The organism is Weissella paramesenteroides (assembly GCF_051903945.1).
Lineage (GTDB): Bacteria > Bacillota > Bacilli > Lactobacillales > Lactobacillaceae > Weissella > Weissella paramesenteroides_A.
Map to the genome: position 1 here is coordinate 1,035,516 of NZ_CP192268.1, position 57,671 is coordinate 1,093,186.

Sequence of the window (57,671 nt, forward strand, 5' to 3'; positions counted from 1 at the left end):
ATCTTCTTGAGTGCGTTAAGAATCTAGCAAACAAAGGGATCGAAGTTTAAAAAAGGCACTTGTTGGTGCCTATTATGTGCAGAATAAAACTACGCTATATAAAATCCTTACATCATATAAACTGGTTATCTGATGTAAGCCATAAAGTATAGAAGTTTGTTCCTTAACTGTAATTCAGTTGTTAATTTGAATTAAAAATGTTAATAATGAAATAAAACCGTCTCACTTTTAATGAAGACGGTTTTATTTAGTGATTTCTTTTTACTATTTTAGCCAAGTTTTTTCAGCATCAATTAACTTAGTCAAAATTACAAAATATTAATGAGGCGATTTTACTTATTTCCTCTAACCCCAAAAATCGCTGAAACAATCAAAACTAAGATAATCGCACCGATAATTGATGGAATGATAGCCATCCCGGCCAAACTTGGTCCCCAGCTCCCCAAAATACCTTGCCCAATAGCTGATCCAATCAAACCTGCAAATATGTTAGCAATCCATCCCATTGACTCGCCACGGTTCGTGATTGCACCTGCAATTGCACCAATAATGGCACCTACGATTATTGACCAAATCATAATGATTTCCTCCTCATAATTTAAAATGACTTTAAACATGACTCATGCTAAGTTAGTCGTTATAAATCTTATCTTGTAAGTAATCACCAGCATGATCGATTTGCTTCGAAAGAAAAATAGTCGTAAAAACAGCAAGACCACTGATTATTAAAAAGGTTGATAATAGAACTTTTAGAATTGTGCTCATTATATTCTCCTTTAAACTATTTATGTTGTTTGCGTTGTGTGTGTCTTTTTAATTTACCATACAGACTAGAAATAAATTGAAATATAGTAATAACTAACATGATTTTTTCTAAAAGACTTTGTTTATTTTTGTTTTTACTTTTACTTTTTTTCATAAATTTACCCCCGCTATATTATTTCATAAACCTCATATAAGTTTACAGTTGAATTGTAACATAACAGTTAATCAAATGCCTAATCAAAGGTGCTTTTTATATATAGTTTTACTATTAAACTATGCCGTCATTATTTTTTTATTGAAGATTACAAGATAAATAAAGAACGACATACCTGTAGCTATCCTTATGATATACAACATTCAGTACTAAATAATTGCGATAATCTGCACTTCTATATACAATGAAAGCGAATTCAAATAATTACAGATTATCTTGTAGCTAATTATGTTTACGAAAATAAAAAGGTTACATACGTGCAGGAAGGATTCACGTTAAAAGCTTTAATGGGAGCAGTTTTATGGATGAGAATGGCAAGAACGTCCCACAAGAAGTTAAGGGTTGGAATTGGGGCGCATTTATGTTTAACGTTATGTGGGGGATTGGAAATAAAACATATCTTCCCCTGCTCTGCTTAATACCACTATTCAATATAGTATGGATATTTGTCGTCGGCTTCAAAGGTAATGAATGGGCGTGGCAAAAAAACGACTATAAAGATATTGAAACATTTAAAGCAGTTCAAGCTACTTGGAATAGAGCTGGGTTAGTTAATTTCATTATTAGCATTTTATTTGTACTAATTTATATTTTCTTCCTCAGTGCAATTATTTCAGGTATTATCTCTTCTATGGATAATTACTAGTGACACAAAATATATGGGGTGAGACTGACCGTAACAGTCTTTAAAACACATTTCAGGCCACCAATCTACCGACTTCAATTCATAGGCATATTGGTGGCCATTTTAGTTTGTAGTACTCACTAATGACGTATCCCTCTATGTAATATTATGCTTTATTTTCTGCAAATTCCAAATAACCAAGACTTTGTCTTTTAGTATTGAAAACTAACACTTCTGGTGTTACTATTAGTTGTGTAATAGAGTCCCAATTCTAATTACATTAGCGTCTACCCATAGCCAAGGAGTAGACGTTTTTTTATACAAAAATACACCTATCTTTAACCCTAAGGAAAAGAATAGGTGCACTTGTAGTAAAAATATAGGCAGCGTATCACCGCCTACGGTTAAAAATTATAGTATTTAAAAATTAAAGTTGCCTAAAATAGACATCATACAAAAAGTGCCTATCAGGTTGATAGACACTTAATGTAGTAAAAATACCGGCAACAATCTAGTTACCTGTAACTACATTGTACCAGTCAATTTTATTTTCAACAAATATTCGACTAGTCTTTCACTTCAATTAGCTTTTTGCCACTCCAAATTGACCAAAAACGACCATATAATGCCGTTGCTAGGTAGAAGGCCATTGTCAGCAGCATAGGTAATGAACTTGCTGAATAACCTGCAAAGAGAGCCGAAATCCATAGTATGATGTTTACTGCATCGGACATTAACCAAAGCGTATACGAATCTCCATAACCAAAGAAAACGTATAACGAGGCGGTCGCACCAATAATTAAGACGATGGCATCCCAAATTGGATTAGTATCTCCTAGTTGTGTATAAATCCAAATAACTGGCCACCATAATAACAACATCAAAATTATCGTTATGCTCCATCCCCGCAAACGCAAAAACTTTACACCACCAACAATACGATGTCCCCATGTTTTCCAAGTGACAATCAAAGGAATATCAATTAATAAAATAAACACGAATTGATCAAGGACGGATGCATAATGTCCTGCTTGCCAATTAATATAAATATAACCAAGTGCGCTAATTAATCCTAATAAACCATTAATGGGCTTACCAATCATCATGTATACGGTGCATGATGAGCCAATTAAAGTCGCTAATAAAGTAATCACAGATAGTAAGGTGATTGGATTACTCAAAAATAATGCTAATTGCACACCGAAAATAAAGGCAAGCATAATACCACCTGCTGTATTAATCGATGTAATTTCTCTATAAAGCCATTTAAAATATGCCAATCGTTTATACCTCTTTCCTTAATGAACACAAGTTAATATTCTATCAGAATTCAGGTATGATTGTTAGAACTTTTAAAAAATTAAATACGAAAATTACTATTAGAACATGAAAAGGCCATTAATCTACCAAACGGTTAGATCCATGACCTTTGCGGATATCTAAAAAAATAAACTTTACTCTTAACTATCGTCTTACTATTTTGTTGGTTGAATTGTAAAGTCAAATGTGTGATCAGTTTCAGCAGAGATGTGATATGGTGGCTGCACATCTGTTCCCCAGCTATCAATACCACCAACACCACGTACCTCGCCATAAATTGTTACCACAGTCCTTCTAGGAACTGGTAATTCTTCAATATGAGTGGCATTTTCGATCTCAATAGCAGTATAGGGTAATGCTGAAAAGGCAAATGAATCAGTCAATTGCTTAAACGTTAACAATCCAGCTTCTGTTGAAGCATCAGCGTTGTTTAAACTTGTTGAACGACTGACTGTCAGACTTGAGGTCTGCATGTGCATGCCCATTTCTTGAGGTACAATGTAGGGTGTTAATGGCAAACCAGCAACTTCATAAGTGCCAATTTGGCCACCAGCCATACGGTCAGGATAGGTTTCTCCTGATAATCCTGCATAACTATAACCATCTGCGACAGTTGGCATAACAAATCGCAAGCCTAATGTTGGTAACTCAGGCAAGCCTGCTAGACCAGTATAGTCAACTTGCATATTTATTTGTCCATTTGCAACAACCGTGTAGATGACCTTTACAGTTGTTTGTGGCGTTGTAGCAGTTAAAAATGTATAAGTCAATGACACAGAGCTAGCATATTCATTAGCTGAAAAACGGTTATTCTCAGGAGCAATCGGTAATCCAAGTTCTTCACCATCAACATTCACGGTCACTGAAGTAGCCTCAGTAAACATATCCGCACCGAACCAAGTTGCTGACTTTGTCGAAAAATGACTACCACGATCATTATCTGTTGTTGCTCGCCAGAAAGTTAATTTTGGTACCCGGTATAACCATTCCTTCCCATTAACATTTAATGATTCAAGACCACCCTTTTCATAACTGAAAAGGTAATGGAAATTTTTACCTTGTACACCTAATGATCCATCACCATACACGATTTGCAACTGATTAGTTATCGTAGCGTCCATAATAATAGCTTACCTCCTGTATTGCTGGCTTAGGCTGACGATTTGCGAAGACAATCCCATCACCGGAAAATTCATAATCTGAATGTCGCTCATCAAAATCACCACCATAGCGAAGTACCTGTTTACCTGTTACTTCATCCGTCACATATAAAGCCTGGTCGATGTAGTCCCAAATAAAACCACCCAAGTAGGTGTCAAATTCATCATACAAATGAACATATTCATCAAAACCACCGACTGAATTTCCCATGCTATGCATATACTCGCAATTTAAGTATGGTTTCTTAGGGTTATTTGAAAGATATTCTTGGATATCAGCGGGTGACGCATACATACGACTCTCAACATCTGACATACGATCTTCATCCACTCGATTTTGAAATATACCTTCATAATGCGTTAGTCTTGAATCATCTACAGATTTAAAGTATTCATCCATTGCGACAAGGTTATCACCAGTATATGATTCATTACCTAATGACCAAAATAGAATAGATGGGTGGTTTTTGAATTGCTCAAAATTCGACTGTGCACGGTCTAAAACAACATCTAACCACTGTGGAATCGAACCTGGTACATTATATGATGGTTCAACTGCGCCCATTTTCTGCCAGGTACCATGTGATTCCAAATTAGTTTCGGCCATCATATAAATACCAGCTTCATCACACATACCGTACCATGGAATTTGATTTGGATAGTGTGATGTTCTAACAGCATTGATATTATTTTCTTTGAATATTTCAATATCTGTTTTCATTTCATCAAGGGTAACACTGCGACCACCTACTGCACTCCATTCATGACGGTTAACACCATTTAAATGTAACGGTACGCCATTGATTGTTACATGGTTATCCGCATCCTTAACTAAACGACGGAATCCAAAGGCATATGGTACGACAGCGATAACTTGTTTATCTGAATCAAAAATTGTGACGGTTAGTTCATATAAATCGGGTTGCTTGTGAGACCAAAGCGCAATATTTTCAAATGATTCATTGATCTGAATAGTTTGTTCAGCAGTCATCGTTCGTTCGAGTACTGCCTCTCCCCTTGGGTTATTAACAATAATCTGAGCGGTTGTATCAGGTAATTCACCTGCTAAAGTTAATGCAACTGACAAACTTCCTGAACGTAAATTATCTGAAACAATTGGCTTGAGGTGAACATCGACTACATTAACTTGTGGGATTGCGACCAAATTAACACTTCGGAAAATACCTGAAAAACGGAACATATCTTGATCTTCAATGAAAGCAGCCGTACTATACTTGAACACTTCAACAGCCAGCTTGTTTTCACCATTAACCAAATATGGCGTTAAATCAAACTCTGCCCGCGAAAAACTATCTTCAGAGTAACCAACAAATTGACCATTTAACCAGATATACATGGCTTCTTCGACACCATCAAATTGAATATGAACATCATGCCCATTAAAATTATCAGGTAGCGTAAAAGTTTTAACATACTGGCCAACCGTGTTATCACTTGCCTCACTAAAAGTACCTGGATATGTTTTATCTGCACCCAATGCATAAGGTGGTCGCCGATAAGTTTTACCTTCCCATGGGTATAACGTATTAATATACTGTATCTGACCAAAATTTTGTAATTCTATATGCCCAGGAACTTGAATATCATCAAAATTTTCAGTATTAAAATTTAATTCTTCAAAATTAAGTAGTCGTTCTGCTGGCGTCTTTGCAAAATGAAATCGCCAAGTACCATCTAAACTACTAATTAAACTTGATTCACCTTGCACCACTTCAGCTGCTGATCGGTAGACTTTATGGTCACTATGTGCCGGTAATTTACCTACTCTAAACACAGTTGGATCATCTAGCCATTCTAACTTTGCTGTCATAATATCCCCCTAAAATAAATACAACGTTTATGGAAACGTTTTCAATTATCTATTGTAACTTAAATAAATGGTTGTGTCTCTAGAATTGCCTAGATTGTACCACACACGACACTATTAAAAAAAGATGTTAATCATCTGAAAAAATGAATAACATCTTCTAAATTTACATTATTTTGCATCATACCATGATGCACCAACGTGGGAAGAAACTAACAAGGGTACATCTAGTTTAACCGCACTATCCATTACTTTGGTCACAAGTTTCTCTAGGTCAACCATTTCACTTGCGGGCGCTTCAAAAATCAATTCGTCATGCACCTGTAACAACATATGTGCTTGCATACCAGCCTGCTCAATAGCAGCCTGAACTTTAATCATCGCAATCTTAATAATATCAGCCGCTGAACCTTGAATAGGTGAATTCATGGCCGTACGCTCTGCAAATGATCGTGCATTAAACCTTTTTGCTTTGATATCTGGCAGATAACGACGACGATGAGCAATTGTTTCTACATAACCTGTTTCTCGAGCGGAAGCAATAATATTATCAGACCATTTTTTGACATCTGGATATTGATCAAAATAGGTTTCAATAATTGCTTTCGCTTCCTTGCGTGATACACCAATATTTTTTGAAAGCCCGAAATCTGAAATACCATACACAATTCCAAAGTTAACCGCCTTCGCTTGACGACGCACATTACCTTCGACAGGTTCATCATCCTTGATGCCAAAAATACGACGTGCAGTTGCTGCGTGGATATCTTCATCATTTATGAAGGCAGCCTGCAGATTTTTGTCACCAGTAATATGGGCTAGAACACGTAATTCAATTTGTGAATAATCAGCACTTAGAATTTGCCAGTCTGGCTGACTTGGCACAAATGCCTTACGAATTTGACGTCCTTCTTCAATTCGCACAGGAATATTCTGCAAATTGGGATCAACTGAAGATAATCGGCCAGTTTGTGTCAAAGTTTGTAAGTATCTTGTATGCACCTTTGAATCAGAACCATGAATAACCCGTAAAAGACCCTCAACATATGTTGATTGAATCTTAGCAACTTGCCGATAAGCTAAGATTGATTCTACGATTGGTACATCACCCATTTTTTCTAGCACTTCAACACTGGTTGAATAACCAGTTTTAGTTTTCTTGATTGGCGTATACTTCATTTCTTCAAACAGAACGACACCCAATTGCTTAGGAGATTGAATATTAAATTCATGCCCAGCTTGTTGATAAATTTTTTGTTCAAGCTCACTTAACCGTTCAGTTAATTTACTACGCATTTGCAACAGTTGTTCAGAGTCAACAGTAATGCCAGTTGATTCCATAACCGCTAAAATTTTGGTTAGTGGCAACTCAATATCTTCATACAAGTTTGTCTGCTCATGGCTTGACAATCTGTCTAATAAAGGTTCACGTAGTAGATTAATGGCCATCCCTTTGCGACCAAGATGTTCAAAAAAATCTGCATCAGCTGCGGGGATGGCAAACTTAGCCCCTTTACCATATACTTCTTCATCAGTCATCACAGCATAGTAGTCATTATCGTGTGCTAATGCACCTAGGTCATTATTGTTATCATTAGTATCCAGCAGATAAGATACTAACAATAAATCAAAAGACACACCTTTCAGTGCAATGCCTAGTCGCTTTAAGCTAACATATAGTTCTTTTGCGTTAAAAACATTTTTGAGAATTGTTGGATCTTCAAGAATTTGCTTAACAGGTGAATTTTGCGTTAACAACTCAATGTCCCGACTAGCAAAATAACCATCTGTTTGGTTTCCAATTACAAAACCAATCGGATTTGCTATATGATAATTTTCATTATCTAATTCAAGATAAAAACTTACTGTGTCTTTTAATTGAGAAACATGGGCTAAACTTGCTGGTGTAATAGCTGATACATCTAACGTTGTATTATTAATGTCAAACTCTGCATTTTTTGTATGACCACTAGTTGGTACGGTATAACCTTGGTTAGCAAGTTTTACTAATTGTGCTTTAAAGTCTAAGTGCTGGTAAAAAGGAATAATGTTTTCATAATCTGGACCATGGTAGTTCAAATCTGATAATGAAATTGCCACTGGTGCATCAGTTAAAATTTTAGCTAAGTCACGTGATAACATCGCATCTTGCTTTCCATTAACTAATTTTTCCTTTTGCTTTGATGCCTTCATCTCATCAATTTGCTCATACATTTCAGGAATTGAATGATATTGTTTTATGAGTTTCAATGCCGTTTTCGGACCAATCCCAGCAACGCCAGGATAATTATCACTGGTATCACCTTGCAAACCTTTGATGTCAACAATTTGTTTTGGCTCTAAACCATCATAAAGTTCTGCAATCATAGCTGGTGTATAGTGATCAATTTCTGAAATTCCTTTTTTCGTTACCCAAACAGTTATATCGTCCGATACTAGTTGGGTCATATCACGATCACCAGTCACAATGGTAACAGAATAACCATTCTCTTCACCCAAACGGGCCATTGTACCGATAATATCATCTGCTTCAAAACCAGGAAGCTCATAAGACTTAATACCGTGTAGTTCCACCATTTTACGCAACGGTTCAAATTGCTCTACTAATTCTTGTGGCGTATTGTCACGGTTTCCTTTATAATTATCAAATTTTCCTGTACGAAAAGTTGTTTTACCCGCATCCCATGCAACTAGTGCTAAGTCAGGATTAAAAGGATCAATAATACCATCTAACAGATTATTAAATCCAACTAACGCATTCGTATGTAGACCTTCATGGTTAACAAAACGATCGACTTGGTTTATCAATGCATAAAATGCTCGAAAAGCCAAAGAATTACCATCAATTAAAAGTAAAGTTGGTTTTGCCATAATTATCTCGTTTCTGGGTAACATACCCTTTTTCTCTACTAACAGTTTATCAGAGTTCAAATAGTGATGACACCCTTTACATACAAAAAGCGTCACCTTGTTGTTACAAGGTAACGCTTTTAAGTTATTGATTAGTCACGTGAACCGAATGCTGTAAACAATTGCAAAATGTAAATGAACATATTAATGAAATCCATATACAAGTTTAAAGCACCTGAAACAGCGATTCCCTGCGTCAATTGCGCATCATTTTCGCCGTATTCAAAGTACATTGCTTTCAAGCGATTCATGTCATATGCAGTCATAACAGCAAAGACAAGCACCCCAAGAATTGATATGAAGAAGTAAACCACACTATTAAAGAAAAATAGATTGATAATACCTCCGATAATCAAAGCAATCAACGATCCAAATAGGATTGAAGACAAAGATGCTAATGACTTCTTAGTAAAATAACCGTATGCAGCCATTACAGCGAACAAAAATGCAGTTGTTAGAAATGCTACTGCAATCATCCCAATGTTCACAGTTAAGCCAATAACCGTAAACGTAAAGCCGTTAAGAACTGCAAATCCCATTAGCATACCAAATGCCTGTGCTGGATTTTTGTACACACGGCTTGAAAATAGCCAAACAAATCCCATCATGATACCAAAAATAATCAGTGACGAAATTGGACTACTAAAAATCCGAACAATTGGTGCAGCAAAGAATGTTGTTCCCAAGTATGCTGTCACCGCTGTGACAAGCAATGCTAACGCCATATATAAATAGACTTTTTTAAAAAAGTTATTCACACCACTTACATCAGGGTTTACGAGCCTTGGTTCTTGTTTTTGAAAATTATCCATATCTACCTCCTACGTTGTCAAATTGTGACAATGGTTTGGTGAACCTTCCCACTAATTATAGTATAACAGAAAGCTTATCCTAAAATTAATATTTAGCATAAAAATTAACTTTTATTGTAAATTAGTTTGGGTATTAGCCAATAATGTTTCAAAAGCAAATTCAGTCATTTGTAAATCCCCAGCTCCCATAAAGACAAATACTCCTTCTTCATCCGCCAATAATGGAGCTACCTCGGTTGGCGAAACAATACCTTCAAACTTAGAGATTTTCTTTCCTAAGTCAGCAGAGCTAATTTCTCCTGCAGTTTCACGTGCTGAAGCAAATATCTCTGTTAAAAATACATTGTCAGCTAAATCAAGTGCTTTTGCAAAATCATCTTGATATGCAATGGTTCGTGAGAACGTATGTGGTTGGAAAACAGCTGTTAATTTACGATCAGGATATTTTTGACGGGCCGCATCAATCGTTGCAGTGATTTCTGATGGATGGTGTGCATAGTCATCAATGATTGTCACTGGCCCGATATGTTTTTCCGTGAAACGTCTTTTAACTCCTTGAAATGTCAATAATTCCTCTTGAATTAATTGCGTTTCAATCTCTTCAAAGTATGAAACAGCAACGACCGCCAATGTGTTCAAAACACCGTGCTGACCAAACAAAGGCACTTTGAAATTACCTAAGAATTCATCGTGATAGTAGGCATCAAAACTTGATCCCTTCGTTGAGCGCTTAATGTTAGTTGCATAAAAGTCATCAGTTTCCTGATTCGTACCATAATAATAGACTGGAACAGACACATTAATTTTACGAAGTTGTTCGTCATCACCCCAAGCGAAGATGCCTTTTTTAACGTTATTACCAAAGTCTTCAAACGCACTGCGGACATCATCAATACCCGTATAGTAATCCGGGTGATCAAAATCAATATTTGTCATGATTGCATAATCAGGCGTGTAATCCTTAAAATGACGACGATACTCATCAGCTTCAAAAATGAAGAATCGTGCGTTTGGTACACCCTTACCAGTACCATCACCAATTAGATATGAAGTTGGTGCAATTCCTGATAATACGTGTGAAAGTAACCCTGTTGTAGAAGTCTTGCCATGAGCACCAGCAACCCCAATTGAAGTATATTGCGTAATTAATTGTTCAACCATATCAGGGTATGTCAAAATTGTTAGTTCATCCGCCATAGCTAATGCCGCAGCAACTTCAACTTGATCATCTTCGAATGAATTTCCTCGAATGACGGTCATTCCCGGCTTAATATTAGCTGCATCAAATGAATAAATTTGAATTTCAGCTTCCTCAAGTGGCTTCTGAGTAAAAGTATATTCATCAATATCTGATCCAGAGACTTGATACCCTTGATCGTGCAAAATTAACGCCAACGCACTCATTCCTGAGCCCTTAATACCAATAAAATAATAATTTGGATTTTTGTTCATTTTTCTCATCCATTCTAACGTAAATATCGTTCGTTAAATTCTATTAAATCTATCTTATCAGAAAAAAACATCTGCTGATATAATTTCAGCAAATGTTTTTTAAAGGTTAATGACCAGTAAAGTAGCCATTGTGATCCCTAGCGGCTGAACTATCTTCTTCTAAAAGAATGTCATCTAGGCTAAGTCCCAATCCAGTTTTAATGGATTTCGGCTTATTAACCTTTGATACTTTGTTTACAACCTTTTTAGTCTTTGAGGCTGTTTGTTTTTTTGTAGTCGGTAACTTTTGAGGTTTTAAAAGTTCTACTATCACCGGTTGTCTGTTCGATATTTTTGCCAAATCATCATCAGTTGCCAAAGAAATATATTCTGTCTTGGCAGCCAACAATTCTGCAACCTGTTGATCATAGGTATGCATTAAATTTGTGTATAAAACAATTGGTCGCTGCAAAGCCATTAAATCACCACCTTTTTACTTAAACAGTGATTGTGCAGCCATAGAGTTGACGTCAAATGGTGTACCAACTGGTGCAAAGTCATCTGGCAAAATTAAAGCACCTGGAACTTGTGGCGCATTTGGTAATCGCAGTTCGCGACCAGAAACAATCATACCATCTGACGAAACTCCCCGTAGTTCACCTGGCCAAATGATAAGTCCTGAAGGCATCATTGCCCCAACCTTAGCGACTACAACCTTAATACCTTGTTGCATGTTAGGTGACCCTGAAACGATTTGAACACGTTCATCATTATCAATAACCGTTGTTGTCACTTGAAGGTGATCAGAATCTGGATGTGGCTCTGCCTTTTCAACATAACCAACAACAAATTTAGGTTCTTCATCTATAATCAATTCTTGAGTAAATGCTGCTTTCTTAATCAGTATATTTAGTTTTTCAACTTGTTCACTAGAGAGAAAGACTTGCCCCGAAACACCTGATAAATCTAATGATTGGCTGATATTAATAAAATTATAGCCAATTAATTCGTCATTATCACCGATAAACTGAACAACATTCCCTGCATGATTGATATTGAAGTTGGTTGCTTGATTAGTTAATACAACTAGGTTGTCACCCATTCCTGATGGATTATAGCTGGCAATTAGCATACTGTCAGTACTCCTTTTTATTAATTTAATTTTTTAAAATAATTAGTCGCCATAAATAATGTCATTAACTGTTGTCGCGTCTAACTTTTGCGCTAGTGTTTCCACCAATGCTTGCGCAGATTCAAAGTCGGCCACTGACCAAACTGTTTGGTGTGTATGGATATAACGTGATGCCACACCTAACGCGACAGACGGAATACCTTGATTCTGTGACTGTGCACCATGTGCATCAGTACCACCTTTGGCAACAAAATGCTGTAACGGAATCCCTGCATCAGTGGCTGTATCTAAAACAAATTCCTTTAATCGTAGTGGCATAACCACACCAGGATCAAAGACGCGTAATAATGCACCGTGATCCATTTGACCTTGTCCCGCTGAGGATAGCGTATCATCTGCTGCCGATGAATCTAATGCAAAGAAAATATCAGGTTTTAGCTGGTTAACAGCCGGGCCAACACCTCTTAATCCAACCTCTTCCTGCGTATTAGCTCCCATAATCAGAATATTTGGCAATTCTTTGTTTTTTAAATTCTCTAATGCATTCAAAATTGTCACTAAACCGAAACGATTATCCCAACTTTTCGATACAACGCGCTTACCATTAGCCAACATTTTCGTTGTGACGTCAGGGACAATGAAATCACCTGGATAAATGCCATATTCCGCCACTTCATCTGCAGAAGTGAAGCCACCATCAAACAAGATATCTTGAATTTGTGACGTACCATTAATATTTCCCTGACGTAAAAGATGTGGTGAAACTGAAGAAGAAACAACTGGATAAGCGTTATCACGCGTGAAAAGTGTAAAACGCTCAGCAGAGACTGTGTATGGATTCCAACCACCAACTGGTGCGACAACTAGCATTCCGCGTTGGGTAATTTGTGTGACAATAAAGCCAACTTCATCCATATGGGCACCAAACATAATTCGTGGTGCATTAGCATCCTCATTATGCCTAATACCATAAAGACCACCCAAACCATTTTGAACAACTTCATCAACCAATGGTGAAAGATCGTCTCTAAATGCTTGTCTAACGAGATGTTCCTGACCAGACGTCCCCTGCAGTTCCGTATACTTTACAACACGATTCCAAATTCGTTCTTCCAATATTCTCACGCTTTCTTTAGGAAATTTATTTATGCCTTGTTTTGACTTAAAATTGCTCGAATTTGAGCTTCCAACATTCCGATACCGACCGTATTTGCGCCACCTTCCGGTAGGATAATATCAGCGTAACGCTTTGTGGGTTCCACAAACTGGTGATACATCGGTTTAACAGTCTCCATATATTGGTTGACTACTGAATCGACCGTTCGTCCACGCTCAACAATGTCACGTTGCATCCGACGAATAAAACGCAAATCATCATCAGTATCAACGTATACCTTAATGTCTAGCAAATCACGTAATCTTGGCTCTGTAAATAATAATACCCCTTCTAAAATAATTACATCCGCTGGAGCTACTGTAATTGTCTTATCTGAACGTGTATGATTTGTATAATCGTAAGTTGGCTGCTCGATAGATTCACGATTTAATAATTGCTTTAATTGAGAAATCAATAATTCATTATCTAGTGAATCAGGATGATCATAGTTGGTCATTCGCCGTTCAGCCATACTTTTTTCACTTTGATCACGATAATACGCATCTTGCGGAACCATAACGACCGACTCACCTCTAAGGCGTTTAATGATGTCCTGGCTAACGGTTGTTTTTCCAGATCCAGATCCTCCCGTGACACCGATAACCATTGGGCGTGAAATAGACATGTTAAACCTCTTTCTTTATAGTTAAAATAATCTTTATTGCAGTGGTAAAGTGACTGTGATTGTTGTACCAACGCCCACTTGACTGGTCAATTCAATTTTTCCTTGTGCTTGCTCAACCAAATCATTCACGATTGCTAACCCTAAGCCAGTACCTGGAATTGATTTTGTGCGAGACTTATCAACACGATAAAAACGTTCGAAAATACGATTTTGTTCGTCACTTGGAATTCCTAGTCCAGTATCCTTTACTGCAAATACTAATTCATTTGCTGTGACCATCGCTGAGACCTTAACTGAACCATCTTGCCGATTGTATTTCATCGCATTACCAATCAAATTCGTCAAAATTTGTTCAAAATTACTCTTATTTTGATTCACAACAAGTGTATCGTTAACTGCATTTTTAAGTGTTAAATTCAAGTTGTCTTTAATTTCGGCTTTCGCATTAAAAATCTTCTCAACCATTTCAGACATATTAAATTGTTGTAGCGTGTTTGCTCGCTCAGGTACTTTTGCCAACGTCAAAATATCATTAGTCAGGTCTAGCAAGCGTTTTGTCTCAGATTGAATAATTTCTAAAAATTGTTGTCTATCTGTTGGATCTTCTTGCGCCCCGTTTAATAATGTTTCTGTAAATCCAGAAATTGATGTCAAAGGTGTCCGTAATTCATGTGATGCATTGGCAACAAACGCAGTTTGCATGTCCTTCATTTGAATGACTTCTGTCATATCATAGAGCAGAACTAATAGTTCAAAGTGTCGTTCGCGTGTTTCATAGTAAACGACTGAAACGTCAACTGTCTTATCATCAATTTTAACTAATTCGCGAAATTTCTTTTTTTGTTTCAGCGCTTGTTCAAAAAGCTCCATTAAACGATGATATTTAATCACATTATCATAGTGTTGATTGATCAAACTATGTTGCACACCGAGTAATTGACTTGCTTGATCATTCGCTTGAATAATCTTACGTTCAGGAGTAATTTGTAATACTCCCAATGGCATATTCTCCATCAAGGTCTCCATTGTACTACTCTGTTCCTGCATAATTTTAATGCGCTTACTATTTAAATGCTGAACACTATTAATTGCTGCTGCAAGAGGTGCTAAAGAATCATCTGGGTGCATCAAGACATGCGCCGTATGTGTATGAGTCGTTTCCAGATCTTGTAATTTCTCAATAAACAATGTTAAATGTGCATCTCGTCTTTGTCTTTGAATTTCTAAGGCTAAGGTTGTTGCACCAGCCAAAATCATTGAAAGTAATACTAAAACATGCCATTTTAGAGTCACATTTTGGTCACCCGTCAGTGAGGTCAACCATAGTATGAGCCAAATAATTGCCGCATAAATAAACCAGAAAAGAACAAAACGTTTTGCTGATTGGATTAATTCATCAATATTCATCATTCAACCCCTTACTCTTGTTCATCATGTGAGCGGTCAAAACGATAGCCAAATCCACGAACTGTTTTTAAATAAACAGGATGTTTTGGATCCAGTTCAATTTTATCGCGTAGATGTGAAAGGTGCATGTCAACCATCCGAGTATCTGGACCAGAAAACTCATAACCCCAAACGCCGTCTAAAATGGTCTCACGACTAAGAACGCGTCCTTCACGCTCAGCCATGTATGCTAATAATTCATATTCTTTTGGGGTCAGTTTAACAATTTCACCGTCAAATTGCACAACCATCTTATCAAAATCAATCGTTAAATGACCATATGATTGACTATGTTTCACACTCTGTTCTTTTTCCGTTTGTGTTTTCTGACTAAAGCGTCGTAAAACTGCATGGACGCGTGCAATAACTTCTCTTGGACTGAATGGTTTCGTCACATAATCATCTGCACCAATTTCTAGACCAACAACTTTATCAATTTCGTCATCTAAAGCCGTCAACATAATAATTGGAATTTGATTTTTCTCAGCTCGTAATTCACGAGTAACGTCCACACCGCTTTCTTCAGGTAGCATAATATCTAATAAGACAATATCAATTTTTTGTTCATGAATAATGTCTAATGCTTGTTTACCATCCACGGCCGAGACTACATCAAAGCCAGATTTCTTTAAGTTATACGTTAGTAGAGTTTGTAATGATGGTTCGTCATCAACGACCAAAACTTTTGTCATAACTAAAAACTCCTATTTTTATCTATTAATTACAAGTTTACCACGAAAAATGGGTAAATTGCTGACATACATTAAGGTTAATCATTGCTTTTTAAATAACTGAATATTCATTAAATTAAAAGCTGTTTTTTCTTACTAACTTTTGTGCATGGTAATTACTTAGAACTTTAATTACTAACATACCAACAATTAATAGCGCACCAAGTAAGAAAATAGTCCACTCACCCATTATGGATACACCGTATCCTAACGCTACTGTGATAATTGGTGAGAATAAATCAGTTGCAAAGAAAGAGATGCCAAAAACACGACCCAAGTATTCCGGTGCACTGGCTTGCTGTCGCACAGTATTGATTTTAATAACAAAAGCTGAACGGGCAAAACCATACAGAATTACTAATACAATAAATACCCAAAGATACTTAAAGAATGTTGCTATTAAAAATGCAGCACCTAACAAATAGAAATCTCGGTACATAGAACTCATTGTATTATATTGTGGTAATTTTGCTAATATTACACTAACAAAAACGCCCGCAATGGCCGCTAAAGTTAACGCTGTTGAATAACTCGTTGCTGTACCATGATAATTATGCTGAATAAGATACGGCATTGCTAGAATAAATCCCTCAAAGAAAAAGTTTGTCCATATCGTCAATAGCATTGATTCAAAGAGTTTAGGTGATTGTTGCACATATTTAAATCCTGCCGTTAAGCTTTGTAAGAAAGGCTCAATAATATGCGGCTCTTCCTTTGGTGCTGGTCGATACTTGATTGCTAAATTAAACAGTACTGTTACCAATAGCATAATGCCAAGGATTTGCAGGAAAGTTCTTAGATTGATCCACTCAAAATGTAATAATAAACCACCTACTAACGGTCCCATTGCTTGTCCTGTTGAAAATGCTGCACTGGCCCATGCGTTAAAGCCTGCTAACGACTTTTCTTTGATGACATCAGGTAAGATTGCTCTCGTTGCAGGATATGAATATGAAACATCAACATTTAGAATAAAGGTCAACATGAATAATATCCATATTTGTGGTTTAGCTGGATCAATAAAGAATGATAAACCTAATGCCCCGATTGCGCCTAACAAATCAGCTACTAGTAGGACTTTTTTTCGATTAAATCGGTCTAAAATTGAGCCAACAAAAATATCATTAAGGACATAGACAATGAACCCGAAACCAGTCAATATCCCAAGAATTTCAGCATTACCATAACTTGCTACCAAGAACCAATTCAACCCAAATCGATAAACGCCATCGCCGAAGACTGACGCAAAGTTCGATGCGAGTAATGGAAAACTAAAATTTGTTAATTTAGATTGATGTTCTTCCATACATCATACCCCCTTTTACTATAGAAACTTAATAATCGCTACACCCACTGCCATAATAATGACACCAATAATTTGAATCAGATTGATTGAAGACTTAGCAGATCGCCACCAACCAAATTGTTGAACCAGCATTGAACCCGTGATCGACCCAATTAATCCCATTGTAATTGTTAGTCCTGCACCAATTTTTGGAACAGTTAGTACTGTGGCAAGGACAAAGGAACCGCCGAGTATACCACCAAACCAATTCCAAAGCTTTGTCGTTTTCAATTCAGATAATTTAGGTAGCCGACGTTCAAGAATTAGTGAAAAAATCGCAATTAATATAAAACCTGTAAAAAATGATATAAATGCAGCTTGTTCAGAACTATGTAATAGGGTACCCAAATGACCATTAATAGCTTGTTGGGTTGCCGAAATAGCCCCTGCAATAATTGCCCAAATTTGCCAGAATAATTTACCTGTCCCTTTTTCTAAATTATTCAACATCAGTTCATCTCTTTTTAACTTGCTAGGTAAGACAACCGCACAAACAACGCCCAATATTAGAACCACCAGACCGACTAATCGCAGTACGGTTAACGGAATAATCGCTGCCTGGAACCAACCAAAAGTATCTATGATTGTTCCCATTAAAATCTGACCAAGAATTGGTAGAATCACTGTTTGCATCGCACCAAGTTTTGGAAATAAGACAACATTAGACGTTAAGTAAATGCCTCCTAATAAACCACCTAGCCAGATCCACATTGGTTGGGTAGTAATAAATTCTCTCGTAGGCCATAGATTACCCGACATTCCCCAGCTTAATAATCCTAAAAATACTGTACCCACTAAAAAAGAAATTGATGCTGCTAAAAATGGTGACCTGACAATTCTACTCAAGTCAGAATTAATTGGATTTTGATTAGCTAATAAAAATCCAGCTAAAAGAGCACATCCTAAAGAAATAAAAACCATCTGCCTACTCCTTACACATTAACAAGATTTTTTATGTAAAAAGAGTGGCTTTAACTACGAATTAATAGTTAAACCACTCTATAATTGTTGCCTTATGTTACTTAATCCAAGAAATCACGCAATTGCTTTGAGCGTGATGGGTGACGTAACTTTCGCAACGCTTTTGCTTCAATTTGACGGATTCGTTCACGAGTAACCCCGAATACTTTACCGACTTCTTCTAAAGTACGTGTACGACCATCTTCAAGACCAAAACGTAGTCGCAACACATTTTCTTCACGATCAGTTAGTGTATCAAGCACTGATTCTAGTTGTTCTTTCAACATTTGATAGGCTGCTGAGTCAGCTGGCGAGACAGCTTCATTATCTTCAATGAAATCACCTAGATGAGAATCATCCTCTTCACCAATGGGTGTTTCCAAAGAAACTGGTTCTTGTGCAATCTTCAAAATATCCCGAACCTTCTCAGTTGCAACATCCATTTCAGCACCGATTTCTTCAGGTGTTGGTTCACGTCCCAAATCCTGTAACAAATTACGTTGAATTCGAATTAATTTGTTAATTGTTTCAACCATGTGTACAGGAATTCGAATGGTACGCGCTTGATCAGCAATTGCACGGGTGATTGCTTGACGAATCCACCAAGTGGCATAAGTTGAGAACTTGAATCCCTTACGATAATCAAACTTCTCAACCGCCTTCATCAATCCCATATTTCCTTCTTGAATTAAATCAAGGAATTGCATACCACGACCAACATAACGCTTGGCAATAGAAACCACTAATCGTAAGTTTGCTTCAGCTAATTCTTGTTTTGCCGTTTCATCACCAGCTTCAATTCTTTCGGCTAGAGAAACTTCTTCATCCCCAGTCAACAAAGAAACTCGACCAATTTCCTTCAGATACATACGAACCGGATCATTAATTTTCATTCCAGTTGGTGCATCTGCAGCTTGTTTCAATTCCTTTGCAGACAGCTTTGTCTTTTTATTTTCTAGCGCACGCGCAGTGGGTTCACCATTTTCATCAACAACAGAAATTCCTGCTGATTCGATTTGATCATATAAATCATCAATTTGATCCGCATTCAAAGACATTGGCTTAACAACTGCCTTTTGCAAATCAGTTTCCTTGATTTGCTTATCTTTCTTAAATTCTTTGATGATACTCTTAACCGCTTTATCAAAATCAGTTTTACTGAATTGAGCAGCACTTTCCTCTGTTTTCTTTGCAGTCATAGTAAACTCCTTAATTATCTAAATTCTTTGTTTGCTTTTGTTTTAAAACTGTCATATATTCAACGCTCAGTTGTGCAATACGTGCATGATCATGCAATTGATTTGCTTCTTTTATATCACGTGATAATTGACGAATTTTTTCCTCTAACGGCGCTTCATCACTAATCACACGAATATACTCTGAGACTTGCTCTCGATCCATAAATAGCTCTGAATCAATTTCTTCCAATGATGCTAATATTCGAGTTAATTCAGGTTTTTGCACATAATCCATAAATGCCGCCATGTCTGTTGCTGGTTGTTGCTGATACTCTTCACGATACGCCATAGCAATCATATACAATGTTTCATATGGTACATCCTGAAAAGAAAAATCAGCATGATTAGTAACTTGCAACCAAACATCATTATCACGGAGCATCCATGCTAGCAATATTTGCTCAGCTTTTTCTATACGTGTAACACTCTTTTTAATGATTTGATTATCAGAAAAGGACTGATGTCGAGATTTTTGTCTATTACCCGTTTCAGCGTTAGTAGCTCCTGGTGATCGTTGCGCTTGTTTTTGTAATAAAATTGGACGAATTTGATCCTGTAATGCTTCATAGCTCAAATCAAATTCATTAGCAAGCTGACGTAAAAATTGTTCACGTATAACAGGCTCTTTTACTGTTGCAATGACCACTAATGCATCACTAATATATGAAAACAATTCAGTTTGATTGTGTAAATTACGATCAATCTGTAAATATCTTAAATTAAAAGTAACCGGGTCTTCAACATTGTGAACTAAAACTTGATTAAATGCCGTTGCATCATTTGAACGCAAATATTCATCAGGATCTTGATTATCCGGAATATGAATAATTTGTGCAGACAAACGTCCTTGCTGTGTAATTAAATCAAGTGCTCGCTTTGTCGCCTTTTGTCCTGCCATATCGGCGTCATAACTAATACTAATCTTATCAGTCATTCTCGATAAGCGTTGTATTTGCTCAGACGTCAGTGATGTTCCCATTGAAGCAACACCATTTTGCACACCAGCTTGAAACGCTGCAATGACATCCATAAATCCTTCAAAAAGAATGACCTGCTTCTTTTTCTTAATGGTATCTTTTGCTAAATCCAAATTGAATAATTCTGCTGATTTATTAAATAGTAGACTTTCGGGTGAATTAATATATTTTGGCTCATCATCATTTTGAGTTAACTTTCGACCAGAAAATGCGATCGGGTGTCCTGCACTGTCTCTAATCGTAAATAGTACACGGTTAGCAAATCGATCATGAAGACTGCCATCAGACCATTCGACAAATAATTCTGATTTGCGCAATAACTGATAATCAACCTTTTGTGTTTGGAAGTAATCATATAGAATATTTCCTTCAGGTGCATACCCTAACATGAATGCATCGATTGTTTTCTCATCTAATCCTCGTGAAGTTAGATACGACAGTGCTTCTTCACCTGAAGCAGTATTAACCAACAAGTGATGATATAGCTTTGTTGCCTCTTGATATAACTCGCGCAATGCTTTAATCTCTGGATCAACCTGTACGTTCTGATCATTATCAAGATACGCTTCATCCAAATCAACACCAGCCTGTGGCGCAACTTTTGCAACAGCCTGTGGAAATGATAAATTCTCAATCTCCATTAGAAAACTAAAGACATTTCCACCCCGACCACATGAAAAACAGTGGAAAATTTGTTTCTCTTCATTAACAGAAAATGAAGGTGTTCGTTCTTCGTGAAACGGACATTTCCCAAACAAATTACGCCCTTGTTTCTTTAACTGTACGTATGGTGAAACAACATCAACAATATTAACGCGCTCACGAATTTCTTCAACGAGATTCTGTGGAATTCGTGCCATAATATTTCACCTCCGTTCCAATGAAAATGAACTTTTCCAGCTCCTATAATTATACGCTTGAATATTTAATATGCAAGTATCTTGTCAAGCCCTATGAAAACACATAAATCTTGTTATGACAACATTCTTATTTTTAGGTTGCAGTATTATGTAAACTAAAAATAAGAAGGAATTGTCAAGTTATTAGCTATCAATTTTCCAAAAAAATTTTTAACGACTAGCCGTGCATGCCTTGCCAGCAACCTTTACCCGCTTTATTACATTTTTGTATCTTTTTTTGGTTTGCTTGCTCTGGTTGTCTGCCCATGTTGTGGTTGTCACAATAATTTTTAAAATATAATTATTTACTCACACACTAAAACGACTTGTATTGATTGCTATAAAATACAAGTTCAAATAGTAAAAATTAGAATTTTAATTAAGCTAATTGTGACCGATGTTGGCGTTTCTTCTGACGTGCCCGTTGACTTTGCAAAAATTGGCGATAACACTGTTGTGGCGTTTGCCAATTTAAGACAGCTTTTGGATAATGGTTAATAATGTCTTGCACCGCTCTTAGTGCCACTAACGTGGTTTTAGTAAGACTTTGCCCTTTGGGAAAGAAACGCCGAATGTCACGATTAATACGTTCAATTCCCCCTTTTTCGGCAGGACTATACGCATGCGTAAAATAAACAGTTACTTGCCATTTTTCAAATAGCATCATGACATCAAGGTTGGTAAACTCATGACCACGGTCCGTAGTGACTGACTGCACTTGATTTGGATGCCGGGTTAAAAATTGTTCAATGGCATCATGCATGGCACTCACGCGTTTACTGTCCAATTTCATTAGCTCCATGTAGCGACTTTTACGTTCATAAAATACCAATAAACTGGCTTTCACCCCTTGAGGTGAATCAATACAATCCATTTCCCAGTGACCAAAATTACGGCGTTGATTAATCGCCTGGGGACGTTGGTCAATACTATGCGCTTGCATAAAATCACTTTCATGATGTGAACGCATCGCTTCGCGCATCGAAACAGGCCGTATATGGTACTTACGTTTTTTATAATTCAAAAGCGCCGGTACTCTTTTTTTAAAATAGCGATATAAAGTGGTTGCTGAGGGCACATTTTTCAAACTGTGGGCAATCATCGGAATGGTCCAGTGTTTTTCTTCAACAGCTTTTTGAACCCGTTTTAAAGCCCCATTTGATGCGTGAAGTTTACCATAATTGCGATTAATGCGATTCTGGGCAGCTAACCAATCAGCATATTCCGGATCATACGGAATTTTATCTAATGAAACATCAGGTCGCCGCCGATTGTGATGCACTTCATCATAAATTGTTTTGGGCGTTCGCTGCAAACGTAAGGCAATTTGGCGTAAACTAATCTTTTGTTCATAATACCATACATAAATGTAATAACGTTCAGAGCGACTTAAGCGTTTATAAGATTTCATCCGTTTATCTCCTTAACAGGTCAACCATTTACCCAAATAACAAAAATCTTTTAATTTTATTAATATGAATGTATCACAATTATTTAATTAATGCATAATTGGTAACGTTATTAAAAAAAACGGCCATAGAATGCGTTTCTGAACTGAACCCCATGAGTTGGAGTAAATCTAACTCATGGGGTTTTCTTATGTTCTCGAAAGAAATTCAAATTGAAGCAGTATCGATGTATCTCAAAGGTGTTCCGCCCGTTGAAATACGGAGAAAATTCGGAATCAAAGCTCATTCGACTCTTGAAATCTGGGTGAAATCAATCAAACAGGATGGTATTTATGGAATCAAAGATTCCCACAGAAACAAGACAAGTTATCCGTATTCCTTTAAAATCAAGGTAATTAATTGGCGACTGAATCACAACGCGTCGTATCCCATAACGGCTAGAAAGTTTAGGATAACAAGTCCATCTTTAATTTGGCATTGGGAACGTGCGCTAGAGTCTGGTCGGCTAAAACCTGATAAACGAAGGCGGAAACGAACTATGAATAAGCAAGAACACGACAAGATCAAGAAGCTCGAAGAAGAGAATGAACTACTTCGAATTAAGGTAGCCTACTTGGAAAAACTCGAGGCCTTAGCTCAGGAAAAGAAGAAATTACAAACCAAGACAAAGCGGTAGTAATCACTGTGCTAAGGCAAGAGTTGAAGTGCAAGTTGAAGCTGCTTCTTCAAGTAGCCGAGATGTCTAGCAGTAGTTATCATGACGCGTGCAAGCGTGCGTACAAGGAGTATCCACGTGAGTTAATTGATGCGATTATATCAATTCGTGATGACAACCCGGACTACGGTTACCGTCGTGTCACACAAGAGCTTCGTAATCGTGGCTTCAACACCAACCATAAGGTTGTGCTGAAAATTATGAAGATGAACGGGCTTCTCTGTACTGCTTTCAACCGTCTGACACGGAAGTACAATTCTTACGCCGGCACTGTCGGACATATCTCACCGAATCGTGTAAACCGTCGGTTCACAACGGATCGACCATATCAGAAGGTTCTCACCGACGTCACTGAAGTCCGTTGGGGATCAGGCACGATGGCTGAACGTGCTTATTTCACCGCCTATATTGATGTTTATAGTGGTGAGATTCTCACTTGGAATATCGATCTTCATCCAACTGTCGAGTTCGTCACAAAGCCATTAGATGAGCTTCTACAAAATAGGCCAGAATTGAATTATCGAATGACAATTCACTCTGACCAAGGTTTCCAATATCAAAATTATGAGTATGTATCACGGCTAAAGACTAACCGTGTGTTCCAGAGCATGAGTCGCAAAGCGACATGCCTAGATAACGCAATGGCTGAGAGTATCTTCCACATCTTGAAGGTAGGAACGGTACATAACAACCATTATCAAAGTTATGACGAATTAAAGTCCGGCATAACTAACTATGTCTATTACTACAACAATAAGCGGATAAAAACAAAACTGGCCGGAAGAACTCCGGTTCAATACCGAAATCTTTCCGACCAGTTAGCCGCTTAAACGTCACTCCAATTTTTGGGGTTCAGTTCATTCTCAACATTGAAAGGATACTAAATCAATAAAAAAAGCCGACAAATGTCGACTCTTTATTCTTAAACCTTCAAGAATAATCATGTAGTAAAAATACTGGTGTCGATTACTATAACTTTAGTAACTCCACAAGTGTAAGTCTATAAAATTTTGATGAATTTTTCAAATAATTTGATTTATAAATTTTTGCGTCACAAATTTAGAATGCCTTTTTTATTCAATATACAAAATATCAGTCAACAGAAAAGGATTGACATTGTTTGATAGTATTTTATTATTTTCCTGATAACCCAACACTTTATCACGATATAAAGGACTAACTGTTCTCGTATTATCATGATTTTTTAATTGAGTTGTCACTGAAAATTATTGATCAAAGGCTTTCAGTAAGTGTTGACTAATATTTTTTTCTGACATTTCTACATGGTCTTGTCGTTGACTATTTCTTTGCCGTTGTTGCGAGTATTTAGCCACATTCTCTGTATGATCCCTCAGAAAAAATCCTTACCATTTTACCATACTACGTTCTTGATAATCTTTGGCAAAAAAACTAGCTGCCAGATTTAATTATGCTTGTATTTCTTCTTGATCATACATTTTTGTTGCCTCCATCGTATAAATTATTAACATAGTAATTAACATTAACCATATGTAATTAATTTCAATCTAATTAAAAAATTGAGCAATCCTTTTATGAACTAAAACCAAAAAATTGGAGAATTAATCGTCGCATTAAACAAATTGGCCGTACTGTATATGACTATGGGAACTCATTGGATTATTCTTTTAGAATACGTCTATAACTATTCAATCGCAAACATATAAACGCTAGTTTTATGAACCTACTAACTAAAAAAGCTTGCGAGTATGACAAAACTATCAGATTCACAAACTCTTTAGTCGATTTCACGATTTTTCACTAGTATCGATTTTGTTTCGATATAGTACGACCATAAATTGTAGTGACAAAGTTAGCTTTGTCTTAGGTTTAATCTAAACATCTTTGGATATAAAACAACTAAAACAAAGAAGAGTATACCGGAAATAATGAAAACAGTTCCGGCAGAAAGAGTATCAAATGAGAAGCTGGCAATAATTATTCCAATTGGCATCAAGACTTGGACACATGTTCGTGAAATATTGAATACTCGACCTTGCATGTTTTCTGGAACATGTGTTGTTAACCACACTAGGGTCGGTGTATTTAGAAGTGCGATTAAACTTCCCGTTACAAAGTTAAAAATGATAATAAAAATTGAAAAAATCAATTTTGAATGAACACTCGAAAAGAGAAATAGCCCCATTATTAAAAATAAGATACTAAAAATAGATGTCATTTTCCATGATATATATAATGGGTGCTTAAACTCAGAACGTTTTGATAACAGGTAACTGGTTACCAGCATTCCAATTGACACTGCAGCTTCTGACAAAGCATATACTCGGTTAGGTAACCTTAGAACATGAATTTGTATATATGGTAGCCCAATACTAAAGATAGTATAGAAAAAATTAATAGCGCAACCAAACCAGATTGCAAATACGAGCAATTTATCTTTAAAAATATATGTTAATTCATTTTTCTCAGTTACTGCTCTTGCCAGTTTCATACTATCTTTATATTTGATTACCCACATCAATAATAAAGCAAGAGTCTCACAAACTAACTCAGCAATGATAAAAACTCCAAAGTGCATATCAAAAATTGAAAACCATGCTGCTGCAATAATTGGACCAATAATGCTTGAAAATGAAGAGACCATCTGTTCGTAACTCTTTAGTTTTTGAATATCTGCACTATCCACTATCAATGTAGCAGATGCCATATATGCTACATCAAATATTTGATCCGATATCCTCAATATTACTAAAATGAACATAACTAACAATAAAACTTCATTGTCAAATTTGAGCAACAAGATTGCGAAAGTTATAAGCCCTATCATACTTAGTATCTGAGATAATGATATTATCCTTTTTTTGTTTGCCTTATCAATAAACAGCCTTAATACTGGTGCAAGTGCCAAACTAACAACCGGCCCAATAGCCTGAGAAATTCCAAAAACACTTGCCGATGAATATTGTCGTAATAGAAACAGCCCCATAGCAAACGAAAAAATACTGCTACCCAAGTTTGCTACTAACAATGCTACAGATGCAATATATAATTGTTGTCGGGATTTTTTTTCAGTCATCTAATATCCCACTTTCTCCAAAAAATCATTCAAATCGTTGATGAACGTATTATCCGAATCGTATATGAAAAAATGATCGCCTTCATACTCTTTTATTAGACTATCTGCCATTATGATAGATGACCATTTTTCAAAACTGCTTTTCGGTACGCTATCATCTTTTGTACATCGACCTAAAAGCACTGGAACATCAATGCTTGGAAGTGGCTGTTCTGGATAATATTCATCAATCTCAAAGTCCTGCTTGAGAGTATTTTCTAAATTTTGGTCTATATAATGAATTAAATCAACAAAATTAGGTGCATCACTTGTGGCTTGATTATCAACAGAACCCTTCTCTTGACTTTCAGTAAGAAATTTACTCATACCTGTTCCCCAAAGAAAAGTTAATTTGTTTTCCAATAAAGCAAGCGCAATAGTACGACAAGTTAAATCATTAGAATAATTTGGCCTCTCCATGAAATTTTCTCCAAAATAAACATTAATTAAATATTTCTTTATCTAAAAACATCGAATGAATGTTCTCTTTTAGACTGTTAATAAGCTGTAAATACTACACTAATCACTTAAGTTTGGCCATCTAAATAACAAAAACATACTTTAAGATTTTATTTTTAGTCGACACTAACTTCATGCCAACCTTTTCCTTTTAGACGCACTTTTTTAAATGATTATAATCTGACACATATTTTTCAGCTTCATAAAATCATTAAACTATTAATCCTAAAAACTTTTTCAAAGCATCTTGCCAAGTCGGTATGTCAAACCCCGTTGACTTAGTCTTTCCCAAACTCATTACAGAATGTTCCGGCCTGTATGCCTTTTGTGGGAACTCTGCACTCGTCACTGGCATAACCTCCACTGAGGTTGCTTTTAAAATTTCTTGTGCAAACTCATACCAAGTAGCTGTATTATCATTTGATAAATGATAGATACCATATTCAGCTTTACTTTCAATCAGATGCAACATAAATTCAGCTAAAGTTCTTGTCCAAGTAGGTCGACCTATCTGATCATTAACCACTGTTAATTTAGGATGGGTTTCAGCAAGGCGTTGCATTGTATAAACAAAATTATTACCAAATTCACCAAATACCCAACTAGTTCTAACAATATAGGCATTAGCCCCACTTTCACTAATAGCTAATTCACCAGCTAACTTTGCACGTCCATATGCATTTTGGGGATTAACAGGATCATCTTCTTTATATTCTCCTAAATTCATACCATCAAATACATAATCTGTTGATACAGCAACTAAATTCGCATTATATTTTTTCACTGCATCAGCAATATTTTTTGTACCTTCAACATTTACCTGCCAATTTTGAGAACGTCCCTCATCCTCAGCTAAATCAACCTTTGTGTAGGCAGCAGCATTAAATACAACATCTGGATTTTCTTGTTCAAAAATTGACATTACTTTTTCTTTATCAGTAATATCTAATTGATGCGAATCAAATGCTACAAAGTTTAATTGTCGTTCTGATAAAAGCTTTTGTAACTCTTTACCTAGTTGCCCATTAGCTCCCGTAATTAAGTACTTCATAATTCCTCCGAAAAAAGCCAGCTTTCGCTGACTTTACTATTTATTGATTATTCTGTGCATATTTAGCTTCAACAGCTGCTTTTTCAGCTTTCCACCACGATTGATGATCCTCATACCACTTAATAGTATCTTTCAAACCAGTTGCAAAATCAGTGTATTTTGGTTGCCAACCTAACTCTTCACGAATCTTTGTAGCATCAATAGCATAACGTAAGTCATGTCCTGAACGATCCTGAACAAAGTCAAAATCATTTTCATCTTTGCCCATATCCTTTAGGATAGCACGTAATACGGTAATATTATCTTTTTCACCATCAGCACCAACAAGGTAAGTTTCACCAATCTTACCTTTAGTTAAGATTGCCCAAACAGCTGTTGCATGATCATAAGTATGGATCCAGTCACGAACGTTTTTACCAGAACCATATAACTTTGGCTTAATACCTGAAATAATATTGGTTACTTGACGAGGAATGAACTTCTCAATATGTTGGTAAGGCCCATAATTATTAGACGTATTAGAAATAGTTGCTTTAAGGCCAAAAGAACGTACCCAGGCGCGTACCAACAAATCAGAGCTAGCTTTCGTTGATGAATATGGGCTTGATGGACGATATTGAGATTCAGGCGTAAACTTTTCACCTTTTCCTTCACCATGTCCAGGTAAATCTTCACGTAATGGTAAATCACCGTACACCTCATCTGTAGACACATGATGGAAACGTTTATTATACTTACGGGCTGCTTCAATTAATGTATAAGTTCCCATAATATTAGTTTGAATAAATGGTGCTGGATCTTTTAATGAGTTATCATTATGACTTTCAGCAGCGTAATGAATCACGGCATCAGTTTTCGAAACTAATCTATCAACTAATGGTGCATCTGCAATATCACCAATAACTAATTTAACTCGATCTTCAGGTAGGCCAGACAAATTTTCTTTATTACCAGCATATGTTAATTTGTCAAGTACAGTAACATTGACATCAGGATGTTCATCAACAATATAACGAACAAAATTCGCACCAATAAATCCCGCACCACCGGTTACTAATATATTTTTATATTCCGTCATGAATGAACTCCTATTTCAATTGATTTTGTTCAATGGTTCAACATCTTTCAATAATGGATGATTTTTATCAGCTTCACTGACTTCTGCATTATCAACATCATCCCATGTGATTCCCAATGTAGGATCAGCATAATTCACAAAAGCGTACTTCGGCTTTAACTCTAATGCCCAGTAGTCATTAACTAAATAAGAATATGAAACTGTCTCACTTAATACTTGAAAACCATTGGCAACACCACGAGGGACATAAATTCCCTTACTAGCGTCAATAATTGTTTGGTAAACATGCCCAAATGAATCACCTTCACGAAGATCTACCCATGCACCAAGGACCTTTCCATTATCAGCTACTGAAATGTACTTGTCCCAAGGTTCTGCGTGTAATCCACGTAATACGCCCTTACGTGATAACGACACGTTATTTTGCAGTTTATCATCTTTAAAGAAACTTTTTGGAAAACCCAAAGGTAGCATCTTCTCTTTTTGAAAGTTCTCTTTAAACCAGCCACGATTATCACCATGAACTGGAATATCAAATTCCATCATCCCCGGAATTTCATCGATTGAACGAGCAGCTAATTCTTTTTCAAAAAATTTTTCACCCATATTGCTTCTTTTAACCTTCTTCCTCAACAATTCTCAACAAATATTGCCCATAGTCATTTTTCTTCAATGGTTGTGCTAAAATTTCCAATTGTTTAACGTCAATATACCCCATACGATAAGCAATTTCTTCTAATGATGCGACTTTTAAATTTTGTTGTTTTTGAATGGTAGCGATAAAAGATGATGCTTCCAATAGCGAATCATGCGTTCCAGTATCAAGCCAGGCATAACCTCGTCCCATCACCTGTACATCTAAATCACCACGATCAAGATAAGCCTGATTAATATCAGAAATTTCTATTTCGCCACGATCTGACGGCTTCACATTTGCAGCTATTTCTACAACATCATTATCATAAAAATAAAGGCCAGTAACAGCAAAATTAGATTTTGGTTGTGCTGGTTTTTCAACAATTGATAACGCCTTACCATCTTTGTCAAACTCTACCACACCAAAACGTTCTGGGTCCTTTACTTGATAACCAAAGACCGTTGCACCTGTGGTCTTTGCTGCCGCTTCTTGTAATTGTTGTGACAAACCAGCACCATAAAAAATGTTATCACCCAATACCAATGCAACAGTATCATTGCCGATAAAGTCAGCACCCACAATGAAGGCATCTGCCAAGCCACGTGGCTCCTCTTGCACAGCATATTGAATATTCAGCCCAAGTTCATGTCCATTATCAAATAAATCTTTAAACTGTTCTAGATACTCTGGAGTAGAAATCAATAAAATATCCTTAATACCAGCCAACATTAAAACAGACATTGGATAATAAATCATTGGTTTGTCATAAATTGGTACCAGTTGTTTACTTGTTGCTTTTGTGATTGGATATAGGCGTGTGCCAGATCCTCCGGCTAAGATAATACCCTTCATTTTATATCTCTCCTCATGCTTTTTATATTCTTTTTATATTTTTTCATTTTTCCATGATGTTTCGATCTAAACCACATAATCATTCTCAATACAATATAATCTGAAAACAAGTTCTTTCGTCTAGTTTTGAAAATGCGATGCTTTCTTTCTATGTTAAATTTTCTTAACATTTTCTCTTTTTCATTTTCTGTTATACATTCATCATCAGAAATAAACTTATTTGGAATTATATTAAACTTATTTTCACTGGAACCTACAAATCTAGAAACATCCATAGAACGTTTCTGAAGATGGACATACATAATTTCCTGTACATCCGATTCATTAATGGCAAACATACCTTCTTTATTAACCTCTATTTTGGCAAAATTTTTCATGCTTTGATTAATATGTTCTGAGCGAAATCCACTAAAATTAAAATCCAAATCAGCACGAGATAACGTATCTTGGATAGTATATCCTTCTCTAATCATAAAGGTAGAAATTCCCTTACCAAATTTCCAACCATATTCATCAAAAGCAGCATTAGCGTTAAGTAAACGAACCAAGTCAAAAGGAATTACATCTTTATATTTATTTTGACCTTTGCTTTTCCATAATTCGTTCAGCTTATTATTATTCTTCCAAATAGAAAAATGTCCGTTTCCATTAATACGATCATAATTCTGGATTAATTCATCAGTTAGAAAGTGTGATGTATTCCCCAAAATAACATCTGTATCAATCGTCCCTATCCATAAATAGCCTTGCGTATACTTGGAAAATATTTCGCCAAATAGTGGCCTGTAGTCATTTACTTTATATGCTTTGTGTAGTTTAATTCTAGTTCCGGTTACAAATTCAATGTTTTTTTTTAACTCGGCTAAACTCATTTTAATGATTTTTAAGTTTCTAAATTGAACATTATAGTTGTCCAAATTTTGATCAGTAAACAATAAAAAATCTAAATTATTATTTAACTGAATTCTATTTAGCCAAATTTGAAAATAATTTGGTAATTTCCCAAAATAGGGTACTATTAATAGTTTATTTGACATATGGCCTCCCAAAAATATCCTGCATTGTTAGCAAAAATTAATTTATAAAATTTTGATATTTAGATAAAACTGTACTACAAATAATGACGCACAACTATTTTACCAATTATAGGTATCCTCAAAATAATTTTTGATATAACCATTATCGAATGAAAGTGTGAGCTAACTATACGAAATAAGATATCCTCATTCGAATTATCACTAAGTGGAAATTTTAACATTCTCTTTGTTAATTCAATGTAATTAAATGAATTTTTTAGTACATTCTTCTCTTTTAAAATTGCCATAACAATTATTTGTGTAGAAATCATATCTTTTCTATTCTGGATCATTGTATTACTACCATCAATGAACTTGTGAACGCCTATAAAATTTCCTCTTGCTAAGAGATATTTCTTTATTTCTAGCGCGGCTTCTTCCATTTTGAGATCTAATTATGCTCACTCTATCATCACTTTTCATAATTTGCCTTAGCACAAACTTTATCGCTCTTACTATCGTAGTTTCATTATTGTGAACTGGTATTATAACAGAAACATCAATGATTTCTCTCATATTTTCTTCAAAATAAGTAATACTTTTAATATAATATATTGACTAAATGCCCCAGCTGTTAAGTAGTTCGAAAATAACAATTTGATACGTTCATGAATATTATTATTTGAGTGTGATAATTAATATAAAAATTCTAACTGGTTATCTAAAATATATTCTTTGGGAATACGTTCTCACACGTATTGTGCATTAAACGACTTAACAAATGCACAATGTGACAATCTTTATCTAATCCCACTTAAGACCTTTATTATTTTTGTAGATTTTTATAAGTATAACGCCATTAACAGTTTCATCTTATCAGCTTTACCTAGTTATTATACGAATTAATCTTATTCTAAATTTGATTTGTAACTACAAACTCTTAACGTTAGTATACAACATTGGTCGGTGTCAATTAAAAAACTTAGCGACCGTCCCAACTAAATCTTTTAAACGTAATGGTTCATATTTTTTTGGATAAAGTACAACCAATGTACAGTGAAACACTAACAATATAATTATTGATATAAGCACAGAAATAATTAAAGCAACCAAAAAGTTAATTTTTGCCATCCAGTCACCGATTTTTTGAGTTAGTGTAATAAACATACTTCCTAGAACTAAGATGCTAATATAAAGGCCTATATATTTTTTTTCCAATGTATTAATACCATTTCGTAAAACAATATAAGGCTCCCACCACGAATTGATTAATAAATTAGCACCAATGGTACCTAAAACAACGGCTCCAATACCTAGTTTTGTAAAATTAATTAAAAGTAATGATAAAATTAAGTTCACTCCTGCTTCCCAAAGAGATTTAAACCGCATTTCCCAAAATGTTCCATATGCATTCATAAAATTAAGGTTACTATTTCGTAATCCATTTATAAAAAAGCCCAGTACAATTATCATTGTTAAGGTGTCGCTCAGTCTATACTTTTCCCCAATCCATAATTGAATGAAACTGGGAAATAACATTATCAGCATCATTGATGCTCCCAAAATTATATATGCATTTAATTGCGTATATTTATAAAAAAGATTTATTTGATCTTTTTTATCCTTATTAATTTTAAAGTTTCCAATAGAAGGGGTAACCGCATTTACTAGCTGAGTAATAACAGAATTAATACCATTAAGTACAAGTGTATAGTTGGAATATCTTCCTACTGCAGCCAACCCAATAAATGTAGAAATAATAATATTATCCGTTCCAAAGACAACAACGCCACCTATCTTTGATGAAAGCATTCCTATAATATTTTTTTTTAAATAAGAAATGACACTAGGTTCAACCTTATCAATGTTTTTTTCAGTTAGATAAGAGAATTTCTTATTTGCTAATTTGGATATTTGATAGTTACTTGCAATAGTAAATATTATTTGTATGGCTAAGTAGAGACTGTACGAAGGCATCAAAAAAAGAAACATAATTTGAACTACTTGTAATACCACATTAAATACCATCTGGTTAACGGTATTGATGTACCCTAGTTGGCTAGCTATTAAAATAGAGCGCTTATAACTCCAAAGATATGATAAGGCTGAATTACTCAAATATAATGTAAAAGCAAAAAAAACATTTCCTACGTTAGCAGAGCCAGCAATCATTTTAGGTAAAAAAGGCATGATAAACATACCACCTATGACAACTATTATTGCAATAATATGAAAGGCTTTTTTATATAATTCCATCAATGCTTTTACTTGTGGAATGTCTTTTTCAGCTAAAGGTCTATACAGTGCAAATGTAATGGCTGACCCGATTCCAAGTTCTGAAAAAGCAAGGATATTTAATAAGTTAACAAATAGGCCGTTCAAACCTAAAAATTGTTCTCCTAAAATTCTTATAAAAAAAGTACGTGAAACAAAATTTAAAATAAGGTTAATAATTTGTGCGACTGCTGCAATACTTGAATTCATTAGAGCAGCTTTTGTTCTTGTCAAGTTATTCATTTTTCCAACCCCAATTTAAATTTAACCACACTAACTGTCATAAAAGGATCAATAAGGAAACATTTAAGTTTATCAGTTTCCAAATATAGACTATTAAACATATTCTTTGCATCTTCCTTATAATCATTATCAATTGATCTCTGTAGATAAATTTTTAAGAAAATCAATGTGTTCAATTGTACAACCGGAATAGATTTTTTTTTCCCTGATTTTCTTAAGTCTCCAACTAACTTTTGCGCATCCTTAGCACCGATTATTTGCTTAGGATCAAATGTAGAGGTAGTATTTCCCGGTCTATCCACACGGTAGTTATATTCTTTATTATCATTGATTATTAATATTTGATAGTCATGGACTACACTTAATAATTGCCTATAAAAATTAATTTCCTCATGAACCTGTCCTTCTGGAAACTTTACATTTTTTAAAATTTCTTTTCGAAATAATTTGTTCCAAACAACAGTTCCTATAGTCCCTGAAAACATCTTTGAGAAAAAATCGTCAACAGTAATTTTCCTATTACATTTACCAAGTTTAGCAGAAGGGAACAGGTATGAGACTATCATGATATTTTCATTCATTTGTAAAACTAATTTCTCTAAAAAATTTTTTTCTAAACTATCATCTGGATCAAAAAAAGCAATGAACTTTCCAGTAGCTTTTGTCAATCCAATGTTTCTAGCGTGCGATTGGCCCTTATTTTCAGTTCTATAATATTTAAATCTAGAATCAGTAGCCGAAAAAGATTTAGCTATAAAGCCAGATATATCTGTCGAGCCATCATCAACCATAATAACCTCAAAGTTATCATATGTTTGATAGATTAAAGAATCCAACGCAGCCTCTAAGTAAGATGCTACATTGAAGATGGGAACTATAAAACTAACTTTTGAATTTATGTTTTCCACTTTCAATCCTTTCTGATGATTTCGATAAATCCCCATAGTCACTTACATTTACTAACTTAGCTAAAACTGCGGTTCCTAAGAAAAACATCAAATAATTATTCGATATCCCAAATATTCCGAATAAAACTAGCACATTAGTGAAGCAATAGTGCTCAATTTTTTTATCAAAAGCCACTACATATATTAAGAAATACACTAATACTATTAATAGAACTCCTCCTTCAAAAAATAATGCCCATAACTGGTTATCCAAAGCTAGATTTGTAAAATTTTTATACGACGCATCGTATTGAAATCCGTGCCCAAATAGTACACTCCTTAAATCATTAGCATAATAATCCTTGAAATAAATTAATCCAGTAAATCTAATTTTAAACGTTGCAAAAAAATCTGATTGAAAGTAAGGACTATTTTGTATTAAAACTGCTAATAATCCACCTAAAAACTGGATAACAACTCCTCCCCAAAAAACAAATTTTTTTATTATTCTAGGAACATACTTTAATAGTATGGTTAATAATCCAAGCACATATACATTTTTGGTTAAACTAGTTATTATCCCAGCTAAAAATAGTACTAGAAATATATATTTCATTAACTTTGGAAGTTTAATTTTTTCATACCATATGACAGAAAGAGCCAGCACCATAATTGTCCCGAATGACATTCCACTACTTAGGAATCCAAATGCTCTAAGTGTACCTGTACTCCCTAAGAACCACATGTCCGAATTTAACCTTATTGTTGACTCATGTAATGTTGATACATCAGGCAAGATCACACTTTGTGAAAAATATTGTGTTAAACCAATCACAGAATTAATTAGGCCAAAAACTATCACACCCAAAAAAATGCCCATACTAGAAACTAAAGAATTTTTCCTGTCAAATATTAAAAGAGCTAACAAAATTAATAGAAATATGTATCCTGATAATCTCCAAGAAATTGGCTGTCCAGAAATGGAAGAAATTTCATATAAAATGAGTATAAATAAAAAGGACATAAACGAAAAGAATATATTAATTGTTTTTTTACTATCGATAATTATTAAGAAAATTGTCATAAAAAATAACATTAACATAGTAAAGTTAGAAATAATATTTCCAAATGGTATATGAAATACAGTTAATATTCTTCCTAAAGTTCCTGGAACTAAAAAAATCATAGTTAAACTAGAATATACAAAGGAACTAATAGTTTTAAAATTCATAAGCTGTACAATCTCCTAATTAATTTCAGTTCTCCAATAATTAAATATCTAGCTCCCCTAATTCAGCTTTTTTCCCAAGATGAACCATTCTAATTATTTTTTTGAATTTCTTTATACCTGCTTTATTCTTAGGCATTTTTCGAATCAATATATTTAAAATCCATGTACAATAGTTTATTGAACTCAAGATTTTATTTTTATTAAATACATATTTTGCTAAATATGCTTCATTTCTATAGGCATAAAGTGCTCTATAATTATCTTGCTTAGTTTGAAAAAATGCATCATGTACATTTATTTTTTTCGAGTCAAACCATGATCCTGCAATATCTCTTATATTTGCATTATACATTTGCAGAATGTCAATTCCATAGCTCGATATTCTAAATGTATATTCAATGTCATCTGAATATAGATACATTTCCTGAATTGGATACCCAACTTTATGTATTACTGACATATTAATGAACAATCCAGAATATGGAGCAACCACCATTCGCTTAATATTTTTATTTTCTCTCTTTATCCTATGATTTCTTCTTTTAAACTTGTTCGTTACAGAAAATCTATAAAAAGAATTGTAATAAGACTCTAAAGAATAGTCGAAACAATTACAATCAATCTTTGCTTGCTCATTAATTTTCAAACGATTCAAGCTCCATATATGATCGTAATTCTTACTCATATTTCTTTCATATGAATCTATTTTTTCTAAAGCATCATATTCCACATAACTATCATCATCTAAAATTAGCAGTCGATCATCCTTATTTGTTGAATATTCAACTACTTCTAGAATCCCTCTACTAAATCCACCTGCAGACCCTGTATTCGTTGCTAGAGAAATTAATGAAACCTTATCACAGGAAATTTCGTCAATTTCTTGTGATAAATCGTATGAACTACCATTATTAATAACAAATATATGATCAATTCTTTTATTGATCAGTGTTTGATGTAGCACCTGAGAAAGCTGTTTTTTATGGTCTCCATATGTAACTATAAGTGCAAATATTCTACCCATTCAACTTTTTTCCTTCTACTATTTCTTCTAATATCTGTTCAAACAAACTGACACTGGAATTAAAGGTTAACTCATGTACTAAATTGGCCCCATTTAATGCAAGTTTAATTCGATATTCATCATGTTTAAATAGATAAATTATACTATTCGCTAGCCCCTCATAGTCTCCTACTTCGTTTAAAAGAGCAGTCTTCTTTTCAATTCCAAAATCACTAACTCCACCATTTTTTGTCGAAACTAAAGTTGCGCCACAAGCCATCGCTTCTGTTGCAACAAGTCCCCAACCTTCTAAAATACTAGTAAATAAAAATATTGATGATGCGTTATATACATTTTCTCTCAATCCTTCTTGAGTAGCTCCCTGTATATACTGAATATAACTTGGTAAATCATCTGGCTCTTTAAAATTACCAAATAGTAACACCTTCAAGTCTGGGACAGAATTATGTACTAAATTTAACGCTTTAAGGCCAATTTCTGTACCTTTATATTTATTTGGATGATTAATCAGACTTACAACATGTTTCCGATTATCTATAGGATTTTTAACATAAAAATCTTCACCATGCACATAATTTTTCACTAATTGTACGTGTTTATCGTACTCTGTAACTAAATCATATAACCATGATGACACAACAATTTTTTGAATAGGTAAACTCCAAGCCGCACGAACAATTCTCTCAGCGTTATACACCTTTTCATCATGTTGTATTACGTAAACAACTTTATCCAAATTAAAATTTGTTTCTGAAATATTCAGCGCTATTCCATAATCAAATGCAATGACAATATCCCGATTTTGGTATAAATTTTTATTAAATGAATATTGTGCCTTAAGACTTATATTAGGATTTATATCCATCCATGTTACTTTTTTTTGCTTTTTACTTTCCTTTACATAATTAACATAATGGCCGATATGTTTTAATAAATTATGTTTTCTCATCTTATAAGATACATCAGCGAGATATATTATCTCTAAATCATGCCCTTTTTTTGCTAAATAGTTTGCATAATCATAAATAACTTTTCTTCCACCAGATGGTGTATTATCATGAAAGCGCATTATAATAGAAATTTTCACTTTAAATTTTCCTCTGCTAGTCAAACATATCAATGAATACTTGAGTAGATTTAACCATATTTGTCAATTGAAATTTTTGCTGAGCTGTAGCAGTCTTAAATGACTGTTTTGTTGAAGTGTTCTGGTGATGATACACAATTAAATTAGGGTCATACTTGGAAATCATACCAAACGACTGCATTCTTCTATCCAATATTTCTGTTTCAAAATAAAAAAATGTACTTTTATCAAAAGGAACAGCGATTTTCCTAAAAAATTTCTTGGAAAAAATTAATAACGAACCATGTAATACAATATTAAATTGCTCTTCATTAATTTTACGAACTGTTGTTTCTCTTTTTTTTAAAACAAGCTTGCGTAACCCATTGAACTTTTTTAAATTTGCCCTTAAATTAAAAAACAAAATGTTTTGATTTAATAATTTTTTAGAATGCTCGTTAATTTTACGAACTTCGTCTAACGTATATGAATCTGATTTTTTCGGATTTTGATAGATACTTGTTTCTGGAACAAATATTTTCGGACCCATAATATCAAAATGCTGTTCTTGAAAAGATGTTTCTATTAATGACAAAAAATTATTTTGTCTGAATTCAATATCATTATTGGCTACAATAACGTAATCAGGTTGATACTTTTCTAAAGCAAATTTTATACCCAGGTTGTTACCTTCAGCATACCCACTATTACAACCATTTAATATAATATCCACTTTTTTGTTATCTGAGAACAGTCTTTCTAATCTTGCACCTGATCCATTGGGTGAAGCGTTATCAACAACAACCACTCTCTTTTGTCCATAGATATCATTTATAATATGATTTACTTCGCTTACTGTTTCAGTAAACGCTTGATAATGTAGGATGACAAAAACAAACATATTATTTTACCTCTATATGTGATTTTTTATGATCAGGTTCTTCAAATGCATAATTGTTACCATACAATTGTTTTAAATACTCATCATACTTAGCAGGTACTAAAAATTCTGTATCTTCAAAATTAAGACTCACACCCTCCCCAAAATAATCAGCAGGAAAAATTTCTTTATCAAATAGAGAACCCGTGATAGTTCCAACCCATTTAGCCCCCTGAAGTTTATTTTTACGATATACAACATCTATTTTGTCGTATATTTTATCTTGTGTATATAAGTGCTTAACTCCCAGTTTTCCTAGTAAATCAATCGCAAACTGTTTCTTTTTAGAATGTATAACAATAGTGTCTTTAACATCTCTAGTAAAAACTGCACCCATGCCTCTTAAAATCATGACGTGATATTTATAAAACTTTCTTTCCAAAAATGTACCCGGAACACCGTCCAAGGGTAATACGTCAATAATAGAGAATCCCAAATGATTATTTGTTGGTAAATTTTTTTGCTTCCGAAAACTTTCTTTCACTAAAACTCTTGGAAAATACGCATGTATTTCATCTCCATTACGATAATTAGCCAACCAAAACTTATCCGACCAATCATTCTTTAATAACTCCATTAATTTTTCAAACTGTCCTCTTGGTACAGCAATGTCCATATCATCATCCCATGGAATAAACCCCCCATACTTTACTGCACCCATAACAGAGCCGCCACGCAAAAAAAATTTTATATCATTTTTCTCTGCTATTAACTTAATTTCTTTTAGTGCCTCTAATTCAAGTTGCTGTATCTCTGATAAACTATTCTTCATTTACTATATTCTTTCCTTAATAAGTCTTGCAGGAACGCCACCATATACTCCAAATTCTGTTGTATCCTTTGTGACCACTGATCCTGCAGCTATGACTGATCCTTGCTTAATCGTAACACCTGCTAATATTGTTACCTTAGCACCAATCCAAACATTATCTTCAATTGTTACATCTTCTCTAGTCACACCTTGTAATCTAATAGGTATATCGATTTTACTAAAATTATGGTTCTCAGAATGTAAAGAAAAATATGGACCTATAATAACATCATTTCCAATAGTTACATTACCTCTAACACTTATTAACCCATTGGAAGAAATACCAACGTTTCTACCTATTGAAATTGACTCACCTAAATTAGTCAAAACACCAAATCCTTCAATACGTGAGTTCTCTCCTAAGGAAAAATTATCTCCAATAGTTATCATCTTTTTTACATTTCCATCAATACTACTGTAATTAGATAGAGTGACACCTTTACCTATATTTATTTTTTTCTTTCCATGTAATAAAACATGTTTCCCTCTAAAGAAAAATGACCCTGAATGATTCAAAAATGGCTTAGTGATTGTGCCTCTACATATCATAATTAATCTAGAAAGTATGATACCTAAAAAAGAAAAAAAAGAAATTTCCGAATCTATAATATATGGAGAACCTTTTATTTTAGTAATTATTTTCCCAATAATATTAATCATTAGTAGTATACCGTCCCATTAAATACCAATATGTCGTATTTCGATCACTTGAAATATTTTTATAAGTTAATTTTTGTAGTGGAAATTCTTCCAATATTGTTTCAGTCAAATTTTTGTCATTTTTTTCATTAAGTAAGTACATAAGTTGTAAAGGTAATGCATTAGGAATCTTTTTTACTTTGTTAAATTCTTCTTGATGTGATTCATACACAAGATGCCAAATAATATGAAACAAAAAATAATCAATAATAAAATTATTATTTCGCCAATAATTATACAAAATTTCTCTTACTCTTAATAAAGTTGGCTCATTCGAGGTTGAATGTATAAACCAGCTTGATAGCCAAATGCTATTTCCCATTTGACCAGGACGCATATTTTGAAAAAAGAATGTCTGATCACTATCAAGTATATTCTGTAGCAAATCAAAATTCGATTCTAAAAATACTGTTGAATCAATCCAAGTACCCCCATGCTGAATCAATAACTCCATACGAATAATATCAGAAAAATGCTGGTTTGAAATTATTCCCGTCTTCCATTTATTTAAAATATCCTCAGGAATATCTACATATTCTTTAAAGTTTTCACCATCTAAAATCACCACTTCTTGTTCTGGCAAGGCCCTTTTTATACTCTTTATAGACCTTTTTACAATCGCAGGAGCATTCTTCATCCCCTGTAACCATAAAGTCCATATTATATTACTAACATTACGTTCCTTGATATCCAGATTTTTTGCTAGCTCATTAGTATATTTACGTCGTAATCTTTTTTTTACTTTTAACATCTTATTCATTTGAATAAGTTCTAATGCCGTTTTACTTTTACCAAGAGTCAGCAAATTAATGCCAGTATTTAGCAACATACCCGATAACAAATACTGGCGTATTTGTGTTAAAATACCTTTCTGCTTAATTTTATTCAGAATAGAAACTTGTTCACTCATTTTTTTAACAACAACTTTTCATATTCAGAAATTATCAATTCCCAATTAAAAAGTCTTGATACCCTTTCTCTAGAATTGGTAGAATAATATTTTAGTTGTTCATTAGACATTTGTAATGTGTTCATAATGACAGTACATAATGCTTCTTGATCTTTTGTCCAATATATAGCAGACTTACCAGCAACTTCACGATTAAAATCCACATCAACTAATAAATTTAATTTTGTGGTTGCCATGGCCTCTAACAAGCTTGGATTAGTTCCACCAACTTCGTGACCATGAAAATATGCAAAAGCATTTTCACGTATGTATTTTAATAGCTCTTGGTCATAAACTGTTCCAACAAATTTAATGCGAGGATCTCTATCAAAGTGAGTTTGCTTAAGTAATTTGTCATAAAATTTATTCTTTTCAACATTAGTAATCAGTACAAAATCTTTCTTTGTACTTGATTTCATAAACTCACGGAGCATAGTTTCATAATTATTTTCTGGTACAAATCGACCAACTACTAAGAAATACTCATTTTCATGTAACTTTTTATCTCTATACCAATCTCTAACTTTGTTATCCTCTTTATTCAAACTAGAGCTCTGTATATCTGTACCATACGACAAATAAGTAGAGTGTGGAGTATATTTTTTATATTCCATCTGGATATAACGCTCAATTGCAGGATTATCACAAATAATTAGATCAGCATGCTTGATCATCTTTCTTTCTGAAAATTTCCAATATTTTCTGACAGGAAATGGCCATTTTGCCCGCTTCCATTCATGTCCATCTGGGTTAATAAAATATATGCCTCCCAGATTGTGAATTTGTTTGACATAGTTTCCAATAAACGGTCCAATTCTAGCAGCTAAAATATAAAAAATTGGAGACTCTGCGCCAATTTTTTCAGCACTATTAATTGCCCATTTAAGTGCTTTGATATCATATACTATTGCCTGCGCTGGACCAATATTAGGTACATCAATTGAGTAGACCTCTGCACCATTATATTCAAATATATCATTTTCACGACTTAATTTAGTATTATCTCGACGAGAAGCTACATGGTATTTAATCTCCGAGGACACCTGTCCAGCTGTTAATTTTTCTACAAAAGTTTCATAGCCACCATATCTAGCAGGAATTCCTTTTGATCCAATTATATATACGTGTTGCATATTAATAAGCTCCGTTCTTTTCACCTGGAAATATCAATAAAATTGTTTTAATCATAATAATGATATCACCAATGAAACTTTCATTATTAATGTACTCTAAGTCTAGGTCAATCATTTTATCGAAGCTAACATTACTTCGACCACTTACCTGCCATAAACCAGTTATACCTGGTTTGACATTCAACCTAAGTTTTTCACGTTCAGAGTAAAACGATGCTTCTTCTATTAACGCTGGTCTTGGGCCTACTAGTGACATATCTCCCCTTAACACATTCCAAAATTGCGGTAATTCATCTAAAGAATGTTTTCTGATATATTGGCCAACGCGTGTTACGCGGGGATCATTTTTCATTTTAAACATACCATCAACATCACTTTCATCAAGTAGCTCTTGGCGAAGATCTTCAGCCTGGACAACCATCGATCGCAATTTACACATTAAAAAAATTTCACCATTTTTACCAACCCGTTTTTGTCTAAAAAATACAGGGCCACCATCTTCTCTCTTGATCCGAATGGCAATAATTAACACAGGAATAATAGATAATAGTAATCCAACAATAGCTCCAATAATATCTAGCCCTCGAATTAAAAAATTGTGATACACGTTTCTCAATTTTTTACCTCTCCCTTTTTAAATTTACTCCATGCTACTCCATATGTTTATTTATAATTCCTTTATATCTCCGTAACCATACCCATATCCAACATCTTCCCTAGAATCTCTTACACGTTCTACTACACCTAAAATTTTAGTTTCACCTAAACGAAGCATTTCAACAGTCCGTTTTATAGATGTTTTCGTAGTTTTGCCCATCATTGTAACTATTACTGTCCCATCAATTAGCGGTAATAGTACTTGTGCATCAGACACAGTCATAATTGGTGGTACATCCAAAACAATAACGTCATAATTATTTCGCATCCAATCAATTAATGCCGCCATTCGCTTTGAATTCAATAATTCAGCTGGATTTGGTGGTGTTGGACCAGCGGTTAATACTTCCAAGTTTTCTACAAAAGTCTGTTGAACAACATCCTTAGGCTGCTCTGCTGACGCCAAAATTGTACTCAATCCATGTATATTATTTAACCGAAATGTTGCTTGTGCCGTTGAACGTCGCATATCTGCGTCAACATACAAGACGTTTTTACCTGATTGTGCCCAAGTAACTGCTGTATTAGTAGAGACTGTTGTCTTTCCATCAGAAATTTCTGCTGATGTAAACATAATGACTTGTAGCTTATCTAAGCCTGCGCCCGCAAACTCAATATTTGTTCTTAACGTCCTAAACTGCTCTGAAATAACACTTTTAGGTTCAACAACTGTTATTAATCGTGCTCCTTTATCTTGTGTTTCCGTATCTTTATTAGCGTCTTTTTTTCTAAATAATCCCATAGCAACCTCTTCAATTAAATTCGACGCTTACTGCGTGAACGACTAAATTCTTCATTCGATCTTGAAACAGTGTTAACAACTTTATCGATGCTTTTAATTTTTCCAATAAAATTAATTTGTCCCAAATTGATTAACTTTAACTCATCAGTCAAATAACTAATATCTTTAACTGTTCGATCACTTAATTCTTTAATAATTCCCCATGCGAAACCAATAAAAATTCCAGCTACCAAACCAGTTAATGTGATTAACTTAACATTAGGTGAAACAGGCGTCGTATTGTTTGTCGCTTTTGAGACCACTGACACATTAGAGACACTCATAATGGAAGATACTTTTTGTTTAAAGACTTTCGCAATTTCATTAGCTGAATCACGTGCTAATTGACTATTTTTTAAGGTTACATTGACTGTAAATATCTGTGAATTCTGTTGGTTAGTGATAGAAATATTCTTAGATAACTCTCCTGCACTAATTTCAGATTTATCATATTTTGCATCAACTACCTTATATTCAGCGGTCTGTGCTTGTTTATCAATAATCTGCGTACCATCAGCTAATGTTTTATATGTTGCAGGTCGTGCTTTTGTTATTAACTGTTTTTGAGTTGTTGTTAGAGTCTTAACAACTGTATTTAAAATGACAGGCCGTGTAATAATATCCTTATATGTATTAATCATTTGAATGTCGGCTTGTTGGTTCTGAAATTGTGCAGCTGTGTTTTCGTCCTCTTTACGATTAACCAACAAAGCCACCGATGAACTATATTGCGGTTGAATAACAAATTTCGAAATACCAAAAGCAATACCAGCTAACACAATGCCCCAAACAATCATTAATATCATATTTTTCCGTAAAATTAACCATAGTCGTTTTATGTCGATTATGTTATCCATTAAAACATCCACCTATCCATTATTTTTTGACTTATAATAATAATTGTATTATAAATTTAAGAATAAGTGTAGTATTCTTTTCATAAGTATTAAATTGATTAATTATGGAAAAAATGTGCGATTAATAAATAAATATGTCTGATTGATAAACAAATATAAATTAATAGCGCTGTATTAATGAATACATTGATAAAAAACTTGTGATTACGTTTGTGCAATTGCAGTTTTAATAAAATTAATTGTTTCCGATAATAGACAATACCACAAGATTATATCTTTTCTAGGATGTAAATGTTAATCAATTTGCACGCCAACTGTTGTCGACAAAGTTAAACATACGCTATAATATAATTAATATTTTACATTTAAGGAGGCCTCTTTATGATTGACATTCATTGTCATCTATTGCCTGGTATTGATGATGGATCGGAAAATTTAAACGTTTCGTTACAAATGGCGCGCGATGCTGTAGCAGATGGTATTACTCACGCACTGATGACACCTCATCATATGAATGGGCACTTTATCAACCATGCTGCAGATGTAATAAATTTAACTAATTGGTTTCAGGCTGAGTTAGATAAAAATAATATTCCACTTACCGTTTTCCCTTCGCAAGAGGTTCGAATTAATGGGAATTTACTGTCATTGCTTGATCACCATGATATCCTGACCACTGATGAACAAGGCCAATATATTCTCATTGAATTTCCTTCACATGATGTTCCCACTTTTACTAAAAAAATGTTATTCCGTCTGCAAGAACGTGGGCTCACACCTATAATTGTTCATCCTGAACGGAACACGGAACTAATGAAGCACCCTGAATTACTATTCGACATGATAAATAATGGTGCTTATTCACAGGTCACAGCTAGTTCATATGTTGGTACTTTTGGCAAGGCAGTTCAGAAATTTTCAGAAGATATCTTAGACAATGGTTTGGCACAGATTATTGCATCTGATGCCCATCATTTGCCTGGTCGTACTTATGAAATGAGTGACGCTTTTGTGAAATTAAAGAAAAAATATGGTCAACGTCGGAGTCGCCTATTTGATGAAAATGCTAAGGCACTTATTAATGGCGACTCCCTCATTCGCTTTGATGAAACGCCTATAAAAAAGAAAAAAGTCTTTTCTGCATATTAATTTACATACAATTAAAATCATCAAAGAAATCAAGACAAAACAATTTTGATTAAATTGTTTCAAGGGCCATGTAATTATGTCATAAAAAGGCCATCAAAAATGTTGCTTTTGTACTAGTTGCTATAGTCCCCTAGAGGTTGACGGAAGAAATAATATAATTTCTTCCAGTCAATCTCTAGGTTTTTTTATATGCCAAGAACAAAACTTTTAACCTTATAAAAGCTCAACCTCATTCGGTTATATCAAGAGTCAACTTCATCTGAACGTGCGTTCTCGAAGTTGCACAATATTGGTCAAGGATCAATACAAAACTGGATGCACTTGTATGATGAATTCGGATTGGAGGGGCTTAGTGAATCAAGATTTAACCAGTCATATTCAAGTGAGTTTAAGCAAGAGGTTGTGCAAGCATACTTGTCTGGCGAAGGAACTCTTAGGGGATTAACTAGACGATTTAAGCTACGCAGTAAAACACAATTACAAAGTTGGCTTTCAAAGTATAATGGGAATGAAGAACTACGCTCTTCGGGCGTAGCAACAAGGAGAATTCCCATGGCATCACGTAAGACAACATTCGAAGAATGTATTGAAATTGCGACATACGCAATTGAACACAATCGTAATTACATCAAAACCTCTCAAAAAATCCAAGTGAGTTACCAACAGGTACGTTCATGGGTATTGAAAGTCGATTCTAGTGGCTTTGAATCACTTCGCGATGGACGTGGTCGCAAGAAGTCTGAGGATGAACTGTCAGATAATGAAAAGCTTAGGCTTGAGAATAAACAGTTGAAAGCCGAGTTAAAAGCACAACGTATCCAAATTGATTTAGCAAAAAAATTACAAGAAATCCTAAGCAAAGGCAGGTAATGGTAAATCGAGTTACGAATGTTCCGTTGTACGAAGCTATGCGTGAATTACATAACTCAGATTCAAGCACCTACACGATTGAACAGCTAGCAATAGCTGGCGAAGTTTCTAAGCAAGCGTATTATAAATGGCTAAATCGTTCAGAAACTGCAAATGAACAATTAAATGAAGTACTCATGTATAAAATTAAGAAACTTGACGACAATCATCATCATAATTTAGGTGTGAAGCGAATGACAATGTATCTTAATCACGATGAAAATATCCTTTATCATATAAACATCAAGCGAGTGCGTCGCTTAATGCGCATCGCTGGTATCCGTCCGGATATTCGCAAGAAGAAACACAATCGCATTAAGACAAATGCAATGTACATTACAGACAATGTGTTGAATCAAAATTTTCGAACTACTGCTCCAAATAAAAAATGGGCAACTGACATGACGGAATTAAGTTATGGACATAACTTGGAACACACATTGAAATTATCAGCAGTAATTGATTTATATGGCACTTATGTACTTTCGTTTAACATCAGTGCAACAGAGACGTCCAAAGCAGCTATACAAGCGTTTGAACGAGCATATCAAAATACAGAAAATCCACAACATGCCTTAGTACATTCGGATCGAGGGTCCGCCTACACATCAGGTTCTTTCAAAAATTACTTAGGGCACCATAATGCGCGACGGAGCATGTCTCGTCCGGGCACACCATATGATAACGCCATCATGGAGAAGTTTTGGAATGATTTTAAAGTAGAATGGTGGGATAAGCAACACAGTTATACATTCAAGGAAGCAATTGAGGCGATCAAAGCAGGAATTGATTACTTTAATCTTATTCGACGCTCAGAAACAATAAATGTCCATACCCCGGAAAAATTCCGGAATATGGACATTTACGGTGGTGCGAGCGCCTAATTCAATTTTATATTATTTCACCCGTCAACTTGACAGGGACTAGTACAAACGAATCAACGCTGGTCCCATTAAATCTTTGATTGCTTGCTTTTGTTCTTCTGGCAACTGTTTCATAAAGTAATGACCATATGCTCGGCTAATTCGTTGGATTGCCCAATCAACTTTTTCTTGATTATCATCGGTTAAATCAGATAAATAGTCTTGTGTATGACCGACTAGGTGTTGCCGGGAATTGTCAAGTCTTTAACTAGCAATTTCTTAAAAAAATTTTAAGCAAAGGACGTGCACTGCATTAAACCAACCTTTGCCCGCTTTTTTACATTTCAATATCATTTTTGGATTATCTCGTTGTGACTTTTATTGCTGGCTGAAACCAATTATCTGACAGAAATATTTACATGTGTTCAGCAGCTAATTCAAGGCAGCCAAAAGGACTTGTATTTAAGCAGCAAAAATACAAGTTTAGTTAGTTATTCAGTTACCTGATTGACCTTAAGCTAATTGGCTATTATTTAACCGATGCGCTTTCTTTTGACGGAATTTTTGGCTTTGTAAGAATTGGTTATAGCAGACTTGCGGCGTTTTCCACCCTAATACTGCTTTGGGATAGTGGTTAATAATATCTTGAACAGCACGTAGTGCCACTAAGGTAATTTTAGTAAAACTCTGCCCTTTGGGAAAGAAGTGCCGAATATCACGATTAATGCGTTCAATACCCCCCTTTTCTGCCGGACTATATGCATGGGTAAAATAGACAGCCACCTGCCACTTATCAAGCAACATCATTACATCAAAGTTTGTAAACTCGTGACCCCGATCTGTCGTGATTGATTGAACTTGATTCGGATGCCGTTTTAAAAATTGTTCAATTGCATCATGCATGGCACTGACTTGTTTACTGGCTAACTTCATGATTTCCACATACCGACTTTTACGTTCGTAAAAAACCAAGAGACTGGCTTTAACCCCTTTAGAGGAATCAATACAATCCATTTCCCAGTGACCAAAATTACGTCGCTCATTAATGATTGATGGTCGTTGCTCAATACTGTGAGTTTGCATAAAATCGCTTTCGCGATGCGATCGCATAATTTCACGCATAGAAACTGGTCGCATGTGATACTTATGTTTTTGGTAATTAAGCAAGGCAGGCACGCCTAATTTTAAATAACGATATAAGGTTGCCGCTGAAGGCGCATTTTTCACACGGTGCGCTATCATCGGGATCGTCCAATGCTTTTCCTCAACCACTTTTTGAATGCGTTTTAAAGTACCACGTGACGTATGTAATTTACCGTAATTACGATTAATACGATTTTGTGCAGCTAACCAATCGGCATATTCCGGATCATAGGGAATTTTGTCTAATGAAACATCAGTACGGCGCCGATTATAATGCACTTCGTCATAGATTGTTTTGGGTGTCCGGTGTAACCGTAAGGCAATCTGGCGTAAGCTAATTTTTTGTTCATAGTACCAAATATAAATGTAGTAGCGCTCTGAACGACTTAAGCGTTTATAAGATCTCATAAGTTAATCTCCTCAACAAAGTATTGATTGGTAAATTTAAAAATAGCGTTAAAACCTTTACCTAATAATAGAATACCCGTTCACACAAGTGATTAGATTAAATAAATCGTGCATAGTTGGTCACTTTACAATCAAAAATGGCCGTAGAATGCGTTTCACAGAAATTAAATTTTGCCAAATTAAAAAGACCAGCAGACGCTAGTCCTAATTTACTGATGTTTTAGTTATAACTAGTGTTAGTGTCGTGCAACATATAAAATATCACACATTGGAAATCGGCGTTGATGACCTGAAAGAATCACATCATCATCTTGGAATCCTAGCACTTTGCCATGATAAAACGGACTCACCACCCCTTCATCATTGTGATTCCGTAATTGCAAAGTAACTGGGAAATGTTGATCAAAAGCTTTCATTAAATACCGACCAATGGCTTCTTGTGTCATTTCTTGCTGGTCCTGGCGCGCTATATTTTGAGCTCTGTTATTTGAGTAGCTAGCCACATCTGCTGTGTGATCACTAAGAAAGAACCCTTGCCACTTAATTGTTAGTTTTAACTGTATATCATTAATTTTAAACTAATTAAATGATTAATCAAATATTATTTTGTAGAGACAAACTTTGCTTAATCTATTAAAAAAGACCAGTAAGTTACTGGCCTTAAATATCTTCGCAAATCAGAGAATATTTGAAAAAGATGAAACAAACGAAAAAATAAGATGTAGTAAAAACAAGTTAATAGGTACCTATTGTTAATATCTATCACCTATATTGTACGAATTTTACGGCACCTCTGCAATTAATATTAATCAGAGGATAAACCCAGATTAATTTTTAAACAAATGATCAAAAGGTGATTCACCTATATGCGCAACTTGTGTTAAAAACATTTTGATTGCTGACTGTGTCGTTAGCCCTTGTGCCTTAAAAATGGCATCTGCTTTATCCTTAACATCTTCTTCGACTCGTAATTGAATTAACTTTTCACTCATAACCATAATATAGTTCCCCTTTATGTCTGTATATCAGCGTCATGTTACTGAATATTATACAGCATATTATTGCTTACCAAAATCAAAAGCTAGTTTGCCATTTTTTAACTGCAATTTTGCTTGAAACGACTTGACCGTTTTCTTTGATTTAAACCCCTTCAACTTGGCGGTCGTCCCTTTCGTTAGTAAAGTTGTGACAATGGTTGGTGTCAGTGTTTTACTACTCCATTTTTTGGGCAGCGTAAATTGGCATGATTGTTCAGCTTTATAATTTGTACAGCCGTAAAACTTACCCTTGTCCACAATTTGACCTTGCTGACAGACCGGACATTGCCCTAAATTAGCTGCCGCTTGTTGCTTAGATTCATCCTCTTTTTGTACGTTAATTTGCTGCTGCATGGCTGTTGATTGGCCTAGTTGGTCCGGTACTTCGTCCACTAATTTCTGCACAAATTTTTTAATTTGGCCAAGAAAATTGTTTGGCGTCCATTGTTGTTGACCAATTTGTTTCAAAGCGGTTTCCCATTTTGCCGTCATAGTTGGGCTTGTTAATAGTGGCTGTAATGAAACAGCTTGACATAAGGTTTGTCCACTTGCCGATACATGTAACTGATTCTTTGCCGTCACTAAATACTGCCGCTTTTTAAGCACTTCCAAAATATTAGCCCGGGTGGCTTCAGTCCCAATTCCTTCAGCTTCTTTTAAAATAGCTTGTTCGTCGGCATCCTCCAATGTTTTACCAGCTGTTTTCATAGCTGTAATTAACGTTCCTTCCGTGAAAGGTATCGGCGCTTTGGTTAGTTTCTTAGTGGCAGCTAACGTCACTTGTACGCGTTGTCCCTGGGTAACTTTGGGCAAAACAGCCGGTTCTTTTGATTCTTTTTTTTCTTTCAATGGTTGTTTTAATAATACCTGCCAGCCTGGATTAGTAGGAACTTTACCCGTGGCTTTAAATAGGGCTTGGCCGACTTGCGTTATAATGACGGTTTCTTGGTACTCATACGGCTGGGCAAACATGGCCAATGTCGTTCGTAGGACCAAATCATAAATTTGTTGTGCCAAAGGCGTGAGCTTTTGTAACTGCGCTGGTGTAGGTATAGTTTTGGTCATAATGATGGCGTGATGTTCTTGCACCTTAGCCCCATTAATATAACGTTTATTGGCGGTCAGATGATCTAAAACAACTTCTTCTGGAATCAAGGCTTGGTAAGCCGTCAGGTTATCCAGCAAATAATCAAATTCTTGATCCGTAATATACTGACAATCCGTTCGTGGATAAGTTAATAATTTCGCTTCATACAAGGCTTGCACCGCTTTTAACGTTTCACTAGCACTGACATGCGCTTGTTTATTCATGGCACTTTGCAAACTCGATAACGAAAACAAACGCGGACTAGTAGTTTGCTTAGCCGTTGTATCAACACCCGCAATGAAACCGTCCTGTAAGCCAATTTGCACGTTTTTAGTCGTCATGTAGGTATTGAGCTGCTTTTGGTCATCAAAACGCTGATACGGCTCTAATTTCGCTTGAAATGTTTGCTGTTCAACTTGGACTTGTGCTTGTAACTCTAAATAAGGTGTCGGGTGAAAGTTTTTAATCGCTAAATCACGTTCATAAACCATATACAGCGTTGGGGTTTGCACCCGCCCAATTGAATAAACGCCGTGGACACCTGCTTGTCGTAATAATAACGTGTATAGCGGACTCGCATTCATGCCGACTAACCAATCACTAATCTGGCGCGTTTGTGCTTCGTAATAAGCCGGTAGATCACTAGCGCCTGTACGTAAATGTTGAAAACCTTCTCGAATCGCTGCTTTTTCTAAACTATTAATCCACAAACGTTGATAGGTTTTGTTCTTTGTATAAGCTCCAGCTTGCTTAATAATGCTCCAAGCAATGTTACTGCCTTCACGGTCACTATCCGTTGCAATAATAATTGTATCTGCTGCTTGTAATAGCTTTTTAACAATCTTGAATTGCTTTTGTTTATCTGCCCCAACCACAAAGTGGTATTTTTCCGGAAAAATCGGCAAATTGTCCAACGACCAGTGCTTAAATTTGGCATCGTAATCATCAGGTGGTGCCAGTTCAACTAAATGACCAAACCCAAACGTGATGGTTGTATCTGACGGCAAAATCGGGTCACTGACCTCGTAGTAACCCGATTGTTTGGTATTCTGTTGCAAAGCATCCACATAAGCCCGTGCTTGGCTTGGTTTCTCTGCTAGAATAACCGTGCTCATTTAGTCACCTCGCTTTTCTAATTGGTCTAATTTTGCATAAAGTCCCGCAAATTCATGACGAACTTCATGGTAGTATTTTTGGTCTTTACGACTGGCAACAAAAAATAAAATACTCATCAGGTAACCTGTACCTAGCATCAAAAAGGCGATATAATCCTCGCCCTGTTCAAAAAGATCAGCTGCTAGTAGGCTAGGTGCTACATAGAAAAGAACTGAATACATATACCCAAAGTAATAGCGACAACGTCTTTTAAATTGTTTTAATTGAAATATCATATATTCCCCCCATTTTTGATATTAGTATTTAGAAATTATTTGCTGATAATTCAGCAATCATCATGATCAGGAATCGAACCTCATTCAGTCTAGGACTGACCACCAGGCATGACGTGATTATGTCTCACGGCTGCGAGACGTGTTTCGTTTCTTTTTGCCGATTTTTAAATGGATGTAACCACTTGGCTAACTTAGCTTGGCGGGCTTGTTGTGCCAATTCTTGGTGTTGGGCTAAATCGACTTGATCACTCTGTAAACGATGCTCATATTGTTGATTAACTTCAACCAATTGTTGTTTAACCCGTTCCAAATCTTCTTGAGCCGTTTCTGCACGGAATTGCCACTTAGATGATTCAGCTTGCAGTTGGCCAATTTGGCCTTCCAGGTCCATTTTAACTGATTTCAATTGGTCATGGCGTTTCTCAAGATTAAGCACTTCTGCATTCGCAAATTGAAGACGTTCCTTTTCAGCTTGGGCTTTATCTGAATCCTCACGGATTGCTAAGGCATGTTCATGTTCCTTAATAAAATCTTGGCGGCATACTTCTAAATCACTCGATAACTGCCGATAAGCTTTCGTCATTAAATCATTAGCTTCCTTTTGCCCAGCCACAATTTGGTCGATCACTTTGTGGCGCTTAAATTCGGCTTGGTTATAGCGCAATTGTTGCACTTCTTGCTCGATATATTGCTTTTGCGTGGTAATAATTTGGGCAATTTCATGTTGAATAATTTGGTCACGATCACCCGTTAATTTAGCCGTCGTTTTGGCTTTATCAGTGGCTAATTGTTGTTCAAGCTTGGTTAACGTTTGTTCATGACGTTGTTCTTCTTCGGCAACAGCTTGTTGATAATCATTATCTAAAGCTGCTAACGAATTGTCCAAACGATCGCCATAATCTTTCGTATGACGTTGCGTTACCTGTTGTTTAATTGGTGTTTGCCAATCTGTTGTTAGCAGGTCATCAATGGCTTGTGTATCTTCATGCACATCAGCAATGTTTTGCGTCAGTGTCTCACGGTAAGCATCGGCCACCTTATCGGCGGTTTGTTGCATGAAGACATTTGCTTCTTTAGTTTCGCGTACCATCATCACGTCAACATAATCATCGCTTTCCGGTACCACCGTTTGTTTTTCATCCAACGGTTTCGTTTTGAAAAACGAAGTTTTAACTTGAAAGGCTTGAATAAGTTTGGCAATGGTTAAAGTGCTATCGGCGGTAGCTGCAGCTGGCATTACCGGTTGCGTGGCAACCGAAGCAGCATCTGCGACAGCTGTTGCAGCTTGACTAACCGCACTAGCTGGTTCAGCATCGTTAGCTGCTTGTGATGAAGCTTCTGATAAGGTTATTTCAGATTGTGGTTGGCTTGATTTAACCGTCTGTTCAGGTTTATCAGTCGTTGGTTCATCACGAACCACTAACCGTTGTGGTAACCGGTTAAAGAGCTCATTATGCTCAACAGCTTCAATATATTCGTCTTCACTGGGCAAGGTCGGTAACTCTTGATCGGTAAAGCCTCCAAGCTCATGACTGGCAGTTAAAAAGGCTGTCAATGCGTCTGTTAATTCTTGATACGTCAAATCATCGGCCAGACGTACTTGTTCATCGTTCAATACTTGATTAACTGTTTCCACGACAAAATTTTCCATGTCGCCTCTTACCACAGCGTTTTCCCAGGTTAAGCCCGTTTCCACCGTTTTCTTCGGGTTTTTCGGGTCCACCGTTAAAAAGCTGATGTCACCTAACGGCACCACTTCACCGGTAGCAATCGCCACGTTTTGTTGTATTTTTTCTGTCAGCGTTTTTAACTCATCTAGTTTCAGATTAGGCCAGGTTTGCGTCACTTGACCCGTATCAGCCAGCAATTGTTTAATCAACGGATTGTCACTATCTAACGTACTTTTAACCACTTGGGCGCGATAATCGCCTAAATCAACCGGCGGTTGTCGTTTCTTTGATTTTAACCAATGCATATGTCCCTCCTTTCAAATTAAATACAGCCGCTTAAAATGGCCAAGTCCAGTTAAAGCCACCACCGGCACTGGTAACGGTATTAACGATCCAAGTTACCCCAAGACTCAAGCATAGGATTCCCACAATACTTGCTAAACCAATCATGATTTTTTTCGTACCAGATGCATGCAGCATTTGATTACCTGATGCCATCATGGCAATACCTAAAGCAGCCCCAATCGCTCCTAAAACAACCGTTAGTAAAATTAAAAAGGTAATCACTTTACTACCGGTGTTTTTAGCCGTTTCTTCCAAAGCAGCTGCGTGGACCAAGGTTGCTTGACTACTAGCTAATAGTATTGTCCCTACACTAAGCGTTGCCGTCACGAAGCCGCGTGACCATGGTTTTGTATATGTTGTCATTGTCTGACCTCCAAAAATTTAAATGTCACTATCTCTAGTGCAACCCTATCGTAACGAATTTTTAAAGGCCTATGTAAAAGTGTCCCAAAGAAATTTTTAAGTCATTAAAAAAAGAATAACCGCTCAACTTGGCAGTGCACGGCACCAAGTGAACGGTTGTTCTTGAAATCTAATTACCAAAGTTAGTATAGCACATTAACTAATTGTCACGAACGATAATTTTACGTATACGTATCGTATACGATTGCGTATGATATACCGTATACTTACTCGTATGTTAATGCGTATACGTTTATGATTGGGGTTTCAAAAATGATTGATAGCCCTCATTGTTATTAAAGCGAATAATATGATCATTCATCGTGAATTGATGACTATGACGTTCGTCAGCCTTGATCATTGCTATTCGTAATTGGACTTGTGTGACCTGCAAAAATTCGCTTAATGCAATTAAATTACTAAAGTATTTGGCATAATCAACAATATAATGTCCTTGTGCCGACGTTTGCCAATATTTGTGGCCCAATTCTTGCGCTGCTGGACTACTTAAATCCCCCTGACCAGCAGCCATAATGTGTGGTATCCAATTCATATGACGCCCTCCTCTTAATTTGGGATACTTTTATTAATCAACAGTTTCCGTACTATCAACAGCGATATTGTAGACACCTTGTTGATCAATTTTAACTAGTTTATCAGTTTTACCATCATACGTAACCTGAAAGACTTTGATGGTATCTTGCCCTTCTTCATCTTCAAAGTTTAACTCTTGCGTTGTATAAACAGTTGCTTCTAGTTGCTGATCGGTAATTTTGGTTGGCACAATCTGATTTTTAACAAACGTCGATTGTAAGCCTAACTGCCGGGTTTTACTGTACTTATCTTCTTTAAATAACCGTCGGTTATCATAAACTGCGGGACTCACCACTTTTTTAGCGGCTTGACGGCGATGATTATAGGCTTTTTGATCATCATAATTAAAGTAAGCACTCATAAACGTATCTAACCGTTCTTCAGTCCGACTATACAACGGGCGTTCTCGTTCAAATTTTGACAACTTGCGTTGCGTCTGTTGTTGCTTGAGGTGCACTTGCTGTTGCTTACGTTCAGTTTGGTGATTAGCCCCATTAAGCATGAATACACAACCCATTACGATGGCCACAACACTTAACCCGCTAGTAATCAAATAGAACCACTTAGTAGACGGTATCTTTGGCATTTTCACTGGCTTTCACCTCCCCTAACTTGATGCTTTCAACGCGTAACTGACCTTGATATTGTTCTAAGGTTAATAAGACGGTAAATTTTGATTTGATATGGCGCGTCTTAGCCTCTTTATCATCCGAAATACCAAATGCTTCAATCTCAATCTGACCCTCACCGACAATTTCCCCATCGGCCATTTTATTAAAATGTAAGTCGTGCTGGGTTAATTTCATACCACTATTCATACCGGCCATTGCTTGAATCGCCGTATAAGCATCGGCATTACCATAAGTCTCATCTTTAGCACTAATATCACCTGATTTCGTGGCACGCGCTAAAGCGCGGTTCAGAAACGTCACCGCCCGCTTTTGATAAACGGTATCAGTAACCAATGTTTCTTTATTTTGCTGTTGTTTTTGTGCTGACCGTTGTTTCTTTTGCACTTGTTGTATTTGATTATGCGTGGTCTGTTGTTGCTGGGACTGCTTTTGGTCGTAAACAAAGGCCAGAGCCGCAAAGATTATGCTTAACCCTAATACTATTTTCAGTAGCCCTTTCGTGACTTTTTGTTTGTCCATGGCTTACTCCTTCGTGGCTTTAATGACGTTAACTAAACGATCCGGATTATTGGCACCTGCGTACCGGGCCACTTCCTGACCGGCC

57 protein-coding genes (2 of these 57 cut by a window edge) are annotated in these 57,671 nt (G+C 35.4%); 7 read left to right on the top strand and 50 right to left on the bottom strand.

Features of this window, described 5'->3' with window-relative positions:
- Window positions 1-50: the final stretch of a TIGR02328 family protein gene (locus tag ACQ4QH_RS04950; protein WP_439818010.1), read on the top strand. Its footprint begins 313 nt before the window's first position; the window shows 50 of its 363 coding nt (coding positions 314-363); its start codon lies off the left edge, out of view; its stop codon occupies window positions 48-50.
- 282 nt (window positions 51-332) lie between these two features.
- Here the strand turns inward: ACQ4QH_RS04950 and ACQ4QH_RS04955 are convergent, their stop codons facing one another.
- Both ACQ4QH_RS04955 and ACQ4QH_RS04960 read right to left on the bottom strand, forming a co-directional pair.
- Complete coding sequence (locus ACQ4QH_RS04955) at window positions 333-578, bottom strand: GlsB/YeaQ/YmgE family stress response membrane protein (protein ID WP_002827102.1); 246 nt, start codon at window positions 576-578, stop codon at window positions 333-335.
- A gap of 52 nt (window positions 579-630) precedes the next feature.
- Complete coding sequence (locus ACQ4QH_RS04960; protein WP_002827100.1) at window positions 631-765, bottom strand: hypothetical protein; 135 nt, start codon at window positions 763-765, stop codon at window positions 631-633.
- A gap of 515 nt (window positions 766-1,280) precedes the next feature.
- On the opposite strand from ACQ4QH_RS04960, the gene ACQ4QH_RS04965 reads away from it, so the two are divergent.
- Window positions 1,281-1,625 carry a hypothetical protein gene (locus ACQ4QH_RS04965; RefSeq protein WP_002827097.1) on the top strand — a complete coding sequence of 115 codons (345 nt, stop codon included), beginning with the start codon at window positions 1,281-1,283 and terminating at the stop codon, window positions 1,623-1,625.
- A 545-nt stretch (window positions 1,626-2,170) separates the two neighbouring features.
- Here the strand turns inward: ACQ4QH_RS04965 and pnuC are convergent.
- The 17 genes from pnuC to ACQ4QH_RS05050 form a co-directional block, all read right to left on the bottom strand.
- Window positions 2,171-2,824: a nicotinamide riboside transporter PnuC gene (pnuC, locus tag ACQ4QH_RS04970; protein ID WP_439819507.1), complete on the bottom strand. Its 654-nt coding sequence runs from the start codon at window positions 2,822-2,824 to the stop codon at window positions 2,171-2,173.
- A 255-nt stretch (window positions 2,825-3,079) separates the two neighbouring features.
- Window positions 3,080-4,045, bottom strand: a complete 966-nt coding sequence (locus ACQ4QH_RS04975; protein ID WP_439818011.1) for a beta-galactosidase small subunit — start codon at window positions 4,043-4,045, stop codon at window positions 3,080-3,082.
- Complete coding sequence (locus tag ACQ4QH_RS04980) at window positions 4,026-5,915, bottom strand: glycoside hydrolase family 2 TIM barrel-domain containing protein (RefSeq protein WP_439818012.1); 1,890 nt, start codon at window positions 5,913-5,915, stop codon at window positions 4,026-4,028. The genes ACQ4QH_RS04975 and ACQ4QH_RS04980 overlap by 20 nt, the downstream gene beginning before the upstream one ends.
- Before the next feature lie 168 nt (window positions 5,916-6,083).
- Window positions 6,084-8,783, bottom strand: coding sequence for a DNA polymerase I (polA, locus tag ACQ4QH_RS04985; protein WP_439818013.1), 2,700 nt, complete (start codon window positions 8,781-8,783; stop codon window positions 6,084-6,086).
- Window positions 8,784-8,914: 131 nt separating this feature from the next.
- Window positions 8,915-9,634 (bottom strand): Bax inhibitor-1/YccA family protein, encoded by a 720-nt coding sequence (locus ACQ4QH_RS04990; RefSeq protein WP_439818014.1) that lies wholly within the window; start codon window positions 9,632-9,634, stop codon window positions 8,915-8,917.
- A gap of 111 nt (window positions 9,635-9,745) precedes the next feature.
- The gene (gene murC, locus ACQ4QH_RS04995; protein ID WP_439818015.1) at window positions 9,746-11,086 is read right to left on the bottom strand and encodes a UDP-N-acetylmuramate--L-alanine ligase; all 1,341 of its coding nucleotides are present in this window, start codon (window positions 11,084-11,086) and stop codon (window positions 9,746-9,748) included.
- Between the two features lie 106 nt (window positions 11,087-11,192).
- Window positions 11,193-11,543, bottom strand: a complete 351-nt coding sequence (locus ACQ4QH_RS05000) for a hypothetical protein (protein WP_439818016.1) — start codon at window positions 11,541-11,543, stop codon at window positions 11,193-11,195.
- Between the two features lie 15 nt (window positions 11,544-11,558).
- Complete coding sequence (gene ytpR, locus ACQ4QH_RS05005) at window positions 11,559-12,197, bottom strand: YtpR family tRNA-binding protein (protein WP_439818017.1); 639 nt, start codon at window positions 12,195-12,197, stop codon at window positions 11,559-11,561.
- A 42-nt stretch (window positions 12,198-12,239) separates the two neighbouring features.
- The gene (gene pepA, locus ACQ4QH_RS05010) at window positions 12,240-13,313 is read right to left on the bottom strand and encodes a glutamyl aminopeptidase (RefSeq protein ID WP_439818018.1); all 1,074 of its coding nucleotides are present in this window, start codon (window positions 13,311-13,313) and stop codon (window positions 12,240-12,242) included.
- 29 nt (window positions 13,314-13,342) lie between these two features.
- Window positions 13,343-13,978: a uridine kinase gene (gene udk / locus ACQ4QH_RS05015; RefSeq protein ID WP_439818019.1), complete on the bottom strand. Its 636-nt coding sequence runs from the start codon at window positions 13,976-13,978 to the stop codon at window positions 13,343-13,345.
- Between the two features lie 33 nt (window positions 13,979-14,011).
- On the bottom strand, window positions 14,012-15,388 hold the full coding sequence (locus tag ACQ4QH_RS05020; protein WP_439818020.1) for a sensor histidine kinase: 1,377 nt from the start codon (window positions 15,386-15,388) through the stop codon (window positions 14,012-14,014).
- 8 nt (window positions 15,389-15,396) lie between these two features.
- The gene (locus ACQ4QH_RS05025; protein ID WP_439818021.1) at window positions 15,397-16,116 is read right to left on the bottom strand and encodes a response regulator transcription factor; all 720 of its coding nucleotides are present in this window, start codon (window positions 16,114-16,116) and stop codon (window positions 15,397-15,399) included.
- A 115-nt stretch (window positions 16,117-16,231) separates the two neighbouring features.
- On the bottom strand, window positions 16,232-17,461 hold the full coding sequence (locus ACQ4QH_RS05030; protein ID WP_439818022.1) for an MFS transporter: 1,230 nt from the start codon (window positions 17,459-17,461) through the stop codon (window positions 16,232-16,234).
- An 18-nt stretch (window positions 17,462-17,479) separates the two neighbouring features.
- The gene (locus ACQ4QH_RS05035) at window positions 17,480-18,421 is read right to left on the bottom strand and encodes a DMT family transporter (RefSeq protein WP_439818023.1); all 942 of its coding nucleotides are present in this window, start codon (window positions 18,419-18,421) and stop codon (window positions 17,480-17,482) included.
- Window positions 18,422-18,522: 101 nt separating this feature from the next.
- Window positions 18,523-19,659 (bottom strand): RNA polymerase sigma factor RpoD, encoded by a 1,137-nt coding sequence (gene rpoD / locus ACQ4QH_RS05040; protein WP_002827077.1) that lies wholly within the window; start codon window positions 19,657-19,659, stop codon window positions 18,523-18,525.
- Between the two features lie 10 nt (window positions 19,660-19,669).
- The gene (dnaG, locus tag ACQ4QH_RS05045) at window positions 19,670-21,535 is read right to left on the bottom strand and encodes a DNA primase (protein WP_439818024.1); all 1,866 of its coding nucleotides are present in this window, start codon (window positions 21,533-21,535) and stop codon (window positions 19,670-19,672) included.
- A gap of 418 nt (window positions 21,536-21,953) precedes the next feature.
- Window positions 21,954-22,985 (bottom strand): IS30 family transposase, encoded by a 1,032-nt coding sequence (locus ACQ4QH_RS05050; protein ID WP_439818025.1) that lies wholly within the window; start codon window positions 22,983-22,985, stop codon window positions 21,954-21,956.
- Between the two features lie 188 nt (window positions 22,986-23,173).
- Here ACQ4QH_RS05050 and ACQ4QH_RS05055 point away from each other — a divergent pair, with 188 nt between their 5' ends.
- Window positions 23,174-23,659, top strand: a complete 486-nt coding sequence (locus ACQ4QH_RS05055; RefSeq protein ID WP_096740512.1) for a transposase — start codon at window positions 23,174-23,176, stop codon at window positions 23,657-23,659.
- 8 nt (window positions 23,660-23,667) lie between these two features.
- A complete protein-coding gene (locus ACQ4QH_RS05060) occupies window positions 23,668-24,528 on the top strand; it encodes an IS3 family transposase (protein WP_002829237.1) in 861 nt (286 codons plus the stop codon).
- Window positions 24,529-25,529: 1,001 nt separating this feature from the next.
- On the opposite strand, the gene ACQ4QH_RS05065 is transcribed toward ACQ4QH_RS05060, so the two are convergent.
- The 20 genes from ACQ4QH_RS05065 to ACQ4QH_RS05160 all read right to left on the bottom strand — a co-directional run bounded on the left by ACQ4QH_RS05065 (window position 25,530) and on the right by ACQ4QH_RS05160 (window position 45,437).
- Window positions 25,530-26,753 (bottom strand): MFS transporter, encoded by a 1,224-nt coding sequence (locus ACQ4QH_RS05065; protein WP_439818026.1) that lies wholly within the window; start codon window positions 26,751-26,753, stop codon window positions 25,530-25,532.
- Window positions 26,754-27,212, bottom strand: a complete 459-nt coding sequence (locus ACQ4QH_RS05070) for a hypothetical protein (protein ID WP_439818027.1) — start codon at window positions 27,210-27,212, stop codon at window positions 26,754-26,756.
- Between the two features lie 250 nt (window positions 27,213-27,462).
- Window positions 27,463-28,302 carry a dTDP-4-dehydrorhamnose reductase gene (rfbD, locus tag ACQ4QH_RS05075; protein WP_439818028.1) on the bottom strand — a complete coding sequence of 280 codons (840 nt, stop codon included), beginning with the start codon at window positions 28,300-28,302 and terminating at the stop codon, window positions 27,463-27,465.
- A 40-nt stretch (window positions 28,303-28,342) separates the two neighbouring features.
- On the bottom strand, window positions 28,343-29,380 hold the full coding sequence (gene rfbB / locus ACQ4QH_RS05080; RefSeq protein WP_259703631.1) for a dTDP-glucose 4,6-dehydratase: 1,038 nt from the start codon (window positions 29,378-29,380) through the stop codon (window positions 28,343-28,345).
- 15 nt (window positions 29,381-29,395) lie between these two features.
- Window positions 29,396-29,986: a dTDP-4-dehydrorhamnose 3,5-epimerase family protein gene (locus ACQ4QH_RS05085; RefSeq protein WP_439818029.1), complete on the bottom strand. Its 591-nt coding sequence runs from the start codon at window positions 29,984-29,986 to the stop codon at window positions 29,396-29,398.
- A 10-nt stretch (window positions 29,987-29,996) separates the two neighbouring features.
- A complete protein-coding gene (gene rfbA, locus ACQ4QH_RS05090) occupies window positions 29,997-30,869 on the bottom strand; it encodes a glucose-1-phosphate thymidylyltransferase RfbA (protein WP_439818030.1) in 873 nt (290 codons plus the stop codon).
- Window positions 30,866-31,906: a DUF6625 family protein gene (locus ACQ4QH_RS05095; protein ID WP_439818031.1), complete on the bottom strand. Its 1,041-nt coding sequence runs from the start codon at window positions 31,904-31,906 to the stop codon at window positions 30,866-30,868. The genes rfbA and ACQ4QH_RS05095 overlap by 4 nt, the downstream gene beginning before the upstream one ends.
- Window positions 31,907-32,854: 948 nt before the next feature.
- Window positions 32,855-34,402 carry a lipopolysaccharide biosynthesis protein gene (locus ACQ4QH_RS05100; protein WP_439818032.1) on the bottom strand — a complete coding sequence of 516 codons (1,548 nt, stop codon included), beginning with the start codon at window positions 34,400-34,402 and terminating at the stop codon, window positions 32,855-32,857.
- Window positions 34,399-35,310: a glycosyltransferase family 2 protein gene (locus ACQ4QH_RS05105; RefSeq protein ID WP_439818033.1), complete on the bottom strand. Its 912-nt coding sequence runs from the start codon at window positions 35,308-35,310 to the stop codon at window positions 34,399-34,401. The genes ACQ4QH_RS05100 and ACQ4QH_RS05105 overlap by 4 nt, the downstream gene beginning before the upstream one ends.
- Window positions 35,285-36,520 (bottom strand): hypothetical protein, encoded by a 1,236-nt coding sequence (locus tag ACQ4QH_RS05110; protein WP_439818034.1) that lies wholly within the window; start codon window positions 36,518-36,520, stop codon window positions 35,285-35,287. Before ACQ4QH_RS05110 ends, ACQ4QH_RS05105 begins: the two co-directional genes overlap by 26 nt.
- A 40-nt stretch (window positions 36,521-36,560) precedes the next feature.
- Window positions 36,561-37,544 (bottom strand): glycosyltransferase, encoded by a 984-nt coding sequence (locus ACQ4QH_RS05115; protein WP_439818035.1) that lies wholly within the window; start codon window positions 37,542-37,544, stop codon window positions 36,561-36,563.
- Complete coding sequence (locus ACQ4QH_RS05120; protein WP_439818036.1) at window positions 37,537-38,631, bottom strand: glycosyltransferase family 4 protein; 1,095 nt, start codon at window positions 38,629-38,631, stop codon at window positions 37,537-37,539. The genes ACQ4QH_RS05115 and ACQ4QH_RS05120 overlap by 8 nt, the downstream gene beginning before the upstream one ends.
- A gap of 16 nt (window positions 38,632-38,647) precedes the next feature.
- Window positions 38,648-39,511, bottom strand: coding sequence for a glycosyltransferase (locus ACQ4QH_RS05125; protein WP_439818037.1), 864 nt, complete (start codon window positions 39,509-39,511; stop codon window positions 38,648-38,650).
- A 1-nt stretch (window position 39,512) separates the two neighbouring features.
- A complete protein-coding gene (locus tag ACQ4QH_RS05130) occupies window positions 39,513-40,322 on the bottom strand; it encodes a LicD family protein (RefSeq protein ID WP_439818038.1) in 810 nt (269 codons plus the stop codon).
- Window positions 40,323-40,325: 3 nt separating this feature from the next.
- Entirely contained in the window at window positions 40,326-41,021 is a 696-nt protein-coding gene (locus ACQ4QH_RS05135; protein WP_439818039.1) for an acyltransferase, read from the bottom strand.
- Complete coding sequence (locus ACQ4QH_RS05140) at window positions 41,014-41,970, bottom strand: capsular polysaccharide synthesis protein (RefSeq protein ID WP_439818040.1); 957 nt, start codon at window positions 41,968-41,970, stop codon at window positions 41,014-41,016. The genes ACQ4QH_RS05135 and ACQ4QH_RS05140 overlap by 8 nt, the downstream gene beginning before the upstream one ends.
- Window positions 41,967-43,142, bottom strand: a complete 1,176-nt coding sequence (gene cps2T, locus ACQ4QH_RS05145) for a beta 1-4 rhamnosyltransferase Cps2T (protein WP_439818041.1) — start codon at window positions 43,140-43,142, stop codon at window positions 41,967-41,969. Before cps2T ends, ACQ4QH_RS05140 begins: the two co-directional genes overlap by 4 nt.
- A 1-nt stretch (window position 43,143) precedes the next feature.
- A complete protein-coding gene (locus ACQ4QH_RS05150; protein ID WP_439818042.1) occupies window positions 43,144-43,758 on the bottom strand; it encodes a sugar transferase in 615 nt (204 codons plus the stop codon).
- Window positions 43,759-43,809: 51 nt separating this feature from the next.
- On the bottom strand, window positions 43,810-44,541 hold the full coding sequence (locus tag ACQ4QH_RS05155) for a CpsD/CapB family tyrosine-protein kinase (RefSeq protein ID WP_439818043.1): 732 nt from the start codon (window positions 44,539-44,541) through the stop codon (window positions 43,810-43,812).
- Window positions 44,542-44,555: 14 nt separating this feature from the next.
- The gene (locus ACQ4QH_RS05160) at window positions 44,556-45,437 is read right to left on the bottom strand and encodes a YveK family protein (RefSeq protein WP_439818044.1); all 882 of its coding nucleotides are present in this window, start codon (window positions 45,435-45,437) and stop codon (window positions 44,556-44,558) included.
- A gap of 381 nt (window positions 45,438-45,818) precedes the next feature.
- Between ACQ4QH_RS05160 and ACQ4QH_RS05165 the strand changes: the two genes are divergently transcribed.
- The 3 genes from ACQ4QH_RS05165 to ACQ4QH_RS05175 all read left to right on the top strand — a co-directional run bounded on the left by ACQ4QH_RS05165 (window position 45,819) and on the right by ACQ4QH_RS05175 (window position 48,379).
- Entirely contained in the window at window positions 45,819-46,586 is a 768-nt protein-coding gene (locus tag ACQ4QH_RS05165; protein WP_439818045.1) for a tyrosine-protein phosphatase, read from the top strand.
- A gap of 279 nt (window positions 46,587-46,865) precedes the next feature.
- Complete coding sequence (locus ACQ4QH_RS05170; RefSeq protein WP_439818046.1) at window positions 46,866-47,456, top strand: helix-turn-helix domain-containing protein; 591 nt, start codon at window positions 46,866-46,868, stop codon at window positions 47,454-47,456.
- Complete coding sequence (locus tag ACQ4QH_RS05175; RefSeq protein ID WP_439818047.1) at window positions 47,456-48,379, top strand: IS3 family transposase; 924 nt, start codon at window positions 47,456-47,458, stop codon at window positions 48,377-48,379. The genes ACQ4QH_RS05170 and ACQ4QH_RS05175 overlap by 1 nt, the downstream gene beginning before the upstream one ends.
- A gap of 492 nt (window positions 48,380-48,871) precedes the next feature.
- On the opposite strand, the gene ACQ4QH_RS05180 is transcribed toward ACQ4QH_RS05175, so the two are convergent.
- The 11 genes from ACQ4QH_RS05180 to ACQ4QH_RS05230 form a co-directional block, all read right to left on the bottom strand.
- Complete coding sequence (locus ACQ4QH_RS05180) at window positions 48,872-49,909, bottom strand: IS30 family transposase (RefSeq protein WP_439818048.1); 1,038 nt, start codon at window positions 49,907-49,909, stop codon at window positions 48,872-48,874.
- A gap of 236 nt (window positions 49,910-50,145) precedes the next feature.
- Window positions 50,146-50,355, bottom strand: a complete 210-nt coding sequence (locus ACQ4QH_RS05185) for a hypothetical protein (RefSeq protein WP_439818049.1) — start codon at window positions 50,353-50,355, stop codon at window positions 50,146-50,148.
- Between the two features lie 381 nt (window positions 50,356-50,736).
- Complete coding sequence (locus ACQ4QH_RS05190) at window positions 50,737-50,901, bottom strand: type II toxin-antitoxin system RelB/DinJ family antitoxin (RefSeq protein WP_439819508.1); 165 nt, start codon at window positions 50,899-50,901, stop codon at window positions 50,737-50,739.
- 66 nt (window positions 50,902-50,967) lie between these two features.
- Window positions 50,968-53,148 carry a DNA topoisomerase 3 gene (locus tag ACQ4QH_RS05195; protein ID WP_439818050.1) on the bottom strand — a complete coding sequence of 727 codons (2,181 nt, stop codon included), beginning with the start codon at window positions 53,146-53,148 and terminating at the stop codon, window positions 50,968-50,970.
- Complete coding sequence (locus ACQ4QH_RS05200; RefSeq protein ID WP_043941709.1) at window positions 53,149-53,424, bottom strand: hypothetical protein; 276 nt, start codon at window positions 53,422-53,424, stop codon at window positions 53,149-53,151.
- 124 nt (window positions 53,425-53,548) lie between these two features.
- Complete coding sequence (locus ACQ4QH_RS05205; RefSeq protein ID WP_439818051.1) at window positions 53,549-55,399, bottom strand: hypothetical protein; 1,851 nt, start codon at window positions 55,397-55,399, stop codon at window positions 53,549-53,551.
- A gap of 31 nt (window positions 55,400-55,430) precedes the next feature.
- Window positions 55,431-55,802, bottom strand: a complete 372-nt coding sequence (locus tag ACQ4QH_RS05210) for a hypothetical protein (protein WP_115470344.1) — start codon at window positions 55,800-55,802, stop codon at window positions 55,431-55,433.
- A 292-nt stretch (window positions 55,803-56,094) separates the two neighbouring features.
- The gene (locus ACQ4QH_RS05215; protein ID WP_150222298.1) at window positions 56,095-56,394 is read right to left on the bottom strand and encodes a hypothetical protein; all 300 of its coding nucleotides are present in this window, start codon (window positions 56,392-56,394) and stop codon (window positions 56,095-56,097) included.
- Window positions 56,395-56,427: 33 nt separating this feature from the next.
- A complete protein-coding gene (locus ACQ4QH_RS05220; RefSeq protein WP_131473543.1) occupies window positions 56,428-57,027 on the bottom strand; it encodes a hypothetical protein in 600 nt (199 codons plus the stop codon).
- Window positions 56,999-57,586, bottom strand: coding sequence for a hypothetical protein (locus ACQ4QH_RS05225; protein WP_439818052.1), 588 nt, complete (start codon window positions 57,584-57,586; stop codon window positions 56,999-57,001). The genes ACQ4QH_RS05220 and ACQ4QH_RS05225 overlap by 29 nt, the downstream gene beginning before the upstream one ends.
- Window positions 57,587-57,589: 3 nt before the next feature.
- Window positions 57,590-57,671, bottom strand: the final stretch of a protein-coding gene (locus tag ACQ4QH_RS05230) for a thioredoxin family protein (protein WP_043941714.1). Its footprint extends 326 nt past the window's final position; the window shows 82 of its 408 coding nt (coding positions 327-408); the start codon falls outside the window, past its right edge; the stop codon is at window positions 57,590-57,592.

Excerpts from the sequence above, each read along its gene's own strand:
- ACQ4QH_RS04975 (WP_439818011.1), bottom strand. The coding sequence starts at position 4,045 with ATGGACGCTACGATAACTAATCAGTTGCAAATCGTGTATGGTGATGGA.
- ACQ4QH_RS05035 (WP_439818023.1), bottom strand. The coding sequence starts at position 18,421 with ATGGTTTTTATTTCTTTAGGATGTGCTCTTTTAGCTGGATTTTTATTA.
- ACQ4QH_RS05130 (WP_439818038.1), bottom strand. The coding sequence starts at position 40,322 with ATGAAGAATAGTTTATCAGAGATACAGCAACTTGAATTAGAGGCACTA.
- ACQ4QH_RS05205 (WP_439818051.1), bottom strand. The coding sequence starts at position 55,399 with ATGCATTGGTTAAAATCAAAGAAACGACAACCGCCGGTTGATTTAGGC.
- pnuC (WP_439819507.1), bottom strand. The coding sequence starts at position 2,824 with ATGCTTGCCTTTATTTTCGGTGTGCAATTAGCATTATTTTTGAGTAAT.
- ACQ4QH_RS05165 (WP_439818045.1), top strand. The coding sequence starts at position 45,819 with ATGATTGACATTCATTGTCATCTATTGCCTGGTATTGATGATGGATCG.
- murC (WP_439818015.1), bottom strand. The coding sequence starts at position 11,086 with ATGAACAAAAATCCAAATTATTATTTTATTGGTATTAAGGGCTCAGGA.
- ACQ4QH_RS04955 (WP_002827102.1), bottom strand. The coding sequence starts at position 578 with ATGATTTGGTCAATAATCGTAGGTGCCATTATTGGTGCAATTGCAGGT.
- polA (WP_439818013.1), bottom strand. The coding sequence starts at position 8,783 with ATGGCAAAACCAACTTTACTTTTAATTGATGGTAATTCTTTGGCTTTT.
- ACQ4QH_RS05110 (WP_439818034.1), bottom strand. The coding sequence starts at position 36,520 with ATGAATTTTAAAACTATTAGTTCCTTTGTATATTCTAGTTTAACTATG.
- ACQ4QH_RS04980 (WP_439818012.1), bottom strand. The coding sequence starts at position 5,915 with ATGACAGCAAAGTTAGAATGGCTAGATGATCCAACTGTGTTTAGAGTA.
- ACQ4QH_RS05135 (WP_439818039.1), bottom strand. The coding sequence starts at position 41,021 with ATGATTAATATTATTGGGAAAATAATTACTAAAATAAAAGGTTCTCCA.
- ACQ4QH_RS05160 (WP_439818044.1), bottom strand. The coding sequence starts at position 45,437 with ATGGATAACATAATCGACATAAAACGACTATGGTTAATTTTACGGAAA.
- ACQ4QH_RS05190 (WP_439819508.1), bottom strand. The coding sequence starts at position 50,901 with ATGAGTGAAAAGTTAATTCAATTACGAGTCGAAGAAGATGTTAAGGAT.
- ACQ4QH_RS05030 (WP_439818022.1), bottom strand. The coding sequence starts at position 17,461 with ATGGAAGAACATCAATCTAAATTAACAAATTTTAGTTTTCCATTACTC.
- ACQ4QH_RS05115 (WP_439818035.1), bottom strand. The coding sequence starts at position 37,544 with ATGGGTAGAATATTTGCACTTATAGTTACATATGGAGACCATAAAAAA.
- dnaG (WP_439818024.1), bottom strand. The coding sequence starts at position 21,535 with ATGGCACGAATTCCACAGAATCTCGTTGAAGAAATTCGTGAGCGCGTT.
- ACQ4QH_RS05200 (WP_043941709.1), bottom strand. The coding sequence starts at position 53,424 with ATGATATTTCAATTAAAACAATTTAAAAGACGTTGTCGCTATTACTTT.
- udk (WP_439818019.1), bottom strand. The coding sequence starts at position 13,978 with ATGTCTATTTCACGCCCAATGGTTATCGGTGTCACGGGAGGATCTGGA.
- rfbB (WP_259703631.1), bottom strand. The coding sequence starts at position 29,380 with ATGACGGAATATAAAAATATATTAGTAACCGGTGGTGCGGGATTTATT.
- ACQ4QH_RS05195 (WP_439818050.1), bottom strand. The coding sequence starts at position 53,148 with ATGAGCACGGTTATTCTAGCAGAGAAACCAAGCCAAGCACGGGCTTAT.
- ACQ4QH_RS05185 (WP_439818049.1), bottom strand. The coding sequence starts at position 50,355 with ATGACACAAGAAGCCATTGGTCGGTATTTAATGAAAGCTTTTGATCAA.
- ytpR (WP_439818017.1), bottom strand. The coding sequence starts at position 12,197 with ATGCTAATTGCCAGCTATAATCCATCAGGAATGGGTGACAACCTAGTT.
- ACQ4QH_RS05055 (WP_096740512.1), top strand. The coding sequence starts at position 23,174 with ATGTTCTCGAAAGAAATTCAAATTGAAGCAGTATCGATGTATCTCAAA.
- ACQ4QH_RS05210 (WP_115470344.1), bottom strand. The coding sequence starts at position 55,802 with ATGACAACATATACAAAACCATGGTCACGCGGCTTCGTGACGGCAACG.
- rfbA (WP_439818030.1), bottom strand. The coding sequence starts at position 30,869 with ATGAAGGGTATTATCTTAGCCGGAGGATCTGGCACACGCCTATATCCA.
- ACQ4QH_RS05125 (WP_439818037.1), bottom strand. The coding sequence starts at position 39,511 with ATGTTTGTTTTTGTCATCCTACATTATCAAGCGTTTACTGAAACAGTA.
- ACQ4QH_RS05095 (WP_439818031.1), bottom strand. The coding sequence starts at position 31,906 with ATGTCAAATAAACTATTAATAGTACCCTATTTTGGGAAATTACCAAAT.
- ACQ4QH_RS05085 (WP_439818029.1), bottom strand. The coding sequence starts at position 29,986 with ATGGGTGAAAAATTTTTTGAAAAAGAATTAGCTGCTCGTTCAATCGAT.
- ACQ4QH_RS05070 (WP_439818027.1), bottom strand. The coding sequence starts at position 27,212 with ATGGAGAGGCCAAATTATTCTAATGATTTAACTTGTCGTACTATTGCG.
- ACQ4QH_RS05000 (WP_439818016.1), bottom strand. The coding sequence starts at position 11,543 with ATGGCTTTGCAGCGACCAATTGTTTTATACACAAATTTAATGCATACC.
- ACQ4QH_RS04965 (WP_002827097.1), top strand. The coding sequence starts at position 1,281 with ATGGATGAGAATGGCAAGAACGTCCCACAAGAAGTTAAGGGTTGGAAT.
- ACQ4QH_RS05140 (WP_439818040.1), bottom strand. The coding sequence starts at position 41,970 with ATGAGTGAACAAGTTTCTATTCTGAATAAAATTAAGCAGAAAGGTATT.
- rpoD (WP_002827077.1), bottom strand. The coding sequence starts at position 19,659 with ATGACTGCAAAGAAAACAGAGGAAAGTGCTGCTCAATTCAGTAAAACT.
- rfbD (WP_439818028.1), bottom strand. The coding sequence starts at position 28,302 with ATGAAGTACTTAATTACGGGAGCTAATGGGCAACTAGGTAAAGAGTTA.
- ACQ4QH_RS05225 (WP_439818052.1), bottom strand. The coding sequence starts at position 57,586 with ATGGACAAACAAAAAGTCACGAAAGGGCTACTGAAAATAGTATTAGGG.
- ACQ4QH_RS04990 (WP_439818014.1), bottom strand. The coding sequence starts at position 9,634 with ATGGATAATTTTCAAAAACAAGAACCAAGGCTCGTAAACCCTGATGTA.
- ACQ4QH_RS05100 (WP_439818032.1), bottom strand. The coding sequence starts at position 34,402 with ATGAATAACTTGACAAGAACAAAAGCTGCTCTAATGAATTCAAGTATT.
- ACQ4QH_RS05215 (WP_150222298.1), bottom strand. The coding sequence starts at position 56,394 with ATGAATTGGATACCACACATTATGGCTGCTGGTCAGGGGGATTTAAGT.
- ACQ4QH_RS05180 (WP_439818048.1), bottom strand. The coding sequence starts at position 49,909 with ATGAGATCTTATAAACGCTTAAGTCGTTCAGAGCGCTACTACATTTAT.
- cps2T (WP_439818041.1), bottom strand. The coding sequence starts at position 43,142 with ATGCAACACGTATATATAATTGGATCAAAAGGAATTCCTGCTAGATAT.
- ACQ4QH_RS05050 (WP_439818025.1), bottom strand. The coding sequence starts at position 22,985 with ATGAAATCTTATAAACGCTTAAGTCGCTCTGAACGTTATTACATTTAT.
- ACQ4QH_RS04960 (WP_002827100.1), bottom strand. The coding sequence starts at position 765 with ATGAGCACAATTCTAAAAGTTCTATTATCAACCTTTTTAATAATCAGT.
- ACQ4QH_RS05020 (WP_439818020.1), bottom strand. The coding sequence starts at position 15,388 with ATGATGAATATTGATGAATTAATCCAATCAGCAAAACGTTTTGTTCTT.
- ACQ4QH_RS05155 (WP_439818043.1), bottom strand. The coding sequence starts at position 44,541 with ATGGGATTATTTAGAAAAAAAGACGCTAATAAAGATACGGAAACACAA.
- ACQ4QH_RS05065 (WP_439818026.1), bottom strand. The coding sequence starts at position 26,753 with ATGACTGAAAAAAAATCCCGACAACAATTATATATTGCATCTGTAGCA.
- ACQ4QH_RS05175 (WP_439818047.1), top strand. The coding sequence starts at position 47,456 with ATGGTAAATCGAGTTACGAATGTTCCGTTGTACGAAGCTATGCGTGAA.
- ACQ4QH_RS05025 (WP_439818021.1), bottom strand. The coding sequence starts at position 16,116 with ATGACAAAAGTTTTGGTCGTTGATGACGAACCATCATTACAAACTCTA.